Annotated in this window: 58 protein-coding genes and 1 pseudogene; 11 read left to right on the forward strand and 48 right to left on the reverse strand. The window is 45.8% G+C overall.

Annotated elements, in window-relative coordinates; translation table 11 throughout:
- The first annotated feature begins 529 nt into the window (after window positions 1-529).
- Together ACKLNH_RS18970 and ACKLNH_RS18975 are read left to right on the forward strand one after the other, a co-directional pair.
- Entirely contained in the window at window positions 530-907 is a 378-nt protein-coding gene (locus ACKLNH_RS18970; protein WP_413113835.1) for a hypothetical protein, read from the forward strand.
- 54 nt (window positions 908-961) lie between these two features.
- A complete protein-coding gene (locus ACKLNH_RS18975; protein ID WP_413113836.1) occupies window positions 962-1,534 on the forward strand; it encodes a hypothetical protein in 573 nt (190 codons plus the stop codon).
- Window positions 1,535-1,631: 97 nt separating this feature from the next.
- Here the strand turns inward: ACKLNH_RS18975 and ACKLNH_RS18980 are convergent, their stop codons facing one another.
- The 8 genes from ACKLNH_RS18980 to ACKLNH_RS19015 form a co-directional block, all read right to left on the reverse strand.
- A complete protein-coding gene (locus ACKLNH_RS18980) occupies window positions 1,632-2,282 on the reverse strand; it encodes a hypothetical protein (protein WP_413113837.1) in 651 nt (216 codons plus the stop codon).
- Complete coding sequence (locus ACKLNH_RS18985; RefSeq protein WP_413113838.1) at window positions 2,283-2,768, reverse strand: hypothetical protein; 486 nt, start codon at window positions 2,766-2,768, stop codon at window positions 2,283-2,285.
- 5 nt (window positions 2,769-2,773) lie between these two features.
- Window positions 2,774-3,301 carry a hypothetical protein gene (locus ACKLNH_RS18990; protein WP_413113839.1) on the reverse strand — a complete coding sequence of 176 codons (528 nt, stop codon included), beginning with the start codon at window positions 3,299-3,301 and terminating at the stop codon, window positions 2,774-2,776.
- Window positions 3,294-3,476 carry a hypothetical protein gene (locus ACKLNH_RS18995; protein WP_413113840.1) on the reverse strand — a complete coding sequence of 61 codons (183 nt, stop codon included), beginning with the start codon at window positions 3,474-3,476 and terminating at the stop codon, window positions 3,294-3,296. Before ACKLNH_RS18995 ends, ACKLNH_RS18990 begins: the two co-directional genes overlap by 8 nt.
- 15 nt (window positions 3,477-3,491) lie before the next feature.
- Window positions 3,492-5,441 carry a replication endonuclease gene (locus tag ACKLNH_RS19000; RefSeq protein WP_413113841.1) on the reverse strand — a complete coding sequence of 650 codons (1,950 nt, stop codon included), beginning with the start codon at window positions 5,439-5,441 and terminating at the stop codon, window positions 3,492-3,494.
- A 5-nt stretch (window positions 5,442-5,446) separates the two neighbouring features.
- Entirely contained in the window at window positions 5,447-5,644 is a 198-nt protein-coding gene (locus ACKLNH_RS19005; protein WP_413113842.1) for a hypothetical protein, read from the reverse strand.
- Between the two features lie 11 nt (window positions 5,645-5,655).
- Window positions 5,656-5,904: a hypothetical protein gene (locus ACKLNH_RS19010; RefSeq protein WP_413113843.1), complete on the reverse strand. Its 249-nt coding sequence runs from the start codon at window positions 5,902-5,904 to the stop codon at window positions 5,656-5,658.
- Between the two features lie 213 nt (window positions 5,905-6,117).
- Window positions 6,118-6,372: a pyocin activator PrtN family protein gene (locus ACKLNH_RS19015; protein ID WP_413113844.1), complete on the reverse strand. Its 255-nt coding sequence runs from the start codon at window positions 6,370-6,372 to the stop codon at window positions 6,118-6,120.
- A 133-nt stretch (window positions 6,373-6,505) separates the two neighbouring features.
- Here ACKLNH_RS19015 and ACKLNH_RS19020 point away from each other — a divergent pair, with 133 nt between their 5' ends.
- Window positions 6,506-7,111 carry a LexA family transcriptional regulator gene (locus tag ACKLNH_RS19020; protein ID WP_413113845.1) on the forward strand — a complete coding sequence of 202 codons (606 nt, stop codon included), beginning with the start codon at window positions 6,506-6,508 and terminating at the stop codon, window positions 7,109-7,111.
- Between the two features lie 66 nt (window positions 7,112-7,177).
- Here the strand turns inward: ACKLNH_RS19020 and ACKLNH_RS19025 are convergent, their stop codons facing one another.
- The 3 genes from ACKLNH_RS19025 to ACKLNH_RS19035 all read right to left on the reverse strand — a co-directional run bounded on the left by ACKLNH_RS19025 (window position 7,178) and on the right by ACKLNH_RS19035 (window position 8,642).
- A complete protein-coding gene (locus tag ACKLNH_RS19025) occupies window positions 7,178-7,348 on the reverse strand; it encodes a hypothetical protein (RefSeq protein WP_413113846.1) in 171 nt (56 codons plus the stop codon).
- 94 nt (window positions 7,349-7,442) lie between these two features.
- Window positions 7,443-8,000, reverse strand: coding sequence for a hypothetical protein (locus ACKLNH_RS19030; protein WP_413113847.1), 558 nt, complete (start codon window positions 7,998-8,000; stop codon window positions 7,443-7,445).
- A 399-nt stretch (window positions 8,001-8,399) separates the two neighbouring features.
- A complete protein-coding gene (locus ACKLNH_RS19035) occupies window positions 8,400-8,642 on the reverse strand; it encodes a hypothetical protein (RefSeq protein WP_413113848.1) in 243 nt (80 codons plus the stop codon).
- A gap of 484 nt (window positions 8,643-9,126) precedes the next feature.
- Between ACKLNH_RS19035 and ACKLNH_RS19040 the strand changes: the two genes are divergently transcribed.
- Entirely contained in the window at window positions 9,127-10,017 is an 891-nt protein-coding gene (locus tag ACKLNH_RS19040) for a PocR ligand-binding domain-containing protein (protein WP_413113849.1), read from the forward strand.
- Between the two features lie 127 nt (window positions 10,018-10,144).
- Here ACKLNH_RS19040 and ACKLNH_RS19045 read toward each other — a convergent pair whose 3' ends face one another.
- The 15 genes from ACKLNH_RS19045 to pduA form a co-directional block, all read right to left on the reverse strand.
- Window positions 10,145-10,696, reverse strand: a complete 552-nt coding sequence (locus tag ACKLNH_RS19045; RefSeq protein WP_413113850.1) for a BMC domain-containing protein — start codon at window positions 10,694-10,696, stop codon at window positions 10,145-10,147.
- 8 nt (window positions 10,697-10,704) lie between these two features.
- The gene (locus ACKLNH_RS19050) at window positions 10,705-12,033 is read right to left on the reverse strand and encodes a 4Fe-4S dicluster domain-containing protein (RefSeq protein WP_413113851.1); all 1,329 of its coding nucleotides are present in this window, start codon (window positions 12,031-12,033) and stop codon (window positions 10,705-10,707) included.
- Window positions 12,034-12,078: 45 nt separating this feature from the next.
- Window positions 12,079-13,059: a ferredoxin--NADP reductase gene (locus ACKLNH_RS19055; protein WP_413113852.1), complete on the reverse strand. Its 981-nt coding sequence runs from the start codon at window positions 13,057-13,059 to the stop codon at window positions 12,079-12,081.
- A gap of 21 nt (window positions 13,060-13,080) precedes the next feature.
- Complete coding sequence (locus ACKLNH_RS19060) at window positions 13,081-13,440, reverse strand: BMC domain-containing protein (protein ID WP_413113853.1); 360 nt, start codon at window positions 13,438-13,440, stop codon at window positions 13,081-13,083.
- A gap of 20 nt (window positions 13,441-13,460) precedes the next feature.
- The gene (locus ACKLNH_RS19065; protein WP_413113854.1) at window positions 13,461-14,570 is read right to left on the reverse strand and encodes a 1-propanol dehydrogenase PduQ; all 1,110 of its coding nucleotides are present in this window, start codon (window positions 14,568-14,570) and stop codon (window positions 13,461-13,463) included.
- Between the two features lie 13 nt (window positions 14,571-14,583).
- On the reverse strand, window positions 14,584-16,020 hold the full coding sequence (locus ACKLNH_RS19070) for an aldehyde dehydrogenase family protein (protein WP_413113855.1): 1,437 nt from the start codon (window positions 16,018-16,020) through the stop codon (window positions 14,584-14,586).
- Window positions 16,021-16,043: 23 nt separating this feature from the next.
- Complete coding sequence (locus ACKLNH_RS19075) at window positions 16,044-16,310, reverse strand: EutN/CcmL family microcompartment protein (RefSeq protein WP_413113856.1); 267 nt, start codon at window positions 16,308-16,310, stop codon at window positions 16,044-16,046.
- Window positions 16,297-16,800, reverse strand: coding sequence for a PduM family microcompartment protein (gene pduM / locus ACKLNH_RS19080; RefSeq protein WP_413113857.1), 504 nt, complete (start codon window positions 16,798-16,800; stop codon window positions 16,297-16,299). The genes ACKLNH_RS19075 and pduM overlap by 14 nt, the downstream gene beginning before the upstream one ends.
- A gap of 5 nt (window positions 16,801-16,805) precedes the next feature.
- A complete protein-coding gene (gene pduL, locus ACKLNH_RS19085) occupies window positions 16,806-17,438 on the reverse strand; it encodes a phosphate propanoyltransferase (RefSeq protein WP_413113858.1) in 633 nt (210 codons plus the stop codon).
- Entirely contained in the window at window positions 17,435-18,109 is a 675-nt protein-coding gene (locus ACKLNH_RS19090; protein ID WP_413113859.1) for a BMC domain-containing protein, read from the reverse strand. The genes pduL and ACKLNH_RS19090 overlap by 4 nt, the downstream gene beginning before the upstream one ends.
- 67 nt (window positions 18,110-18,176) lie before the next feature.
- Entirely contained in the window at window positions 18,177-18,995 is an 819-nt protein-coding gene (locus tag ACKLNH_RS19095) for an MIP/aquaporin family protein (RefSeq protein ID WP_413113860.1), read from the reverse strand.
- Between the two features lie 45 nt (window positions 18,996-19,040).
- Window positions 19,041-19,955, reverse strand: coding sequence for a glycyl-radical enzyme activating protein (locus tag ACKLNH_RS19100; protein ID WP_413113861.1), 915 nt, complete (start codon window positions 19,953-19,955; stop codon window positions 19,041-19,043).
- Between the two features lie 70 nt (window positions 19,956-20,025).
- Entirely contained in the window at window positions 20,026-22,557 is a 2,532-nt protein-coding gene (locus tag ACKLNH_RS19105; RefSeq protein WP_413113862.1) for a glycyl radical protein, read from the reverse strand.
- A gap of 24 nt (window positions 22,558-22,581) precedes the next feature.
- Entirely contained in the window at window positions 22,582-23,409 is an 828-nt protein-coding gene (pduB, locus tag ACKLNH_RS19110; protein WP_413113863.1) for a propanediol utilization microcompartment protein PduB, read from the reverse strand.
- Window positions 23,409-23,702, reverse strand: coding sequence for a propanediol utilization microcompartment protein PduA (gene pduA, locus ACKLNH_RS19115; RefSeq protein ID WP_413113864.1), 294 nt, complete (start codon window positions 23,700-23,702; stop codon window positions 23,409-23,411). Before pduA ends, pduB begins: the two co-directional genes overlap by 1 nt.
- A 773-nt stretch (window positions 23,703-24,475) precedes the next feature.
- Here pduA and ACKLNH_RS19120 point away from each other — a divergent pair.
- From ACKLNH_RS19120 to ACKLNH_RS19140, 5 genes are all read left to right on the forward strand, one after another.
- A complete protein-coding gene (locus ACKLNH_RS19120; protein WP_413113865.1) occupies window positions 24,476-25,558 on the forward strand; it encodes a glycerol dehydrogenase in 1,083 nt (360 codons plus the stop codon).
- Between the two features lie 264 nt (window positions 25,559-25,822).
- On the forward strand, window positions 25,823-26,905 hold the full coding sequence (locus ACKLNH_RS19125) for an AraC family transcriptional regulator (RefSeq protein ID WP_413113866.1): 1,083 nt from the start codon (window positions 25,823-25,825) through the stop codon (window positions 26,903-26,905).
- A 140-nt stretch (window positions 26,906-27,045) separates the two neighbouring features.
- Entirely contained in the window at window positions 27,046-27,492 is a 447-nt protein-coding gene (zur, locus tag ACKLNH_RS19130; RefSeq protein WP_413113867.1) for a zinc uptake transcriptional repressor Zur, read from the forward strand.
- Between the two features lie 36 nt (window positions 27,493-27,528).
- Complete coding sequence (locus ACKLNH_RS19135) at window positions 27,529-27,993, forward strand: chemotaxis protein CheX (protein ID WP_413113868.1); 465 nt, start codon at window positions 27,529-27,531, stop codon at window positions 27,991-27,993.
- Window positions 27,994-28,284: 291 nt separating this feature from the next.
- Window positions 28,285-28,494, forward strand: coding sequence for a cold-shock protein (locus ACKLNH_RS19140; RefSeq protein ID WP_413113869.1), 210 nt, complete (start codon window positions 28,285-28,287; stop codon window positions 28,492-28,494).
- A 77-nt stretch (window positions 28,495-28,571) separates the two neighbouring features.
- On the opposite strand, the gene pgi is transcribed toward ACKLNH_RS19140, so the two are convergent.
- Window positions 28,572-30,224: a glucose-6-phosphate isomerase gene (gene pgi, locus ACKLNH_RS19145; RefSeq protein ID WP_413113870.1), complete on the reverse strand. Its 1,653-nt coding sequence runs from the start codon at window positions 30,222-30,224 to the stop codon at window positions 28,572-28,574.
- A 285-nt stretch (window positions 30,225-30,509) separates the two neighbouring features.
- On the opposite strand from pgi, the gene ACKLNH_RS19150 reads away from it, so the two are divergent.
- Window positions 30,510-30,932 carry a secondary thiamine-phosphate synthase enzyme YjbQ gene (locus ACKLNH_RS19150; RefSeq protein ID WP_413113871.1) on the forward strand — a complete coding sequence of 141 codons (423 nt, stop codon included), beginning with the start codon at window positions 30,510-30,512 and terminating at the stop codon, window positions 30,930-30,932.
- Between the two features lie 45 nt (window positions 30,933-30,977).
- Here ACKLNH_RS19150 and ACKLNH_RS19155 read toward each other — a convergent pair whose 3' ends face one another.
- The 21 genes and pseudogenes from ACKLNH_RS19155 to ACKLNH_RS19255 all read right to left on the reverse strand — a co-directional run bounded on the left by ACKLNH_RS19155 (window position 30,978) and on the right by ACKLNH_RS19255 (window position 53,191).
- Window positions 30,978-32,192, reverse strand: coding sequence for a BamA/TamA family outer membrane protein (locus tag ACKLNH_RS19155; RefSeq protein ID WP_413113872.1), 1,215 nt, complete (start codon window positions 32,190-32,192; stop codon window positions 30,978-30,980).
- Window positions 32,185-33,285 carry an alanine racemase gene (gene alr, locus ACKLNH_RS19160; RefSeq protein ID WP_413113873.1) on the reverse strand — a complete coding sequence of 367 codons (1,101 nt, stop codon included), beginning with the start codon at window positions 33,283-33,285 and terminating at the stop codon, window positions 32,185-32,187. Before alr ends, ACKLNH_RS19155 begins: the two co-directional genes overlap by 8 nt.
- Window positions 33,278-34,675: a replicative DNA helicase gene (locus tag ACKLNH_RS19165; RefSeq protein ID WP_413113874.1), complete on the reverse strand. Its 1,398-nt coding sequence runs from the start codon at window positions 34,673-34,675 to the stop codon at window positions 33,278-33,280. Before ACKLNH_RS19165 ends, alr begins: the two co-directional genes overlap by 8 nt.
- A gap of 229 nt (window positions 34,676-34,904) precedes the next feature.
- The gene (gene rplI / locus ACKLNH_RS19170) at window positions 34,905-35,357 is read right to left on the reverse strand and encodes a 50S ribosomal protein L9 (RefSeq protein ID WP_413113875.1); all 453 of its coding nucleotides are present in this window, start codon (window positions 35,355-35,357) and stop codon (window positions 34,905-34,907) included.
- Between the two features lie 38 nt (window positions 35,358-35,395).
- Window positions 35,396-35,623: a 30S ribosomal protein S18 gene (gene rpsR / locus ACKLNH_RS19175; RefSeq protein ID WP_087024481.1), complete on the reverse strand. Its 228-nt coding sequence runs from the start codon at window positions 35,621-35,623 to the stop codon at window positions 35,396-35,398.
- A 16-nt stretch (window positions 35,624-35,639) separates the two neighbouring features.
- Window positions 35,640-35,942: a primosomal replication protein N gene (priB, locus tag ACKLNH_RS19180; RefSeq protein ID WP_413113876.1), complete on the reverse strand. Its 303-nt coding sequence runs from the start codon at window positions 35,940-35,942 to the stop codon at window positions 35,640-35,642.
- 5 nt (window positions 35,943-35,947) lie between these two features.
- Window positions 35,948-36,337: a 30S ribosomal protein S6 gene (gene rpsF / locus ACKLNH_RS19185; protein ID WP_413113877.1), complete on the reverse strand. Its 390-nt coding sequence runs from the start codon at window positions 36,335-36,337 to the stop codon at window positions 35,948-35,950.
- Between the two features lie 219 nt (window positions 36,338-36,556).
- A complete protein-coding gene (rlmB, locus tag ACKLNH_RS19190; protein WP_413113878.1) occupies window positions 36,557-37,291 on the reverse strand; it encodes a 23S rRNA (guanosine(2251)-2'-O)-methyltransferase RlmB in 735 nt (244 codons plus the stop codon).
- Between the two features lie 34 nt (window positions 37,292-37,325).
- Complete coding sequence (gene rnr, locus ACKLNH_RS19195; RefSeq protein WP_413113879.1) at window positions 37,326-39,917, reverse strand: ribonuclease R; 2,592 nt, start codon at window positions 39,915-39,917, stop codon at window positions 37,326-37,328.
- A 119-nt stretch (window positions 39,918-40,036) separates the two neighbouring features.
- On the reverse strand, window positions 40,037-40,666 hold the full coding sequence (gene motX, locus ACKLNH_RS19200; RefSeq protein WP_413113891.1) for a flagellar protein MotX: 630 nt from the start codon (window positions 40,664-40,666) through the stop codon (window positions 40,037-40,039).
- 149 nt (window positions 40,667-40,815) lie between these two features.
- Window positions 40,816-42,132 carry an adenylosuccinate synthase gene (locus ACKLNH_RS19205; RefSeq protein WP_413113880.1) on the reverse strand — a complete coding sequence of 439 codons (1,317 nt, stop codon included), beginning with the start codon at window positions 42,130-42,132 and terminating at the stop codon, window positions 40,816-40,818.
- 132 nt (window positions 42,133-42,264) lie between these two features.
- Entirely contained in the window at window positions 42,265-42,450 is a 186-nt protein-coding gene (locus ACKLNH_RS19210; protein WP_413113881.1) for a DUF2065 domain-containing protein, read from the reverse strand.
- Between the two features lie 99 nt (window positions 42,451-42,549).
- A complete protein-coding gene (gene hflC / locus ACKLNH_RS19215) occupies window positions 42,550-43,434 on the reverse strand; it encodes a protease modulator HflC (protein ID WP_413113882.1) in 885 nt (294 codons plus the stop codon).
- Window positions 43,435-43,436: 2 nt separating this feature from the next.
- Entirely contained in the window at window positions 43,437-44,606 is a 1,170-nt protein-coding gene (hflK, locus tag ACKLNH_RS19220; protein WP_413113883.1) for an FtsH protease activity modulator HflK, read from the reverse strand.
- 56 nt (window positions 44,607-44,662) lie between these two features.
- Window positions 44,663-45,952 (reverse strand): ribosome rescue GTPase HflX, encoded by a 1,290-nt coding sequence (gene hflX / locus ACKLNH_RS19225; protein ID WP_413113884.1) that lies wholly within the window; start codon window positions 45,950-45,952, stop codon window positions 44,663-44,665.
- Between the two features lie 26 nt (window positions 45,953-45,978).
- A complete protein-coding gene (gene hfq / locus ACKLNH_RS19230; protein WP_413113885.1) occupies window positions 45,979-46,257 on the reverse strand; it encodes an RNA chaperone Hfq in 279 nt (92 codons plus the stop codon).
- A 79-nt stretch (window positions 46,258-46,336) separates the two neighbouring features.
- On the reverse strand, window positions 46,337-47,275 hold the full coding sequence (gene miaA / locus ACKLNH_RS19235; RefSeq protein ID WP_413113886.1) for a tRNA (adenosine(37)-N6)-dimethylallyltransferase MiaA: 939 nt from the start codon (window positions 47,273-47,275) through the stop codon (window positions 46,337-46,339).
- Window positions 47,268-49,187 (reverse strand): DNA mismatch repair endonuclease MutL, encoded by a 1,920-nt coding sequence (mutL, locus tag ACKLNH_RS19240; RefSeq protein ID WP_413113887.1) that lies wholly within the window; start codon window positions 49,185-49,187, stop codon window positions 47,268-47,270. Before mutL ends, miaA begins: the two co-directional genes overlap by 8 nt.
- A 329-nt stretch (window positions 49,188-49,516) precedes the next feature.
- A pseudogene (locus ACKLNH_RS19245) lies at window positions 49,517-51,223 on the reverse strand (N-acetylmuramoyl-L-alanine amidase); the annotation flags it as partial.
- Window positions 51,224-51,231: 8 nt separating this feature from the next.
- Window positions 51,232-51,702, reverse strand: coding sequence for a tRNA (adenosine(37)-N6)-threonylcarbamoyltransferase complex ATPase subunit type 1 TsaE (gene tsaE, locus ACKLNH_RS19250; protein ID WP_413113888.1), 471 nt, complete (start codon window positions 51,700-51,702; stop codon window positions 51,232-51,234).
- Window positions 51,683-53,191, reverse strand: a complete 1,509-nt coding sequence (locus tag ACKLNH_RS19255; RefSeq protein ID WP_413113889.1) for an NAD(P)H-hydrate dehydratase — start codon at window positions 53,189-53,191, stop codon at window positions 51,683-51,685. Before ACKLNH_RS19255 ends, tsaE begins: the two co-directional genes overlap by 20 nt.
- Before the next feature lie 23 nt (window positions 53,192-53,214).
- Between ACKLNH_RS19255 and queG the strand changes: the two genes are divergently transcribed.
- Complete coding sequence (queG, locus tag ACKLNH_RS19260; protein WP_413113890.1) at window positions 53,215-54,345, forward strand: tRNA epoxyqueuosine(34) reductase QueG; 1,131 nt, start codon at window positions 53,215-53,217, stop codon at window positions 54,343-54,345.
- The last annotated feature ends 692 nt before the right edge of the window (window positions 54,346-55,037 follow it).

Consider the following 55,037-nt stretch of genomic DNA (forward strand, 5'->3'; position numbering starts at 1 on the left):
GATCGGATCCAGTTCTTTAGGGCGTGGGGCAAATGGCGTGGAAATCATTTCCATTAGAACCAGCCCCCTTTACCCAGTTTGTCTTTCACAAAATCGACGTTATTCGACGCCCAGACCACAGCACATGCGACGGCCGCCGTAATGCCTACTAGTTTCAGAGTTGTTTTTTTCATGCTTGCCCTACCGTTGTGGGTTGTTGTTTGAACGGTAGATACAAAAACACACACCAAGCAGCGTGTGTAGAGGGTTTAAGCTATTAGGTTAAGCGACTAACCTATTAGGTTACAAAGGGACAAAAACGGAGAAAAAGAAGTGGCAAATGTGATGAAGTACAAAGTAAGCAAAGTTTATAATTTCATACTTTTATTTGCTGGTTAACGCTGTGATAACATGCGTAGTAGTAAGCTTTTAGTCATAGACATAAAGACAAGGAGTCATTAATGTCAAAAGATAGAAAGAATCCAATTCCAAATAGAAAAAAGAAAGATCGTGACACAGAAAGCGGCGGGCCGAGAGGGCCAGAGAGCACATGAATGTTCAAGACTGTAGAGAGCATTACTATACATTTTCAGCATCACTTTCAAGCGTTTCTAGACAGCTTTCGTTTGCTGGCATTGCTGTTGTTTGGATTTTCGTACAAAAAGAAGGCAACCAATATATTATTCCTGATAGTCTTGTTTCCTGCTTGATTTTTTTTGTTCTAGGGTTAGCGTCAGATCTATTTCAATATATGTATGCAAGTGCTGCATGGGGCTTGTTTGCTAGGAGAAAAGAAAAGTCGTGTGGCAACGAAGCTTCCTTTAAAGCCCCTTGGTACATTAATTTACCTACACTAACTTTCTTTTGGATTAAAGCTATCCTTGTGATTATTGGTTACGTTAATCTGCTTATTGTACTAATGGCATAATCAAAATATGATTTTATTATTTATGCATCAACTAAATTAATGAGGTAATGATACATGAGAAGGATTGTTTTAAGCTTCATAATGTTAACAATCATGTCTGGCTGCGCAACAGTGCAAGAGGAAACTAGAATTTCAACAGACCTTAGAGCTTCTGAGTACAATTCAATTGCCGCAAAATATATGGTTCGCCCAACGTTTACTTCACTAGAAAAGTTTAGCACAGGGGAAACAGTTCTAGCTGTATCGATGGACTCGTATAAAACTGACTCATATGGAAATAGCACAAATACGAATCGATACTTGGTCGATTACGCTGATGAGTATATAGCACTAATAGGTAAGTATATCGAATGGGAATCCCTTGCTATCAATAGACAAGATGCATTCACTAAAGACATTGGTAAAGCTACGGCATGGTCTAATGGGGCGAGTGCATCTCTAAAGTTTAGTTTTCATAGCGGAAACGAATACAAGCATTACTTATCCGTTAGCTTTTGCACAACAGTTTGTTTGGACGAACAAGCCCATTATTACACTAAGAAGGATGCTATTGAGCTAAAAAAACTTTTGGCTCAAATGAAAACAGGGAAAATAAACTTCTCTGACATTGATAGTGTATACAACTAAATTATTAACAATACGACTTAGACATATTGTTCACACACTCTCAGAGTGATTGTTTATTGGATGAAAATTTATGGGGGCATAGCCCCCTAAATTAGCATCAATACACCCTCCCTACTTTCAACGATTCATCTCCAAGTTGCTTCATCACGTAATGCCCTGCCGCCAATGCGTTAATCTTTGTTACTTCTATTCCTGTTTCTTCAGAGAGGTATTTCGCATCCCTTTGGCGTGCTTGTTTGCCTATCCACTGATATTGGCTATTGGCGATAACGGTTTTCGGTACTTCTTGACCACGCTGAAATGCGCTGTGGCACTCAATGGCATAGCGACGGCCCCCAGTGAAGCACTGACCTAATCTACCCTCTGCTTTACCAACACGGTTAGATGCGACAGCCAATTCTTCAAAGATGGCGGCCAATGGTTTCGTACCATCACTAAGTTCCCAAACAATCGCCGCAAAGCGTTCAAGGTTCTGCGGTGTTGGCTCCACCGTGATACCAAACTTAAACGGCTTATTACTGCGCCGTGCTTGTTTCGCTGCGGTATAAAACGGTATCCATGCGTTAAAGTGATGGGTTTGCTGGCGGTTAAACTTAATGTCTTTGTAATCCTCATACGGATCAAAGAACAGCACTTGTTTAGCTGTCACCAAGCCAAGTTTTTTAATGGCGGTGGTTTTACCGCCTGAACTAGTCGCCACATAGAACGCGTGCTTTAGCGGTAGTCGATTGTTTGGGTTCTTTGCCATTTATGCCGCCTCTGATTCCTGTGTATCGTCGTTCGCTGCTTCTTGGTTTGCTAGCAATGCGGCATCTTCGGCTTTCAACTGCTTAATCTGGCCCATCGAGTTGCTAACCAACTGTACAGCGGCAAATCCTGCGTTAATTTCTTCTTCATACTGAACAAGCCATTGCGGTAGTAGGTTGCCGTACTTAACCAGTAACGGGCCAAACTTTTCAATCGCGTTGTCTCGCGCCGCTGCATCAAACGCAAAGCGGGGATGAATGAAGACTTTCATTGCCCCTTCTAACCCCATCAAGGCTAATGCCGCTTCCGCTTTAGCGGTATCGACGGAATCAGTCACGACGGCATCAGGTTGTGGTTCATCTACTGGCGGCGCATCATCGGCGACATGTTCGGCATCCGCTTGGGAAAGGTCGCTTAATAACACCTGTTCATTATGCGTTTCGGGTTGTATTGCTTCGCTAACGTCGGTTAGATTTTCGGTTTCCATGCTGGTTACACTCCTTGTGGTTCTGGTTTCGTTTTACCTTTTAGGTAAAAAGCCAAGCCGCCTAACAACAAAGCAACAATGCCCCCTATCGCAACCGGATTTATACCGCTTTTAAGCGGTTTATCTTCGGTTTGGATAGCGTCGTTGTCGGTTACTGTTTCGCTATCAATAACGGTTAGTTCGGTTACTGTTTCGGTTTCAATAGCGGTTAAAGCGGTATCATCTCCATCAACAAAAGTTTCATCGTTAGCACTCAACGGTAAGACACTGTTAATTCCGCTATCCGATAACGCTTTGTCTGCGGTATCTTGCAAGTTGGCTTTGATATACGCCTGTCGTTCTTCGCCGCTGCGCTGGTCTGCACCACACTTAGGGCACAATGTGTAATACAAACCTAAACGCCGTTTGTTTTTCGGGGCTTCGCCTGACGTGGCCGCTTTATGCGCTCCGACTTGGTGAACCGTACACGCACACCCACAGTCAGGGGTTGAACACGCGATATACCCCACGACGGGGTTTTTGCTTTTACTCATGCATAAGTTCCTTTTGTTGCTTCTCCAAATCGCTAACCTTTCGGTTAACGCCCTTCATCCAAGACAGCACCAAGCGCAAAACAGGCACGGCTGGCTTAAGCATTAAATTGTTGTTGGCCTTATCGACCGCAATTTCAATTTGCTTGGTGGTGCATTCCAATTGATTAACTTCCATTGTTCCCTCTAAGTGCTATGTCACGGTACGTATCTCGCCACGGCGGTACTTAATACGTAAATCTGAGTCGATGGCGATAACTCGCCCCTGTTGTAAATCGTAAATGAGGTCTGACACATCTTCGTGTTGCCCCATAATGATTTTCAAACCACCCTCTAACGCACTGAATTCATCTGAGTTACAGTTATTTTCAGTGCTCCAAGGAGCGGCACGCCGTGCCTTTTTAAGAGCACCCGCTTCAACTTCTGAGGTTCTCATTAACTGATAACGCTCTGATTTAAATGCGTAGCTACCCCAAATAGCGTCACCGCATTCATCTTCAAATACGGTTTGTGCTGAAACACCAACGGGATATTTAATCTCTTCGGTGTAGTCGTTTTCTCGAATTTCATAATCAACATGTAGTGACTTTGCTACTTTGCAAAAGTCAGCCCACTTAGAATGGTCAGCTGCCATCACTGCATGATGTAGTTCTTCACTGTCTCCAACATCTGCCGCTGACATTCGACGTAAGCCTCGCCACAGCGTTACGCTACCACCACCCAACTGTTGGTATTGACGTATATTCCAACGTGATGCCCAAGCTCTGACACGTTGACATTCACTAGATGCATCTAGCCTAAACTCACCCTCTTTATCGATACCCTTTTCGATGTACTTACTGAGGTAAGAGGTAAAACCGCTTTTCTCAGGGTCTTCAAGTTCCCAATCAATCCTTGGCTTTATCTGTTCGCGAATAGCTTCAAGATCATCATTATCAATCGCTGCTTGAACTTCATCTTGTGACAACCCAAGCTCATGAACATTGGTGCGAATGGCCTCTAGCGCGAATGCCCAGATAAACACATCAAGGCAATGCTCAGGCATCATCAATAGGTAGTGGGCATGAGGCGTGCCGTCTTTATGCGGCTCTGCGACACGAAAACCCATGTATTCAAAGTCAGGTGCGCGTTTCTTAATTTTGGCTCTGGTATAAGTCCATACCTTCATTAATTGGTTTTGTGCTTGCCGAGGGTTAGCCCCATTCCAAGATTTACTATTGCGGTGATAAGTTGAAGGTGCGGTTTGAGTAACGAAGATGCCAACCCAGCCACGTTCTTTGGCTAACTCTTCAAAGCCACGACACCGGACAAACATCTCTGCGTAACGAATGGCTTGATTGCTCACCGTTCGCGAAACAACATCAGTTAAAGGAAATGCTTCTTCGGTGTCTTCATTCACGACAGACATTGCTTCTATAAAGGCGATTTGGTCTTGCATCTTCGCCCCCCACTCGTTGAAACCTCGTCGAGATATGTAACGGCTTTGACCTTTCCCTTTGCCGACATAGCCAAGGGCGATTTGTGAATATTCAGCATATTGGTCAGCTAGTTTTGCCAAGCGACCGCGCAACCAACGATCATTTTGCATTCGTAACGAAGCTGCTATGAATTGCTTTTCTGTCATTCGATTTTGAATCGGCGCACTTAAACCGTACTGATGGAGAATACGCGCTTGTTCAGTAACAACATTCCGCATTGCTAAAATAAAGTCTTCTCCCTCTGGCGGCTGATAGTTAACCAAGGCCATCGCGGTACGATCGGCAATTTCATGGGAGAGGTTTCGACGACGCTCTTTTGACATCAAAATATCGTGCGTTAAACGGTACGTACTCTTCGTTAACGCTTGAGTAATTTCCGGCGGTGTCTTTCCTGCGGTTTTAATTGAATAGTGAGACTTTTCCGTTTTGCTCATCTTTCGCTGATTAGCGTCAGTGAATGGGTACTGCTTCTTAATGTGCTTACCTGCAAACTCCCAACGTAAGCAATGCTCACCAAGAAAACGATCAACATTTGCGGTAGTCGCATTCTTACGTGCCTTTCGACTCGCGATACCGTTACGGACATCATCAACAACAATTTGCGGGAGTTTTACCGCCCATTCTGGAGCAAAGCGGTCTAACTCTTGGGGAATATTGGTAAGCATGTTGTTTAAGCCGAAACAACAAGGCGTTCATCGCCAGACAACGGAATAATGGCAATATTCGAGCTCATGAATGTAGGTTCTGACTTAGCATGATCTACCGCTCGCGCTACTGTCCTGTGATAGTTTGCATGAACATCAAAAGGAATAACCATATTAGGAATCGGCAAGCACTTATCATTGGAAAAAATCTCAACAGTTGTCATTATCTGCTCCTTTAACCCTTTGGTAACTCAGGCCACTTACCACCATTTCTCAATATTTGCCTTATAGACGATTCAGGATTATTGCTATCGTATAACCCCCAATAACGCTTAATACGTGGCTCTTTGTGGCGGTATTGTTTTTGTCCTAAATCCAAACACTGCACAAAAGCAAAGATGTAGCCGTTCGCTTGAGATTTAATACACAAGCAGTCTTTATGCTGCTCATCGAAAAGTAAGTTAGTATCAGTCTCTACTCTCATTGCTAGGTCCTCTCATAAATCCATAAATGGCTTCATCAAAAATCAAACGTATCGGCTGTCGAGGCGGTTTGCGCTCAATGGTTGAAACTGGAAAGTGTTTCGCTTTAAGCAATCGAAGTCGGTTTAAACTCGATTGGGTTTTTTCCGGTTCGAAATTAGTGCAACCTGCCATATCTGGGCACGGTAAATGAATCGGATGCATAGAAGTTGCCCTTAATCATTCACTGAATGCCAATCAGCTTTCGCTTGCTGGTAACGCTTATCAATATATGTGGCGAGGTCTTCAACCATGATGAGTGAAGGACTACGTTCTGAGTCACGCAATTTGAAGGTGGGAACAGGAAAGTCACAGGCTTTTACTTTTTGTTCGGCAGTTTTCGGGGTAATACCAAAAAACTCCTGACATACATTTCTAAGTTCAACTGTGGGGCTTTCAAAGCGTGCAAGTAATGCAAAATTTGTATTCATATATCACCTATGCAACTATGGAGAGTTAACTAAGAGCAACTATAGTTAACTCAAGAATGTCTCAATCGCTTAATGAGCATTATTGAGCACATTTTATAATCCTGCAACTATTTTGAGCACATAGGAGAATGTTATGAGCACGGTTGACGAACAAATTTCAGAACTCAAAAAGTTAACGAGCACAGCAAAAAACACCGATTTATCAAAAGCTTTAGGGGTTTCACCGTCAACCATTCAAACTTGGAGAATGCGAGGAAAGATTCCTGAAGACATTTTCATAAAAGCGAAGAGACTCGCAGAAACAGGTGTAATGACGCCAAAGGGTTACATCGCGTTGCAATTATTTGATATTGAAGTCAGTGCAGGGCATGGTGCTCTGATTGAAAGAGAAGAAGAATCAAGTGCAATGGTGTTTAGCGAGCGCTTTATTAGGCATGAATTAGGCTTTAACCCTAGTAATATTTTCTTGATGCCGATACGTGGCGACAGCATGAGCCCAACACTAAAAAATCAATGTGTTGTGATGGTTAATCGTGTTGATGGCTTTTCTACAGATGGGGTTTATGTGTTCCGCTACGACGGCCAGCTAATGGTAAAACGTCTACAGTTCTTACCGAGTGGCATTAAGGTTGTGAGTGATAACACGGCGTATGAAGCGTGGGAGCTCAGCAAAGGTGATTTAAAGGGTGCCGACTTTGAGATCATCGGTGAGGTGGTTTGGTCAGGGCAAAGGATGTGAGTCTATTAGGTAGACTGGCAGGATCAAAAAAGGAGCCACTTGGCTCCTTTTTAGTACTTCGTCAGACTACGCTGATTTACAAGTTTCTGGATCTTGCTTGCAAGTCAATGACGGTACTTTGCGCTCTAGTTCTGAAAGGGATTCCCAAGTCAGGCCGAAGCGCTCACACGGTTTCTTACCGTTAGCATACAACGAAGCAACGAATGCTTTCGCATTACTAGCCTTACCTTGTTTCATATCCACCTCTCCACCCAAACAGGGTATAAATAGCTCAATTATCAAGTGAGCACAGAGAACGCATTATATACGCGAACAAAAAAAATACAATTGGTTATTTATCCATGTATTTTAGCATTGCTTCCGTGCCATTACTGTAATCTTCTATCAGCGTAAAGCCCTGTTCTTTATAGTATTTTTTCACGCCTTCAACAGGGCCAATTAGAACAAATTTGTCCACTTCGGCGAACCCTTCACTAGTTAGGTATAAACCATATGCAAGGAATGCGTCAACAATTATTGGCAAAAACTTGTAGCGAAGATCAGCACTTGCGTCCTTTCTTTTTTCTATAAAATTTATTTCTACTGCTGTCTTATCAGTACTAATGCAGCCGATAGCATAGCCTGCACAATAGTATCCACTGACGGCGTCACCATAATAAGCGACACACTTAATTATATGCTCAGGGTTAGTAACCGCTCCCATCCAAGGAGAAGACTTCATAAAAAAGTCCCAAGCAATCAGACCTTGCTTTTGTAAATCTTGAACATCACCTAAAGTAACATCATCAACTGCTGCTGTTAGGGTGATATTCAACGGTAGAAATTCACTAGCATTTTCGGCGACAGCAACAAAAATCTCATCTTGAGTAGCTGCCAAATCAATAACCATTTAGTGAACTCTCCCAACCTACCATTAGCACTCTACGTATTACACTTAATAATATGCCAGTTCTATAGCTTAGATAGCAAGAGATCAGTGTCTAATACTCTTAACAAAAAATGGCTTAGTTCCCCTATAGATCCCCTAACACACACCAAAGCCCTTTATAGCCTAAAAGTCAGTCCAATCGAGCATGGGTGCGACAGATAAGCGAGAAGCTGAATACATGGTTAAAATCTCTCTATTTTTAAAGGCTTTAGCCATACATTCCATGACGGCAAAACTAGTTATGTTCAATAAAATTACTGCTTTTGTACCCCTAAATATCCCCTAAGGGATATTTTTAGGGACAGCAAGGAAGCAAAGCATTGTCAGAATGCGGGATTATACATACTGCCTCCCAATGCTTCAATTGAGCTCTATGGGGAAACCATCAACACCCTCTCTATCAACCAACTTAGAGACGGTATTTATGGCAACAGTTACAATAGAAAAGGTCATAGGAAAGAAAGCGATTAAACACAAAGCATCAATGTATCCCGCCAAATCCTCGATATGTACCATAAATTTCACTTTCTGCCCTGCCCCCGCAGAAATAGCAGGGATCAATACATGGCGATGCTGTTTAAGTAGGAGATCAACCGTGTTCATACGAGTGTTGCGTTACATTCGGCCTGAGATACAACAAATATCACTTAATCCTTCAACATCGCACCGTTAATCACCCAACCCCGTACAATTTGTCATTTCTGGACAAGCGTTTGACAGAACAGGACGCCAGATGAAGTTTTTGACATCTATCATGCGGAAAAAACAGCAATAAATTACAATTCACCGCAATAACTTAAAGCGTCATGCAATATTCGCATTAAGTATATTACAAGTGCATAACAAGCACATGCATATTGCGACAATGACCTCATAATAAAATAATGTCGCTCTCTTTTTTGCATAAAAGTCATTGGCTAAGCTAAGTAAATAACACGCAGCATCGCGCCAGTTAATTTAAATGAACGCAAGATGATGAATTTACAGTGACTCACCAATGATCGTTAAACATGCCTGATGTAAATAAATATAACAAGTAACAGCTTTTTAAGCTGCCAAACAAATTGTTACAAAAATAGGTATTAAGATGTTTAAAGATGTATTAAATGATATTGGCTATAAATTCTCGTTGGCTACGGGACTGGCGGTTTTAGTGACAGATATTCATGGTAATGAAATATCACCTCGCTTTAACTTTACTGACTTCTGCTTAAAAGTAAGGAGCTACGATCACTTATGTGAAACTTGCATGCGCTGTGATGTTGTTGGCGGGCTAGAGTCCCTCAGAGTAAAGTCAACGACACTATATCGTTGTCACACTGGATTAATCGACTTTTCCATTCCTGTGGTTATCAATGAAACCTTGGTCGCTTTTGTAATGTGCGGGCAAGTTAAGGTCGCAAGCTCGGCAGGTATTCCATCGATTACAAACCATTGTAACAACTGGCGTCGCTATGATGATCTCGTCAATCTCTATGAGGACCTCCCTCTTTCTACCACCGACAAAATATCTGCAGCATACGATATACTTAATGATATTATCGCTCACGCCATACCGAGTATGGATGGTTTTCCATCAAATGCTAAAACAAATGTAAATACCATATTGTCAGCGCATCAAAACTCATACAACAATAACAAGATAGAGATTGCCATTAGTTATATTAATAATAACTTATCGAGCAATTTATCTTTAGATAACGTGTCATATCACGCAGGAATAAGTCGCTGCCATTTCAGCCGTCAGTTTAAAGAGTATCAAGGCATTGGATTTAGCGCTTATGTTACACAACAACGAATTGGGGAAGCAAAGGCCCTTCTTGCCACAACCTGTGTGAAGATATGCGACATCGCGAAGAGAGTAGGGTTTAACAGCACCAGCTATTTTTCAAAAAAATTTACTACAGCCTGTGGTGTTACTCCAGAAGAGTTCAGAAGTATGAATCTAGGCCTGAACTGGCAGTCAAATAATACGTAAAAACATTATTATATTTGTCATTTTAAAATAAATTCTATCCAGAAACGCTATATGCATCTTCATAGCATATAGCGTAATCCAGCATTGCCTTTGTTTAGTGCAACAGATTAGACCTATAACAAATTAATTATAGCTTGCCATTTAATACTTCTGGACTTGGACTAGGTATGACGGCTTTGTTGACCAGCACCCCTTTTCCTTTTATGGACTCGCAGGCTACCTGCACTGCTGCCTGTACCGACGACACATCACCAATTAAAGTCACAATGCCTTTCCCACCGATCGCCATTGCCATATGGATATCTAATAACTGCACATCACTGGCTTTTACCGCCGCATCTGCCGCCTCAATGATCGCCGCCACAGAAAAAGTTTCAACAACCCCTAGTGCGCCAGTATAGGTAACCTCATTGGTTCCTGAAATAGCAGAAAATACATCAGGGTGGACGTTTGAGATAATAAGCTCGTCAACCACCGCGCCATCACCAATATGCAATCCACTCTCTATCGCGGCATTCACTGCCCCAATAGGGCCTGTGACAAGAATGACAAATTTGCCAGGGCAAATTGTACGGTGAAAAACAATTTCAACACTTGCTGCCTTTACCATCGCATCTGCCACTTCATAGCCGCGAGCAATCGAGTTCAATTCAATACATCCAATCGCATTTAGCATCATTCTTTCACCTATTTATTCTTATATTCAATCGTAATATCGCCACCAACGCTAACCACTTGCCCATCAATGCTGGCATGCACTGCGACGCTCAAACTATCGCTGGCTGGCTTGGCAAGCATTTGCCCCTTAGTCACCATGTCACCCACTGACACAATTGGTTCAGCTGGGCGCCCAATGTGTTGACTTAATGGAATTATCACCCGCTCCACAGCTGGAATATCAGCTCTGAAATCAGCCACTTTATCGTAATACTTCAACACTTCGAGTCGTCGCATCAATCGCTTCGTCGCAACACCGCGATAAGCTCGGAGAGGATGAATATCTCCCATTGCGGCTTGTAGCGCTGCCGGGGGTTGTAAACGTTTATTGGCTCCTAATGCTTGTTTCGTCAGTCCACAAACTCGACTAGGGTCTAAACCTTCTGGGCATGACCACACCGTACAAAGGTTACAGCCACAGCAGCCTTGTGAGGCCATCGCATGGCTAATGTCCATGGATGTTTGCAAAGTACGCATCACCTTTTGTGGGTTAATGGGATAACCAAGTAAACCTCTTGGGCACATCACTGAACATTGACCACACTGATCACACGCCGATTTGGCCATTTTGACAACTTGCTTGTCGCTGCGTTGTTTAATTTTCGCCAGACGACTATCAGCACGCAGCACCAACAATCCACTGGATATCTTGGTAATGGGTTTAGAGAGATCAGTCGTAACACTGCCCATCATTGGCCCGCCTTCTATCACCACAAAGTCATCACAAAGAATATCCCCAGCTAAAGCAATCGCCTCGCGATAACTCATCCCTATCGGTAGGTCTGCGGTATAAGGAGTCTCGACTTCACCATGCACAGTGACCATACTATGCGTAACAGGCACGTTTTGACTGGCATGGTAAGTATTGATAATAGATTCAATATTGTTCACCACAATACCAATATCTTTCGGCAACCCGCCAGCGGGAATTCGTTTTCCTGTCGCTTGATAGACCAGTTCAACTTCGTCACCTGCAGGATAAACATCCTCCATTTCCAACAACGTAATATTGCTCGGTAAGTGGGGTTTCAGCATTTTTATTGTTTGAGTGTTTTTTTTCTTTACCCCAATAATCCCAGTTGTTGCCCCAACTTCAGCCATGGCTAACAACATGCCTTTTATCAAGCTCTCATGATGGAGCTGCATTAATACTTGGTCTTTATTTAATAAAGGTTCACACTCCGCCCCATTAGCAATGACGGTATCAACCTGACAATCAAGTTTAATATAAGTAGGAAAGCCAGCACCACCAGCGCCAACGACGCCACCGTGTTGTAGTTGTTGTAAAAATGGTTTCATCCATCTTCTCCAAATATTGTCTTTTTATTTTGTTTGTAGTCCGAGCTATATCATCATGATGCGAATATCACGCTCGATAGGGTACTGACACGCATTGACCACCTCGACATCGCCAGTGGCTAACACCTCCACGTTCATGCGGCAGTAATGTATCGCCGCCGAAGCTTGGCAATATCCACCGGGTTCAGGAACATGCATAGCATGAAGCACTTCCATTAAGTCGGTACCTCGCTCAACCACCATATGGTGATTAAACATCGGCATACTGACCGACACTGTCTTCGGCTCTTGATGGGCCGTCGCCTTGCCACCATAGCTTTCGCTATACATTTGCGAAGTTAAAACGCCCGCAGCACTAAAGTGCTGGCTTAACTCGCTGGTGAACTTGTCTGAACCACACAAGTAAACCACGCTGTCATCGAAGCGATGCCGTAATCTGGCTGCTTCCTGTACACCAAACCGTGAGACTTTTGCAGATAAGCAAGTGCTGGGGGTCTTTAGGTACAAATCAAGAATGAGGTTGTCATAACGGCTGTCCAACTCAAGCAATTCATTTTTATAGATAATATTGTCTTCATCTTTGGCGCAATGAATGAAATACACCATTCGGGTTGAATCAGTGGTCAAGGCCGCTCTAAGCATCGCCATTAGCGGCACAATTCCACACCCCGCGCTCGCCATAATGATGCTGCTTGCGCTACCGACATGATCGAGCGTCATACCCCCGATGGGGTTAGAGATTTCAATCTGGGCACCCACGTCAAGGTGCTGATTTAACCAGCTCGACATGATGCCATCTTTCACTGTTTGTACAGTCAGTTTTATAAACGCCTGCCCCGGTAGCGAAGCAATCGAATAACAGCGCACCACCTCAGTCGTACCTATGATTGACTTCAACAACACAAATTGACCGGGTTTGAAGTCGATTGCTTGGCAATTGTCCGGCGCGAAAATAAAGCTATAAACGCCTTCTATTTCACGCCACTTCTGGGTACAAGTGAATGTACGAAATACACAATGAGTCATAATCGTCATGCCTATAAATGGCTAGGTACGCGTAACTTGGCACACCGCAAAATGTAGCAATCTATTCAGAACAGAACCTGCTTGATTCAGCGCGCACTCTACAGAGCTTGAGTCCCCTCCAATCACCAACGAGCCTGCATCTAGATCGATACGGATAATATTGACACTCCCCGATTTCGTCGCAATGTCTGCCGCAATAATGGCGGCATCCCCCGGAGAAATTGAAATAATGCCAATCGCATTTCCTCTATCATTAAAATTAAGAGACGCCGTGACTTGATCAACCGGATTCGCAATTAAATGCAATAATGTCACCTCTTTACCGACGACATATTCCTGAACAACGCGATCCATTTTATTGTTCAATATTTCACTAGACATACAGCGCTCTCAATTTTCCATTACAGTGATTTAAGGATGGCGATAATGTCCGCTTGAGTCGGCGTGACCGGATTGGTGGTTAACGTCACATCCTGCAATGCTGCATCTGCCATGGCCGTAATTTCAGTCTCAGAGTCAGGGATTTTCACGCCCAGCCGCTGGCAATCACCGTCGATCCCCACCGCTTGGCGCAAGCCCTCTATGGCCTCAACTAAACGCGTTGCACCATCTTCATCACTCTGATCAGGCTGTATTAGCCCAAGCTGTTTGGCCAGACGCGCGTAGCGCTTTAGCGCCTCGAGTGACTGGCAGTTAAACTCAATCACTCGGGTTAAAATAAGGGCATTCGCCAAACCATGAGGGAGATGTAAGTGCGCACCTATCTGGTGCGCAAGTGCATGATTAAGACCGAGCCCGGCATGGTCAAACGCAATGCCCGCCATGCAAGAGGCATGTTGCATTTGCTCGCGAGATTGCAGGTTATTTCCGTTTTGACAACATTCAATCAGGTGACTAAATACCAAGGTAATTGCTTTTTCAGCCATGGCATCACTGAAGTTATTCGCATTGATAGAGACCGTCGCTTCCAATGCATGGGTTAATACATCAATCCCAGTATTGGCTGTTACCGCTTTAGGAACCGTCACTGTCTGTTGGGGGTCCAATATTGCAATATCTGGCAACATAGCAATATCGAATAACGGCAGTTTGGCCTTCTTTTCTGGTATCGAAATAACACTGGCGCGCGTTACCTCTGACCCCGTTCCACTGGTTGTTGGGATCACGATCAGTTGCTCAACCGCTCCCCCTTTTTTATCCCCTAAATACCGAATAGCCTTAGCTTGATCGATAGCGGAGCCACCACCATAAGCCAATAAAATGTCAGGGGTAAAGGTCAGCAGTTCCGCAATGCCGTTAGCAACATCATGCACCGTAGGATCAGGCTTAACGTCTGCAAAAACAGACAGCGTATTCGCCTGACTCAACTGGTGCTTAATCTTGCTTAAGTTGTCGCATTTCGCCAAAAAAGCATCACAAATGATCAGTACCCGCTTGCCCTTTATCTCATCAAGGACACCAAGTGGGTTTTCTCCAGTAATGATTTTTGTCGCCAAATTGAATGTCATCATCTCACTTAGCCCATTAGCGAATATTAAAGCCTTCGCTCAACACGCAGCGACGCAGGCGGGCAAATGAACGAGCAGAGGTGGTTCCTTCTCCCGTCGGTGTCGCAATGGTGAACGTCACAAACCCTTCCGCTTCTACGCCCAACGCTGCATAAGATGGGGCATTTTTAACGAAAATTGTCGTACGTAGTGTTTTCGCAGCTTGGCCTAAACGATAAACATTGTGAGAGTGCATAATGGCGGTATGTAAATAGCCACACTCAGCCTCAACAGCCAACGCTAAAGCTGCATCGAAATCACGCACTGTTGTCACCGGTAGACAAGGCATTAGTTGCTCAAGCTTGATCAGAGGATCATCATTGGCAACACAGACCACCACCAGCTTTGGCTCACCGCTAAACGCAATACCAGCAACATTAAGAATGGTGGCAGGGCTTTTTCCAACCAACTCTTTATTTACATGGCCGTCTTTACCTATAACAGCGCTTTTGATTCGCTCTAGCGCATGCTGGTTCTTCACCACAAATGCACCGTTCGCTTCCAATTCATCGAGTAACTGCGGGGCGATCTGCTCTACCGCAATCACCTCTTTTTCCGCAACGCAAGGCACGTTGTAGTCAAAGGATGCCCCTTTAATGATGTCTTGGGCAGCTTTACGAATGTTAGCCGTTTCATCAACAATCACTGGTGGATTACCCGCACCAGCACCAATGACTTTTTTGCCCGTTTTCATGGCCATATCAACAATGCCAGGACCGCCCGTCACCACCAAAATAGGGATCTCAGGGTGTGCCATCATCGCTTTCGTTGCGTCGAAACTAGGGTTTGCCACTGACACAATCACATTGCGAATGCCTGATACTTCAAAGATGATCTGCTCAATAATTTTGATCAACCAGATGGAGGTTTGCTTCGCGCCCGGATGAGGGCTAAAGAAGACGGTGTTACCCGCCGAGATCATACCGATCGCATTATTCATAATGGTTTCGGTCGGGTTTGTACTCGGACAAATCGCCCCAACCACACCATAAGGAGAATACTCAAACAACGTCATGCCTAGATCACCGGTGATCACACGACTATCTAGGTCCTCAGTTCCTGGCGTTTGATATAACGCCGCCTCATTTTTGGCGATCTTGTGGGGGACATTTCCCATTCCTGTTTCAGCACACGCCTTTTCCGCCATTTGCGGGATAAGGTCAGCCAAACGCGCACGCATTGCATCAACAATATCTTGACGAACTTTAATTGGGCTCGTATTCAATGCACTAAAAGCCGCACTGGCCGCTTGTACTGCGCTATCCACATCGTTAAAAATTGCGACATCTGCTCCCGTCGATACAGGGGCTTCAGTGACTGAGACAGAGGAGACTTCTGCTCCGCTGTCTGCCGTTGTTATTGTTACATCGTTTAAAATACCGTTTACCAGCGTATCAATATCTAAATTTCTCATAATTACCCTTTTGTTTCTCTAAGTTAACGATTAAGGCTATCAACAATCCCAACAATGGCGCTGTCGATGCCTTCGTTAACACCGTCAAAGACGTGCCTAGCCGCGGCACCTTGCGAAACCAAAACTAAATCACCATTACCAGAACCCACCGCATCTACCGCCACTTTTGTTTCGCGCTCAATACGCTGTTCATCAATGTCGACCGGTTTTATTAGCATTAGCTTCTTACCCATTAGAGCCGGTGTTTTTTGGGTGATAACCACTGAGCCCATGACCTTAGCCAGATACATAACCCTGTTTCCTTTTTATGAGTTGGACGTTTCTCTTATTCATATGCTCAGCCGCTAAATCCGTCACCAACACTCTTGTTGGTGCCATAACAAAACAGTTATCCAGTAGGGCAACATCGGCATAGTCAATCAGAGTGCATGAGTGAATAATCACCGCTTTTCCATTTTGATCTGTCCACAACGAGGGCAAGTCCACCAAGCTCTCAGGTGATAGCATTTTTAATAGATTGAAATGAACCGATAGCTTGGTGGTCACGCCAATCGACCATGCTTCAAGGATCGTATTAACGGCGGCGTTTTGGTCATCAAATTTAAGTAGCGAAAATAGAAAGCTAATGTCCGGTAATATGACGTGTATCTCTTTCAATGCTGCGGGATTGGGCAACCATTTGGACAAATTTTCCAATCCAATTTGAAGATCTTTCACCCTCACCACTAGCACACGATCACTTCTTTTTTGCGGTTTTTTCTGCCTTGCTTTTTTCGCCATAGTCTTTACTCTGCAAAGATAATTTCACCAAACCCGGACTGGCCAGACACGCCAGCCGCGTTAGCTTCATCGGTATCGAGGTGTAGCTCTAGCACGCTGTCATCCGAGACTCGAACAACCACACTGTTCATCGTTACTTTTCGATCTTCTGAGCCAACCACCACATCCACTTCTTGGCAATCGTGTAAATTGAACATCATTGCATCCACCTCATTCATATGGATATGGCGCTTAGACACAATCACTCCACTTGAAATATCGACTTGGCCATGCTCACTACACAGCGTTATTCCGGGTGTACCTGCCAAGTCACCCGATTGACGGATTTCCGCCTTTACACCTAACTCTCTCGCGTTCGTGAGTGATATCTCTACTTGCGTTTGTGGCCGAAATGGCCCAAGTATGCGAACATTTTTAATCACCCCTTTAGGGCCAAACAGATCCAGTGTTTGCTTTGATGCAAACTGCCCGGTTTGCGATAGTGGCGCATGAACTTGTAGTGACTGGCCAGGGAAAAGCACGGCAAAGTCTTGCTCAGAGATGTGAATATGCCGGTTTGATATCCCAATCGGAACTGGGCGACTTTTCAGAATATGTTTTACTTTTTCATTAATGAATGAAGTGAGTGTAAGGTTCATGACTTGGTGTCCTTCGGTGTTCCATATGTCGCACGTTTCTTATTGGCTCTAGCCTTGGGTGCTGTCTTTTTGGGTGCTAACGCTGGTTTATCCGTTACCGCTTTACTCGACACCGCAACAACGGCTGGCGCTACGCCACCCATTGAGAGTGTCAGCTGGCTGTCTTTTTGCGTTGCAGCATCATTTGAACGTGTTTTTTGCGGCGCGGCTTTTGCCTCGACCTTCGATTTAGCGATCGCCTTCGGGCTCGGTTTCGCTTTTGGTGTCGCGCGACTTGGGGCTTTCGCTTTAGACGTTGCGTTGGCTGTCGATTTTGCTGCTGTACGAGTCGCTGTCTTTGGTTTCGATACAGCATTCGTTGCCGGCTTAACGTCAGTAACTGGCGCAACACTTGGCGCAGGCTCAAGCCATAACTTTGCCACCTCTTCATTTGGCCTGGCGATCACTTTTGATCCTTTCAGCCCGCCCAATTTACTCGCAAGATCAACACCAGTTTCAATTGCTGAATTGATTGAGCCGATATCTCCGGTCAAGACAATGGTCATCCAGCCAGCGCCTTGAGTCCTGATGATCTTCTCAAGCTTTATATTGGATGACTTCGCCATTGCATCTGCGACAATGGTGGCCAATGCATATCCAGCCACCTCAATGACGCCCAGTGAAACTCTCATATTTTCTCCTTGTGTGTCGGTAAGGCGATACCCCGCCACGGGTATCGCACTAAATACCTATTCGAGATTAACTCGCGCTGGTTGTTGCGCGGACTTTAACCTGAGGATGAAGGGCTGCCGTAATGCATTTACGGTAAAGTGCAGCACCCGATATCGCACCAAGAACAGGCGCAATAAACGGCACAATGAAGTACGGGATAGAGCGTGCGCCAGTGAGTGACACCTCACCCCATCCTGCCATCATTGCCATAACTTTCGGCGCAAAATCTCGTGCTGGGTTCATCGCAAAACCGGTGAGTGGCGCTGTTGTTGCTCCCAATGCCGCAATCGCTAAACCGATCAACAATGGTGCAAGCGGACCTTTCGCAATCCCGTTACTATCATCAGTCAATGCCATGATCATTACCATCAAGCACCCTGTAATGAAGAACTCAACCGCTGCTGCATGTGGAATAGAAATAGCCGCATTCGCATAAGTACCGAATATTCCCGCCGTCACTAAACTTTCTGGGCTACCGCGAACAATCTCGTTTGAGAGTTCATATAGCGCAATAAGATCGCTATATAAGAAGTAGCAAATAGCACTACCGATAAATGCCCCAACAAACTGCGCACCGATATAAGGCGCTACCTTCTTGCGATCAAAGCCCGCAAAAATAGCCAGTGCTATCGTCACTGCCGGATTCAGGTGTCCTCCCGAGATTCCCGCCGTAAGGTAGATAGCAAGGGTAAAGCCAAGCCCCCAAACAATTGAGATTTCCCACAATCCATACTCGGCACCACCAGCAACAATGGCAGCAAGACAAGCAAGCCCAAAGAAAACAGCCAGCGCAGTACCGAGACACTCCGCAAGACATTGATTCTTCAACTCTTCTTTATTCAACATTTTTTCATTCCTTCGTTATTGGTAAAACGGTACTCAACTCCTGTATTACCCGCCGATAACGCACTCCACACCCATAGCTTCAACAATGGACTTAAACTGATTGATTACGGTATCGCTTGGCGTTTTAGCTTCGGTAAACTCATAGGGTCTATTCAAGAGGTTGTACTTGCCTTGGCCATAATTGTGGTATGGCAGCAAGTGAAGTCGGGTCACATTACTCATGTGAGTCGCAAAAGTGGCGATCGCTTTAATGCTCTGCTCGTCGTCGTTAAAACCAGGAATAACGGGCACTCGAATGGAGACTTGTTTTGCGAGCTTAGATATATGGATGGCATTACGTAGAATTTGCTTATTCTCTACGCCGGTAAATTCAATGTGTTTTTCTGGGAATAAGTTTTTTATATCCATCAACACCACGTCGAGTAATGGAATAATGCGGTCCAATACTTCCGGAGCAGCCAGTCCCGTTGTTTCAATAGCGGTATGTATTCCATTCGCTTTAGCTGAGCGCAGCAGCGCTTCGGTAAACTCGGGCTGTGCCAAAGGCTCTCCACCAGAGAGTGTCATACCACCGCTTGAGCGTCGGTAGTGAATGACATCTTTCTTCACTTCATCGATCACCTCAGCTACGGTCATTTTTTTACCCGACAAAATCAGTGCTTTGGTCGGACACACGTTCGCGCACTCACCACAACCCACGCATTTACTGGTATCAACTTTTTTATTTTTGTCGCGGCTCATCGCACCTTTGGTGCAGGCATTAATACACAAGCCACATTCAATACATTTATTTTTGTCGAAAAGTACGCTGGGTGAAAATGTTTGCGACTCAGGATTGCTGCACCACTTACAACGCAGCGGGCAACCTTTCAAAAATACGGTTGTTCTAATACCAGGACCATCATGGACAGAAAATTTTTGAATATTAAAAACGGTGCCGGTTGTCATAGCTTCAACCATGTTGCTCCCTTACTTCTTTGTAACAGAAAAAGCGCCCAAGAATATTGGATATCATTGGGCGCGATGGACGTTAGAGCATGTGCTCTGTACGCTCGATAATGTCGTCTTGAATATCTTTATCCAATGAGATGAACTGAGCACTGTAGCCCGCCACTCGAACAACAAGATCTCGGTACTTCTCAGGGTTTTTCTGTGCAGCAATCAGGGTTTCTTTATCAACCACATTAAACTGTACATGCATCCCTTTCTGATCAAAGTAGCTGCGAAGAAGCGCGCCCATGTTGGCGAGGCCACTTTCGCCTTTCAATGCAGAAGGGTGGAACTTCTGGTTATACAGGGTGCCGTTTGACGCCAAGTGGTGATCAAGCTTAGCGACAGAGTTGGTCGCAGCCGTTGGTCCGCTACGGTCCATCCCGCGGCTTGGAGAGACCCCATCCGCCAGCGGATCGCCGGCCATACGGCCATCTGGTGTCGCTCCTAGTCCTGCGCCCATCAGAACGTTGATCGTTACTGGGTACAGACCCGCTTGGAAGTTACCGCCACGTGGGTTCTTGTATTTTTCCACTTCACGACAGTAGATAGCAGCGCCTTCGCGTGCCAGTTGGTCAACTTCATCAATATCGTTACCAAACTTAGGCGCATCAATCAGCATGTTGCGAATGCTATTGCCACCAGCATTGCCATTTTGATTCACGGCTTCTTTAGCAATCGCCATCGCATCCACTTTAGACAGGGCTGATGCACCAGTGCCTTCCAACGCTTTGTTCACCGCGTTAAGGATCAGGTTATAACCATCGTCTTCCGCTTCCTGGCTGTTAACCGGAATCGCCGTTTCACCACCAAAGTTGCTGTCCATTGCCTCTTTTAGCTGCTGCAGCGTGATGCGGCCTTCATCAAAGACCAACTTCTTAATCGCAGCCAATGAGTCGCCCACGTTTGCTACGCCAACCCCTTGTGGGCCGGTGAAGTTATATTGTGCGCCACCTTCTTGAACCGATTTTCCGCTACCAATACAGTCGTGGACCATGCCAGATAAGAAAGGCAGTGGCGTGCGCTCAGCATGGGCAATGTCTACGCAGTTATCAGCATTGATCAGGTGGTAAACAAAGTATTCCGCCTGCTTGGTGTAAGCATCCATCAGCTCATCAAAGCTAGTAAACTCGGTCAGCGACTTAGTTACTGGACCCACTTGCTTCTCGCCAATCTTGCCGCCATTGAAGGTAATTTCGAGCAATTTACCCAAGTTAAAGAAGGCCGAATCATGCCACCCTTCCGTTTTACCCGGGCACTGTGGCTCAACACAGCCAATGATGGCGTAGTCACGCGCATCCTGCAGGCTCACACCTCGGGAAACCAATGCAGTAACAATCACTTCATCGTTATAAAACGCTGGCACACCTAGGCCTAAACGGCTTACTTCGCAGCACTTCAGCAAGAACTCTTGCGGGGTCTTTGACCAAACACGTGCCGAGAATGATGGTTGCGGCAGACTGACGTGAGCGGTCGCTTCCATACACATGTAAGACAAAACGTTCGTGGCATCTTCCCCATCGCTATTCTGGCCGCCAACGATGACATTTTGGAACATTGGGTAGCCACCAAACGCATTGGTCGATACTTCATCACGCACTTTGTTAATGTCGTTGAACTTAACCCAAATGCAGTCAATTAGCTCTTGTGCTTGCTCGGTTGAAAGGGAGTTATCCATCTCAAAGTAAGGCAGCATATACTGGTCGAAACGTCCAGGTGAGATGGAGTGACCATTTGATTCCAGGCTGATCATCATCTGAGTGAACCAGAATGCCTGACACGCTTCATGGAAATTGCTCGCCCCATTGGCTGGCACTCGCTCACACACGCTAGCGATGTTAAGCAACTCATATTTACGGTTGCCGCTCGCTGTTGCCGCCATGTCACGTGCTTTCGCTGCATAACGAAGCGAGAAGTTGGCAGCCGCATTGCATGAAATGATCAAGGCTTTATAGAACTGCTCCTTTTTGATGTATTCAGGATCAGTCTTGTCGGCATTCATCATGGCTTCTGCCACTTCTTTAATAATGCCTCGGTAACCCACCTCCAGTACTTTTTTATAGTTAACGGAAATGTGGCCTACGCCATTCATGTAATAGTTACCAACCGTAAACACCCCTTCATCCATCGATTCTTTGGTGTCGGCTGGCATCAAAGATGTCGCCAGCTCACTGGTGGTTTTTCCTACCCAATACGGGAAAATCTCGCGCAACTCATCCTTTGACTGCTCTGAAATTTGGAAAGCATCGCCAGTACGGCTGCCTAAGCGGTCAAATTCGTCTTCAATCCAACTACAAGAGAACTCGGGAAAAATCTGCGTTGAACGAGGCTCAACGGTCAGGCTTCCCACAATCAACTCCTCATCACGAATGATGATAGGGAGTTCGGCAAGAATGCGTTCAAACGCTTTCGCGCGACGAATAACAGTCGGTAGCGCTTCCGTCTCTTTGTACGAATTAGTAATAGATATTGCACGCGCTGTCTCAATACATGGCGTTGCATTTAAAACCTGATCACGCAATGTATTGATTCGAGTAGAGGGTGAAGTAAATCCTTCAGAAATTGGTTTCATCGTCATCCTATTTATCGTTAATCGTTAGATGTAAGGTGTCGTGGCAGATGGTGCATCACCACCCATGGTTTCTAGCAAGCTGACACCAATCTCTTTCGCCGTCAGCACGGCTTGCCTTACTGCGCCTGCATCACCTGATACCACAAGAATCACTTCATTAGAAAAGCTAGTACCATCAGCCGGTGAGCTAAATGCAATGGTTTCAACGTTGGCAGCTTTAACCGCAGCATCAGCCATTAGTACGCCGATAGCGGCCGGAGCACCGACGATCAGTCCACACGCTCGACCAAGGGGAGCGCCAAATGCTTTTTCAAGGGCATAGCTTGCACGGGCGCTATACTGAAGCTCAATATGGCCAACATCATTGGCATAAATATCACCAAACGTACGGTCAAGTTCACGCAAAGCAACCTCAACGGCTCGCTTAACATCTGAAACATCAGAGCCACCAAACAGAATCAAACAGCCATGACCTGCGCCACCTTTGGTATCACGCGGCAGTTCAATTTTGAGTACTTCAGTATTTGTTGCTTTCACTGCTTCATCGGCAGCCATGATGTGAGGACCAGCCCCCGTACGGGCGCCTAAAATACCAATAGAACGGTATTTCTTGTCTAGATTCATTGCGTTCAGCAACTCATCATCCACGTTTGCAATAACCAACCCGATGGTATCGCCAATGGCAGTACCAACGAATTCAGTCATCGCATTTCTTTTCTCTAACATACTGACTCCTTTGTTATCCTTGGCTTGGTGACAGTTGTCAGGCTCCACAGTTTGGGGCGCATTATCGAAATCACCGACTTGTTCTAATACGGCTGAAATTATTTGTTCAACACCTGACACAGTCATTATTTAGCTATCTCTTTAATTGGTTTAGGCAAGATGGCTTCCACATCGGTGTGTGGGCGAGGAATAACGTGCGTGCTTAGTACATCACCCACTTTCTGCGCTGCTGCCGAACCTGCATCCGTCGCAGCTTTAACCGCACCAACATCACCACGAACGATCACGGTAATCAGGCCAGAACCAATTCTTTCATAGCCAATCAAGTGAACGTTTGCAGATTTAACCATTGTGTCAGCGGCTTCAATCGCGGCAGTCAAACCTTTTGTTTCTACCAAACCTAAAGCTTCCTGTTGCATAGTGTTTTCCTCTGTTGAAATTAGTTTATTGTTGCGTCGGGAGCCGATACTAAAGGGGAAGCGGTATAATTTGTTGCGCAGATATCAGTGTTTGAATGAAAAAAATTGCTGTCAATACGCAATAATTTTCCTTTTCCTTCATTTGCTTCTTATTTATTATCTTTTAATCACACTTATCAGATAAAATATTGCGCACCACCTAAGAAACGCATTTATTATTTTGTCGGCAAAGTCTCAGTTTTATTTAATTTAGACACTCAAATTAAAAACAACGCCAATAGACTGAGTATCCATTTATTTATTTCAAAGCACGTAAAAATAAACTAAACCAATTAACATTCAATGTACTGAGTTCATAACACACGCAATGCACAGCCCACTAACGGCCTCAAATAACCACGATGGGCATTTAAAGCAATCTCAAATCGAGAATAATCTAAAGATATCAAGATTAGGCGATGTTTATATTTTGTAGCTAAAATTAACTTTACAATCAAGTTAATTAACCAAGCCAACCAAATAGATATAAATAATATTTAATCCCATCAGGGCATATCCAAAGCCAATTTAATTTTTGCTGTGTGGATATGTATTCTAAAGTGAGCAAATGTTAGCAAATAATAACCATATGCCATTTTAAGCCAATTGCTTGACCAAACAGGACATTAGCTCAAATAGGAGATCTAGCTCAAATAAATATTAAAATAGAAAACTTAAGTTATAAAAGGACCAGCGTTAAAACTGAATTTAAAATTTATTGAGAGATATTATTCATGGATAAAGTTATCATTTCTCCAAGCAAGTATATTCAAGGTGAAAATGTACTTAGCAACATCGGCCAATATGTAAAAGCGATTGGTAATACGCCAATGGCCATTGCCGATGACTTTGTAACTGGACTTGTAGGCGATACCTTAACCACCAGTTTCGATAAAGTTGGTACTCCAGTAAGAATGGAGAAATTCAACGGAGAAATCTCTCGCGTTGAAATCGAACGCTTACTTGACCTCACCATTTCTGCAGATGCTGACGTTATTATTGGTATTGGGGGAGGAAAAACTCTCGATACTGCAAAAGCTATTGGTTTCTATCACAAGATCCCGGTTATCGTCGTACCGACGATCGCGTCAACCGACGCACCAACTAGCTCACTGGTTGTTATATATACCCCAGAAGGTGAGTTCAGCGAATATATGATGGTTCCGACCAACCCGAATATGGTCATCATGGATACCAAGATCATCGCTGGCGCGCCTGCGCGCTTATTGGTTTCTGGTATGGGTGATGCGCTATCAACTTACTTTGAAGCGCGTGCTAACGGTATCTCTGGCAAAGTAACGATGGCAGGCGGCGCTCAAACACGTTCAGCACTGGCATTGGCAAAACTATGCTACGAAACATTACTGGAAGATGGATTAAAAGCCAAAGTTTCTGTTGAAAACGGGTTATCTTCAAAAGCATTAGAAAATATTGTTGAAGCAAACACATACTTGAGCGGAATTGGCTTCGAAAGTGGCGGTTTGGCGGCGGCTCATGCTATCCACAATGGCCTAACCAAGCTTGAAGAGTGTCACCACCTTTATCACGGTGAAAAAGTTGCTTTTGGTACACTGGTACAACTGGTTCTAGAAAATGCCCCAATGGAAGAGATCAAGACTGTTATGAACTTCTGTCGTGATGTTGGTCTACCAACCAACTTACATGATATGGGCGTTAAAGAAATTAACCACGAAAACCTAATGAAAGTAGCAGAAGCATCATGTGCGGAAGGTGAAACTATCCATAACATGCCATTTGAAGTCACTGCGAGCTCAGTATTGTCTGCGATTCTAACCGCACACAACTTGGGTCGTTAATCATCTGCCATTAAAAACAGCGTCTCTCGTCTAGACTCGCGAGGGGCGCTTTTTGTGTTTCTACCCTCCTTTCAATCTGACACTTATTCTGCTAATGCCTTAGTTTTGAATATATAAATTTGCAGAAAGACACAAAAACATACAATAAAACCAAATAAAACCAGTAGCACTGCGCGCTGTGTCACAAGTATATATCGCCTTTCTATCTAGAGCCCAATGCTCTGTAGTAGCATCCTTCTGTTATGCAACAACAATACTAAGAATATGACGAAGTGTGAACTATCTACCTTAACCTCCCAATACGTTCACAACGGCTGGGGGCAACTATTACACCAAGCAGCACAAGTGTATGGATTAAAGCAACACCATGACATCTTCGAAAGAGCAGAGAATAAAACTACGTCACCGCATCTAGATATCAGTATGATGCGTCAGGTCAATCATCAATTGATCCAAGATAGTAAAGATCCCTTATTTGCCATTAAAGCCTCGCGTTGGGTGTCGGCATTGACTTTTGGTAGCTATAGCTTAACGTTATGGACCGCTCCGAATCTACATCATCTTTTAAAAGATGCATGTAACTTCAATTTGGTATTAGGATCGCCAACAAGGATAGCGTATCAACAAAAAAACTCAGGGGATGTTGAGCTTCGCTTCATCTCTAATGAAGCATTAAGTCGGCACTATCCTGAACGACAGGCCGGGCTATGCCTGTATGTGGCTACGTTTATTCAAATCATTCAAAAAACCTCTATTAATGGCATTTCAAATCTGGAAGTAGAGTTGGCTAACACCCCTTACAGCCAACAAGTTCAGTCTCAGTTTGCAGCCGAAATGGAATGCGATGTCACCCTAGGGGCCGCATTTCATACGTTGCGAATCAAGTCAGAGCACTTAGAGCAAAAGCTAGCTACCAGCGATAGTGAAATCTACCCCTGTAGTCGCGCCCTATTGCGTAAGCAGGCTGCAAAAATTAAGACCGAAGATACCCCACTCCAGATCTACAATGTCTTGGACCAATTTCCCACTTTGGCTGATATATCGAGTGAAAGGATCGCCGCTGAAATGCTGATCAGCGTTAGAACCCTTAACCGTCGCTTAGCTGAGGTAGGATTAAATTACCGAAGTGTGGTGGAAAATTATAAGTTGGAAAAAGCCACCCAGCTCTTAAGTCAGCCTGATTCCAATATCACTGAAATTGCCTTTCAATTAGGCTTCTCTGATTTAAGTGCTTTTTCACGCGCATTTAAACGCTGGACAGGAACCAGCCCTTCTCATTTTAATCTAGGTTACAACCTATCTGCGCATGAATGGCCACATCAGGCGACCTTAGCTTATTCCGCATAGAACATAGTAAGGTGTTGATTTTAACGAATAACAGACAAAGTTCTCTATCTGTTACGATTTAATCATAGACACCTCGCCCACAAATGGTTGCCTGTGGTAGACTGAAGCAGATACCGAGACAATAATAATTCAGAGGCAACATGGGCGAGACAACCCTGCTCCTTGATAAGGCAAAACAACTCTGTGATAAACGCGGTGTACGTTTAACTCCACAGCGATTTAAGACGTTAGAACTGATTATCAAGTATGGACGCTCTATCAGTGCTTATGAATTACTAGACTTGCTTAAACAAACAGAGCCCCAAGCAAAACCACCAACGATCTATCGCGCACTGGATTTTTTATTGGAGCAAGGGTTTATTCATAAAGTCGAATCAACCAATAGTTACATTGCCTGCTGTGTACTCGAACATGCAGATCACTGTTCCTTATTGCTTGTTTGTGACCAATGCGGCTTTGTAGAAGAGTGTCATAATGATGAGCTGACAACCTTATTGCGCCGAAAAGCGCAGCATCATCAGTTCAGCGTTAGGCATAATGTTGTAGAAAGTCACGGCATCTGTCGACAGTGCAAGGACAGCAATTAATATTAATCAATCGAGATAAACGGCCAGACAATAATTATGCGTGCAGAATTTGTTAATCCATTCCTAGCCTCTCTCCTCAATGTGTTAAAAACCATGGCCTCAATGGAATTAGCGCCCCAAAAACCGCGGCTGAAAAAAGACGAGGTCGCTCGTGGTGATGTCTCTGGTTTAATTGGCATGGTAGGCCCTCAAACCCGCGGCTCTTTTTCAATTACCTTTGAAGAGAACTTAGCGCTAGAGATCATGCAACGTATGCTAGGTGAGCGCCCCAACAGTGTAAATGAAGAAGTCACCGATATGGTGGGCGAAATTACCAACATGGTCACAGGTGGCGCTAAGCGGATCCTTTCCGAAAAAGGCTACGACTTCAATATGGCGACCCCAGCCGTTGTCTCTGGCCGTGGACATACCATTACACATAAAAGTGAAGGCTCTATCATCTTAATGCCTTTTGAATCCGAGTTCGGTAATGCCTTTATTGAGATCTGTTTTGACGGCTAGCCGCCATTTGACTCTTGTTATTACCACACTGCCTTTCTTATCCAGAGTTGCATGACATCATGCAACTCTGCTTTGTCGTTCCTCCTTTTATTCGCACTGAGACTATTGCGCCAATAGATGTGTTACTTTTAAGTATATAAAAAATAAGAAAAAGAGATCCACGTCCTATTATCTACAATAGAAAAAATCTAGACTGATACTCGATAAATAACACGGTCTCAGCCGTTTCTTATCCGCTAGGCGAAGCAACAACGCTTCATGCAATACCCTATATAAAAGGAATACTGAAAAATGAGTAATAAGCTGACTGGCACAGTAAAATGGTTCAATGATGAGAAGGGTTTCGGCTTTATCTCAGGAGTAGATGGTAAAGACGTATTTGTACACTACAGTGCAATTCAAGCAGATGGACGCAAATCACTGCAAGAAGGGCAAAACGTACAGTTTATTATTACTGATGGCCAGAAAGGGCCTCAAGCCAGCGAAGTTGTTGCCGTTTAGCCGACACCGAAATAAAAAACGCCGCGATCACTGCGGCGTTTTTATTTCCCCTTTAAGCTTTAATGCGTTGCTCGAAACTAGGCACGCCACTGCTTAAAGGTGTTAATAAGACCGTTGGTAGAGCTATCATGACTATTTACATCACCATCGGCTTTTAGTTCAGGCAGAATTTGATTGGCCAGTTGCTTACCTAACTCCACCCCCCACTGATCAAAGCTAAAGATATTCCAAATCACGCCTTGCACAAAGATTTTGTGCTCATACATGGCAATCAAAGCACCTAACACGCTTGGGGTGACTTTCTTTACTAAGATAGAGTTAGTTGGTTTATTGCCTTCAAAGACTTTAAATGGCACTAAAGATGCCACCTCTTCTGCAGATTTACCTGCCGCGGCAAACTCAGCTTCTACTTGCGCTTGGGTTTTACCAAATGCCAATGCTTCCGTTTGTGCAAAAAAGTTAGCCATTAACTTTTGATGATGATCACCCGTTGGGTTGTGGCTGATCGCAGGTGCAATGAAGTCGCATGGGATCAATTTAGTCCCTTGGTGAATTAATTGGTAAAAAGCATGCTGCCCATTCGTGCCTGGCTCACCCCAGATGATTGGGCCTGTCTGATATTCCACATCATTACCACCACGGTCCACACACTTACCGTTAGACTCCATGTTGCCCTGTTGGAAGTATGCTGCAAAACGGTGCATGTATTGGTCATACGGTAGAATCGCTTCAGACTCAGCACCATGAAAGTTGTTATACCAAATACCTAACATAGCCAAAATAACCGGCAAGTTGTCTTGCCACTCTGCATTGGCAAAGTGCTTGTCCATCTCGTGTGCGCCGTCAAGCAGCTCGATATAACGCTCATACCCAACAGACAAACAAATAGACATCCCAATTGCAGACCATAGTGAGTAACGACCGCCCACCCAGTCCCAGAATTCGAACATATTGTCAGTATCAATGCCAAACTCAGCTACCGCTTTACCATTTGTCGACAATGCCGCGAAATGTTTTGCTACGTAGGCACTATTACGCGCTTCTTCAAGGAACCACTCACGCGCTGTTAGCGCATTCGTCATGGTTTCTTGCGTGGTGAAGGTCTTCGAAGCAATAAGGAATAGCGTTGTTTCAGGGTTAACTTTTTTTAGTGTCTCTGCGATGTGTGTCCCATCAACATTCGATACATAGTGCAGGTTTAGGTGATTTTTATACGCTGTTAACGCCTCGGTGACCATGTAAGGGCCAAGGTCAGAGCCGCCAATGCCGATATTAACCACGTCAGTGATCGCTTTGCCCGTATAACCTTTCCATTGGCCTTTGATAATACGATCTGAAAATGACTTTATTTTCTCTAGAACGCCGTTCACCGCTGGCATAACATCTTCACCATCAACCATGACAGGCGTGTTGCTGCGATTGCGTAGTGCCGTATGTAGCACTGATCGCCCTTCCGTTTGGTTGATTTTTGCACCACTAAACATGGCATCAATGGCACTTTTCAGCTCTGTCTCATCAGCCAACGCAAACAGCTTTTCCATGGTCTCATCATTGACCAAGTTCTTAGAGTAATCGAGTAGAACCTGATCACCAAACTGCACCGAATAACGATTAAAACGCTCTGCGTCTGCAGAGAATAACGCGTTAATGTCGAAATCTTGTGCTTGCTCAAAATGGGCAGTCAGTGCTTGCCAAGCTTGCGTTTGAGTTGGGTTGATGTTTTTCAACATAGTGTGTATTCCTGAGTAATGATATCTGCCTGGCGAGTGTGTATTCCTTCCCCTCGCTGGCTCCCTGATATTGAATGTTATGATTATCCCCTGACCAAATAAATGATCAAGCGTTATCACTTTAGCATAAGTAATGATTATCCCGGCTGCCAACCACTGGGTCTTTGTCTTAGGTCAGTTTGAGATTGTGAATCTCTCTTTAATACGCACTTTTTTATCGAACCGCTTTCTCTGTTCTGTTGTTCTCGCTACCATTAGCGCTTCTCGCGGCATAAGGAGCAGGAAATGTGGTATCAAAAAGTCATCACACTCACACCACGAAAACGCGGTTTCCACCTCATCACAAATGAGATTGAACAAGCCATTGAGCAAGAGTTACGCTCGTTGTCCGTCGGTATTGCCCATCTGTTTATCCAGCATACGTCCGCCAGCCTAACCATTAATGAAAACGCCGACCCCACAGTACGGGTCGATATGGAAGCCCATTTTAATGCTAACGTTAAAGAGCGAGCGCCATTTTATCTGCACACCGATGAAGGTGACGACGATATGCCCGCCCATATTAAAGCATCAATATTGGGCAGTAGTGTGACAGTGCCCATTCAACAAGGGCATTTTGCACTTGGAACATGGCAAGGGATATATCTCGGCGAGCATCGCAACCACGGCGGACAGCGTCGGGTGGTCATTACCGTTCAGGGGGAATAGTGGCCAAAGATGACGCCAGCCCAAAGTTAAAGCTGGCGATTAATACTAAAAAGGCTGATTAACCATAACGAGGAATGCGCCGTCTTCAGCACTGCGCGCCATTTCAGCTCGAACAACCAAGCCTTCAACTTGGAATCGCGCGCCAGCCCCAACGCTCCAGTGCATATCCTCATGCAAGGTGCTTAGTTGGTATTCATCAGCAACTCGACCGGCTTCAGCAAACGTCACCCATTGCCACCAAGATACATCATACCAACGAAGAATAGGCCAATCCTGTAACGGTTGCCATTGCGGCATCATGCGGTGCTCAAGGCTGTAATGGAGTGCGGCTTTATCGGCAAAGCGTCCTCCCCCATAACCTCGAAGGCGAAACAGGCCGCCTAAGCGGCTAGACGCCATGCTGGATGGACGACGGTACTTTATGTTATCTCCGACCACTTCTTGGCTATCCCAGCTGGGGATATTGGATGAGTAGAGGTTAAATGCCATCACTTGCGAAGAGAGCCAATCCGGTGCCATCGGCAAGGTGTAATACCAACTCTGTGAGAGCTCCCACTTCCACCAGCTCGCTCGTGTGTTTGAACCTGCATCATAGTGAAGATGGAAACGTGAGCGGCTACCTTGGGTTGGGTTGCGCACATCATCGCGATTATCCCAATCAACAATGCCTTCCAGCCCCCACAGCTCGGTTGGTTCATCAGGCTGCTGTTCACCCAGATCGCGACGAAGATAAAAAGGACGCAGCTCCAGCGATGAAATACCACTTTGCCCCGGCCAATAACCTTGCAATTCTCGCTGTGGAGTAAGCCCTGCCATGACACCACTGTCACCATGTCCAAACGGCAGAATATAGCGGACGGATAAACGGTATTCTGATTCTATGCCATCAGCAATGGTTCTAGCATTGGATGGGCTGTCGTGCTTACTGGCATTGTTAATGTAGTAAAATGCATCATTATATTGCGCCTCTATCGCTTCTAATCCCAATACCCAACGCTGCTGGGGTGAAACAAGGTAGTTGTTCACAGAGCCATAAAAGATATAACTGCCTTTGTCTGACATCATGCCAGCGCCAAGTAACCCCACTTGTGGCTGGCCAACCCCCTTGATGATCCCAGCAAAGCCCAGTGCATTACCAAAAGACTCACTAGAAAAAACAAACGGAACGGCGGCAGTCTCAGGTAGCCAGTTCGGCCACCCATCAGCCAAGATAGGCCAAGGCAAAGAAAGAGCCAGCAGCCCTTTTAACCAATTAGACATATTGCGTAATAACTCGTGCAGTAAGCTTGGTTACCAATTCATAAGCAATGGTGCCTATATGTGCTGCCACTTCTTCTGCGGGCAAACCGTCACCCCACAGCACTGCCGTATCACCCACGGCATCGGTGGCATCTGGGCCTAAGTCGACCGTGAGCATATCCATGGATACTCGCCCGACAATATTGACTCTGCGCCCATTAACCAGCACAGGCGTGCCATTCGGTGCCATACGGGGGTAGCCATCACCATAACCAATGGCGACAACACCAACTCGGGTATCACGCTCTGCACGCCACGCACCGCCATAGCCAACGGTTTCTCCCTGCTTAACATCATTAATCGCAATCAAACTGGCAGAAAGCGTCATGACGGGAGAGAGACCTAGTGAAGCGGCGGATTGCGTTTCAAGGGGAGAAACACCATACAACATGATGCCGGGACGAACCCACTGATAGTGACTGTCCGGCCAGCAGCAAATACCCGCCGATGCAGCCAGTGAGCGTTCACCATCAATATGCTGCGTTATCGCATTAAAACGCTGCATTTGCTTGACGCTAAACGGATTATCTAACTCATCAGCGCAACAAAAGTGGCTGATATAACGCAATGGCTTAACAACATTCGGGCATGCCTCGAGACGGCGAACAAACTCGTCGACTTGCTCTGGTCGAACACCTAATCGGTTCATGCCTGTATCTATTTTTAACCAAACCTGCGCGGCTTGATCCAGTGAAGCTTGCTCTAACGCTTGCAGCTGCTCGATAGTATGAACAACGGTATGAATGTTGTTTGTTACTGCGATTGACAAATCAGCCAGTGAGTAAAAACCCTCAAGCAGTAAGATTGGCCTTACCACACCACCAGCTCGCAACGTTAATGCCTCTTCTATGCGTGCCACACCAAAAGCATCAACCTCATCGAGATGCTGGGCAACCGGCAAGAGACCGTGACCATACGCATTCGCTTTTACCACTGCCAACACCTTACTGCGCGGGGCAAAACGTCTAACTTGCGCAAGGTTGTCACGCAGTGCGTGGGTGTTTATTGTCGCTGTTGCCGCCCTCAACTGCAATCCAGAATAAAATTTACTCATCGTCGTAAGCTGGACCTGCATAGTTATCAAAGCGTGAAAAGTGGCCTTGGAAGGTCAAACGCACACTACCAATTGGGCCATTACGCTGCTTACCGATAATAATTTCAGCGATCCCTTTTAATGCACTATCTTCGTGGTAAACCTCATCACGGTAAATAAACATAATAAGGTCAGCATCCTGCTCAATCGCGCCCGACTCACGCAGATCAGAGTTAATTGGCCGCTTATCTGCACGTTGCTCCAATGAACGGTTAAGCTGTGATAGTGCAACAACAGGGCATTGCAGCTCCTTCGCTAAGGCTTTTAACGAGCGAGAAATCTCAGCAATTTCGAGTGTTCGGTTATCTTGCATACCCGGCACACGCATTAACTGCAGGTAATCCACCATAATCATACTGATGCCGCCATGGTCACGCGCTACGCGACGAGCACGCGAGCGCAACTCGGTTGGGGTTAGACCAGAGCTGTCATCAATGAACATGTTTTTCTTCTGCATAAGCAGGCCCATGGTTGATGAAATACGCGCCCAATCCTCATCATCTAACTGACCGGTACGAATTTTAGTCTGATCAACCCGTGACAGTGAGGCGAGCATACGCATCATAATCTGCTCTGATGGCATCTCAAGGGAGAAGATCAGTACTGGCTTATCCTGATCCATGGCGGCATTCTCACACAAATTCATTGCAAAAGTGGTTTTACCCATGGATGGACGCGCAGCAACAATGATTAAATCGGAGGGTTGTAGACCAGCTGTTTTCTTATTCAAATCAGAAAAGCCCGTAGAAACGCCAGTGACACCATCTTGTGGTGTCTGATACAACAGCTCAATACGCTCTAAGGTCTTCTCTAAGATCGATTCAACATTTTGTGGGCCTTCATTGGCTGTGGTGCGCTGCTCTGCAATCGCAAAGACCTTACTTTCCGCCAAGTCCAACAGGTCTTCACTGGTACGCCCTTGAGGGTCGTAACCCGCATCTGCGATCTCATGCGCCACACTAATCATGCCACGAATCAACGATCGCTCTTGCACGATGCTTGCATACGCAGTGATATTAGCCGCACTTGGGGTGTTTTTCGCTAGCTCCGCCAGATAGGCAAAACCACCGACATCTTCCAACTTGTCTTGGCGCTCTAACTGCTCAGACAGGGTGATCAAATCTAGCGGCTGACCACCGTCAAGCAGCAGTTTTGCTCCCTCATAAATAATTCGATGAGGACGACTATAAAAATCACTTGGCAGCAATTTCTCAGCGACGCTATCCCATTTTTCGTTGTCCAACATCAAGCCGCCCAGCACCGACTGCTCCGCTTCGAGAGAATGCGGAGCCATCTTGATTGCATCAACTTGATTGTCTTTCGACGATTTTATGTGTCGTTGTTCAGCCATATTTTTTAGTGCAGTTAACAGGAACCCAGCATGTCAGTATACCCTAGTTTCCAGCGAGAAAGTGTATTGAGCTTTAAATAGATTATGCGGGATTCAGTGGCTTCCAAGCAATCGATGCTTATCTCTCTGACGAAAAACTGACACCAGGACAAACTATCCTTGATCTTCGGATGCAACAGGCAAAAAAAAACCAGCCCGAAGGCTGGTTTTTAACTATCAAAAAACGTTATTACTCTGCAGGAACAACGTTTAGGTTGATAGTAGCAAATACATCTGAGTGTAGTTGTAGGCTGATTTCGAACTCACCAGTAGTACGTAGTGCACCTTCTGGAAGACGAACTTCGCTCTTAGCAACTTCAACGCCAGCAGCAGTTACTGCGTCAGCGATGTCACGAGTACCGATAGAACCAAATAGTTTACCTTCGTCACCCGCTTTAGATGCGATAACAACCGCTTCTAGTGCGCTAACTTTCTCTGCACGTGCTTCAGCAGCAGTCAGTTGCTCAGCAACTTTAGCTTCTAGCTCAGCACGACGTGCTTCGAACATTTCAACGTTAGACTTAGTCGCCATAACAGCCTTACCTTGTGGGATAAGGAAGTTACGTGCGTAACCTGCTTTAACGTTAACTTGATCGCCTAGGCCACCTAGGTTACCGATTTTATCAAGTAGAATAACTTGCATTATCTTGTCCTCTTAAACTTAATTAGAGCCGCTACCAATTACTGATGCTTGTCAGTGTATGGTAGAAGAGCCAGGTAACGAGAACGCTTGATAGCGCGAGCTAGCTGACGCTGGTATTTTGCACGAGTACCGGTAATACGGCTTGGTACAATTTTGCCAGCTTCAGTGATGTAGTTTTTTAGAGTCGCTACGTCTTTGTAATCGATCTCTTGTACGTCTTCTGCAGTGAAACGGCAGAATTTACGACGACGGAAGAAACGTGCCATGGGCTTATCTCCTGATCTAAATATTTTCAATATGCTCGGCATGTAACACTATTTTTGCCAGACCATTTCGACCTGTTTGGTAAGAGACAAAGCCGCTTACCTTAATGTGACTGCCTTGAGCTAAATCTTGCGTAAGTGTTTGTAAACCTTCCCCACTGACGACCACGTTAATGCAACAATACACTTGACGCGGAAAACCAGCTTCTTGCTGAGTGGAACGGTGCTCTAACACAAAGTGACAGTGCGGTATTCCAGCCGGCGATTGGGTTCGTCTTAACGCTTTGACGATAACGCCAGTAAGCTCAAGACGATTGGTCACACAAATTACTCAGCTGCTGCTTCGTCTTCAGATTGTGCAGGTGCTGCACGCTCTTCGCGACGTGGTGCACGCTCTTCCTTCGCCTTCATCATAGGAGATGGCTCAGTGATAGCACCTTTAGTACGCATGATCATGTTACGGATCACAGCATCGTTGAAACGGAAAGTAGATTCCAACTCATCAACAACAGATTGCTCAGCTTCAACGTTCATTAGAACGTAGTGTGCTTTGTGCAGTTTGTTGATTGGGTAAGCCATTTGACGACGGCCCCAATCTTCTAGACGATGAATCTGGCCACCAGAATCTTTGATAGCAGCAGTGTAACGCTCGACCATGCCAGCAACCTGTTCGCTTTGATCAGGGTGCACCATGAATACGATTTCGTAATGACGCATTGGTTGCTCCTTACGGATTATTCAGCTTCCACGTTAGGCTCGGTTATCCTGAGGAAGCAAGGAACTAAAATAAAGAACCGAGAATTTGGACGCTGAATATTACAGAATTGACCTAGTAATAGCAAACAGTAATTGCGCTAATTTCACACAATACGTTGTTCAGCACCTAGGAACAAAAAAGCCTTCCAACATGGAAGGCTATCTTTCGATGAGCTTATATTAGCGACGCTGGCGTACCGCTTCAAACAAGCAAATGCCGGTTGCCACCGAAACATTCAAACTTGATACGCTGCCCGCCATCGGAATTTTAATCAACTCATCACATGTTTCACGCGTAAGGCGACGCATACCATCGCCTTCAGCTCCCATGACTAAGGCGATAGGGCCTGTCAGCTTGCTTTGGTAAACATCATGCGTGGCTTCACCAGCCGTACCCACAACCCAAACGCCTTTCTCTTGCAGTGCGCGCAAGGTACGGGCCAAGTTGGTCACACGAACCAATGGCACCACCTCAGCAGCACCACAAGCCACTTTACTGGCGGTGGCATTAAGCTGCGCTGATTTATCTTTTGGCACAATGACAGCAGCGACACCCGCCGCGTCTGCATTACGCAAGCAAGCACCGAGGTTATGCGGATCAGTGACACCATCTAATACCAGCAGCATCGGTTGCTCATGCTCGTCAACAATACGCTCTAAGTCATGCTCATTTAGAGGCTTCGTCGGCTTAACGCGGGCAATAATGCCTTGATGTGATGCACCTTTAGAGCGGTCATCTAGGGCTTTGCGCCCCGCTTCTTGTACGGTAATACCTAAAGACTGTATCTCGTTTAATACAGGTAATAGACGATCATCCTGACGCCCTTTAAGCACTAGCACTTCAATGAAGCGAGCCGGATCTGTTGCCAACACCGCTTTGACGGCATGAATGCCGTAAATCATTTCATTACTCATAATTCAGTTCGTTTGCCTGTTAATCGTCTATCTATTATTGCTTTGGTTTAGTGCGCGTCTTTTTCTTTTTACGCGCCTTATCCGCTTTTCCTTTAGAAGGTGCTGCGCTTGCCTTTCCAGCTTTAGGCTTTCTCTTTCCACCTTTCGATGACTTGCCCTTCGCTGGCGGTTTGCCGCCAAGTGACGGCGGTAAATCGCCACCGTCAGCCATCTCTTTCGCTGCCTTTGGCATCTCACCCTGCTTCAAAGATTGGCGCACAGAGCGACGTTCACGCTTTTTCTTCGCGCTCTCTTCTTGAGCTTTACCATCGGTAGCTTTAAAGCTTTTCGTATTCGCTGATGCAAGATTATTTCGAATGCCTTCGGCTTTACGCATACGCTGTTTCTGCGTTTTCCCTGCACCGCGTGGTTTGCGGTTACTGCCGACTAAATCAAAATCGATCATACGATCGTCAAGATTAACAGCAAGCACTTTGATCTGAACCGTATCACCTAGGCGATACACTTGCCCTGAACTATCACCAACCAAGCGCTGACCAATCGGATCATATTGGTAATAATCATTTGCAAGGTTAGAGATATGCACAAGGCCGTCGATGTTCAGTTCGTTCAAGCGAACGAAGAACCCAAAGCCGGTCACATTGGCTATGACTCCTTCAAACTCATCACCGACATGGTCTTGCATGTACTCACATTTCAACCAGTCAGCCACATCACGCGTTGCATCATCTGCACGACGCTCTGTCATCGAGCACTGCTCACCAAACTTATCCATATCATCGAATGAATAATGGTACCCACCCGTCGGTGTCCAGCGATCTTTATTCGTGCCCGCCTCTTTGGCAATAAGATACTTAATCGCACGGTGCAACAATAGATCAGGATAACGGCGAATGGGTGACGTAAAGTGCGCGTATTGTTTCAGTGCTAAGCCGAAGTGCCCCAAGTTGTCCGCTTGATAAATCGCTTGCTTCATTGAGCGCAAAAGCATGGTCTGAATCAGTTCTTTATCGGCTCGATTTTGAATGGCGTGAGCAACTTCCGCATAATCGCTTGGTGATGGATCAAGCCCACCGCCAAGATACAAACCAAGCTCGCCCAAGAAATCTCTAAAGCCAACTAAACGCTCTTCTCCTGGGGTTTCATGTACACGATAAAGCGCAGGCTCTTTGAGTTTTTCAACAAAACGCGCCGAGGCAATATTGGCTAAAATCATGCACTCTTCAATAATTTTATGCGCGTCGTTACGAATAACCGGTTCAACGCGATCAATCTTACGTTCACTATTGAAAATAAACTTCGTTTCAACCGTTTCAAACTCAATCGCACCACGCTTTTCACGCGTCGTTTTTAAGACTTTATACATAGCATGAAGCTCTTCTAGGTGCGGCACTAGAGGCGCATAGCGCTCTCGTAATACTTCATCACCTTCAAGCATGCTGTGTACTTTGTTGTACGTCAAACGTGCATGAGAATTCATTACGGCTTCGTAATGCTTAAAGCCAGACAAGTTACCGGTGGCCGAAATCGTCATTTCACACACCATACACAGGCGATCAACCTGAGGGTTCAATGAACAGAGACCGTTTGAAAGTACTTCTGGCAACATAGGAACGACTTGAGATGGGAAGTAAACTGAGTTACCTCGCTTAATCGCTTCATTATCCAACGCAGATTGAGGGCGCACATAGTAACTAACATCGGCAATCGCGACCCACAGGCGCCATCCGCCTGATTTTTTCTTTTCACAATAGACGGCATCATCGAAGTCTCGAGCATCTTCACCATCGATGGTCACCAGAGGTAGCTCACGTAAATCAACGCGACCTTTTTTTGCCTCTTCTGGTACCTCTTCAGTGAGATCTTTGGTTTGCTTTTCGACGTCTTGCGGCCACACATGTGGAATATCGTGGGTGCGCAGTGCGATTTCGATTTCCATCCCCGGCGCCATATTCTCACCGAGCACTTCGAGCACCTTACCCACGGCATTATATTGGCGTGTCGCTCGTTGGGTTATCTCAACCACGACAACATTGCCCATGCGCGCACCTAACTTTTGATCTTGTGGGATCACAATATCTTGCGCGATACGCGAGTCATCAGGAACAACATACCCCATGCCATTCTCGATAAAGAAGCGACCAACTATCTGTGATTTCTTCTCTTCAAGAATACGGACAACACGCGCTTCTTTACGGCCACGTTTATCTACGCCAACTTGCTGAGCAAGAATGTAATCACCATGGATCACACCGCGCATTTGATGAAATGGCAGCACTAAATCATCTTTAGATCCTACGCCCTCTGGACGTAAAAAGCCGAAGCCTTCGCGGTGACCAATAACATGGCCTTTGATCAGATCAATGCGCTCAGGCAGTGCATAGCACTTTCGACGCGTAAAGATTAACTGACCATCACGCTCCATCGCACGAAGGCGGCGACGTAACCCTTCGTATTGGTCATCACCAGACAACGCCAGTACTTCAAATAATTGATCACGGTTTACTGGAGTTTCAAAGCTTTCGATCACCGTTAAAATGTGTTCACGGCTAGGAATAGGGTTTTCATATTTTGACGCTTCTCGCGCAGCGAAAAGGTCTTGAGAAATATCACTGTCTTTTGACATGTAAAGATCCGTAAATGGCGGATTAATAGGATAAGTATATCCAAGGGGCGTCATAACAGATAGCACGACACCAGAATATTAGTATGGAACGGGAAAAATAGCGGTTTCTCGCGAGAATATCACCAAAAAGTATCGCGACGCTTAGCGCGATAAACAATGTTCTCCGGCATGCGCTGCTCTAGCCCATTACGCAATTGCGCAATGCGCTGATGTGCTACTTGGTTTGCAACCACAGAGTGATATAGCCAACGATAAGCATCCTCATAGTCAAGCGGACTACCATGATCATCGAGCAACAGTTCAGCTAGATGGATTCGAGCACCAATGTTACCTAAGGCCGCTGCTTCACGCAGGTATGGTATGGCTCTTTCTTTATCTTGTTGCACTAAAGTACCATTAGCGTAATAACGCCCTAACTGCTCGAGTGCCACAGGTAACCCTTGTCGCGCGGCTTGATTAATATAGAAGATGCCAAGTTCAACGTCACGTTCAACACAGATCCCCCACGCGAGCATATCACCATATAAAAACTGAAAAGCTGGGTACTCTACAACACGAGCTCGAGCCTCGATGTCTTCAACAAGCTGACACTCATCCTGTATGACTTGATCTAAATGACGGTTATCTGCAAACCAGCGGATTAACTGGGTTTCCGAGTATACTTCAACCGCACTCAGCGGTGCCGAAGCTGCCAGCGAAAGCGGACTGATAGTCAGTAGTAGGAGCAGAGTTAATAATCGCGTCATAATACATCTCAAGAAAAACTATTATGATTATCGGCTGGCTAAGGTACAACTTTAGAGGATATTCTTGTTGCGAATGCGAAGTTTGGCATCAGGTTCAAATAACAAGCTAAAAAAAGCCAGCTTAGCGCTGGCTTTTTTACGATTCAATTCGCTTACTTACCGTAAGGGTGAACCTTGATGATGGTTTCATTACGATCTGGGCCAGTTGATACAATATCAATTGGCACACCAGTCAGCTCTTCAATACGAGCAATGTAGTCAAGTGCTGCCTGAGGTAACTCTTCCAGTGTCTTCGCACCGAAGGTGTTCTCAGTCCAACCTGGCATTGTTTCGTAGATAAGCTCTAGACCTTCATAAGCATCAGCAGCCATTGGCGATACGTTAAGAACCGTGCCATCTGCAAGTTTATAACCAACACAGATCTTAATCTCTTTCAGGCCATCTAATACATCTAGCTTGGTTAGGCAGAAACCTGAGATTGAGTTGATCTGGATAGCACGACGCATAGCAACCGCATCAAACCAACCAGTACGACGTAGACGACCTGTCGTCGCGCCAAACTCGTTACCAACATCACCTAAGTGCTTACCAACTGGGTCTTGTTTTTCTAGACCGTCGTAAAGTTCTGTCGGGAACGGACCTGCACCAACACGGGTACAGTATGCTTTCGCGATACCTAAGATATAACCAATATGGCGTGGACCAAAACCAGACCCTGCCGCAACACCACCAGCTGTTGTGTTCGACGAAGTCACATACGGGTATGTACCGTGGTCAATATCCAACAATGTACCTTGTGCACCTTCAAACATGATCTTGTCACCACGTTGACGGGCATCGTCTAGCTCTTGGGTTACGTCCATAACCATCGCAGTTAGGATGTCAGCCTGAGACATGATGGTTTCAAGCACGCTTTCGTAACTAACTGGCTCTGCGTTATAGTAATGCTCCAGCTGGAAGTTATGGAATTCCATGACTTCCTTAAGCTTCTCAGCAAAGGCTTCTTTATCAAATAGGTCGCCAACACGTAGGCCACGACGCGCAACTTTGTCTTCGTACGCAGGACCGATACCACGACCTGTTGTACCAATCGCTTTTTTACCGCGCGCAACTTCGCGAGCTTGATCTAAAGCAACGTGATAAGGAAGAATTAGCGGACAAGCTTCTGATAGGAACAGACGCTCACGCACAGGAATGCCACGCTCTTCCAATGGCTTCATCTCTTTCAGTAAAGCATCTGGAGAAAGCACAACGCCGTTACCAATAATGCATTTTACATTATCGCGCAGGATGCCTGATGGAATGAGGTGTAGAACGGTTTTTTCACCGTCAATGACAAGGGTGTGACCAGCGTTATGACCGCCCTGGTAGCGCACTACATATTTAGCATCTTCGGTTAGAAGGTCAACGATTTTACCTTTACCTTCGTCACCCCATTGGGTGCCGAGAACGACTACGTTATTTGCCATCTTTCTTCGTCTGTTAGTAGTTAAAAATGGATTCTAGCAGTTTCGTAAGCGTGTTGCAGTCACTTTTTAACCAAACAATCATTTTTTTGTCAGGCTCATATCATGAAAGCAAGATACGGCATTTTACTTTCTCTACATAATGGTATAGAGAATCACCACTCCGATGACAACCAGACAGCCACCATAACGACGTAACTGGTTGTTATTTAATTGACTTAGCTGAGATACCATCTCTCGCCAGCCTTTTGGCGCCAGCATCGGCCCCAACCCTTCTAACACTAGCACTAATCCCAGTGCTAGCCAGATTGATTCGCTCATTAACACGTCCTATACACTCAATTACAGGGCATAAAGCGAGTAACCCGCACATAAAAAAAAGCAAGGCTGGTGCCTTGCTTTTCTATCTAAACCAGCTGGTTACTTACCGCCGAAAGGGTCCTTCATAAAGCGGAAGAACTCACTATTCGGGTCAACCACCATCACATCGTCTTTCGAGCTAAAGCTTGTCTCGTACGCAGACAGTGAACGCAAGAAGCTGTAGAATTCAGCATCCTTGTTGAACGCGTTTGCATAAACATTAGCAACTTCAGCATCAGCTTCACCCCGACGCACTCGAGCTTCACGATCCGCTTCAGCCAGCAATGTTGCCGTCTCTAGCTCAGCTTGAGCTCGAAGAACTTCTGCTTTTTCTCGACCTTGAGAACGGTGACGACGCGCAACGGCTTCACGCTCAGCACGCATACGTAAGTAGATCGACTCTGAAATCTCATCAGGTAGGTTGATCTTCTTAATTCGAACATCAACTACGCTAATACCGAGGTCAAGTGAACTACGCTGTGCCAATGCCAATACCGTATCCATTACTTGGTCTCGTTTTTCAGACACCAATTCTTGAATGGTTTTACCACCAATTTGGTTACGCAGGCCATCCGATACACGGCGTTGTAGCAAGGCTTCTGCAGTAAGAATATTACCGCCACCAGTCGCGAGGTAAAACTTACCAAAGTCCTCGATACGCCATTTAACAAACGAATCGATAATTACGTCTTTTTTCTCCGACGTAACAAAACGGTCCGCAGAACCGTCCATCGTTTGTAGACGTGCATCTAACTTTTGCACGGTATCAAACAGTGGCATCTTGAGGTGAATACCAGGTTGATAGATCTTGGCAACACCATTGCCATCATCCAAAATTCGGCCAAAGCGCACGACAATGCCGCGCTCGGCTTCTTGGACAACAAACAACGACATCAGCAATACGGCAATAGTCACCACTATCACAGGTAACGCGAGTTTACGCATAATTATAATCTCCCCTGACGTGTGGATGAACGGCTAGGGGCTGGCGTTGTCGGTGTTTCAACCTTCTTCTCCAACTCAATGCCGCTGAAATTGCTATTCGCATCCTGTGAGCCTGATACCGAACCTGGCGCCGCTGAATTACCAATTAAGCGATCTAATGGCAAATACATAATATTCCCACTCGACTCAGCGTCGATCAGCACCTTGCTCGTATTACCAAATACGCGCTCCATTGTTTCTAAATAGAGACGATTTCGCGTCACTTCAGGCGCTGATTTAAATTCAGGTAATAGCTGCTCGAAGCGTGCTACTTCACCCAATGCTTTATTGGTTAGCGTTTGATAGTAACCGTCGGCTTCTTTACGAACACGTTCCGCACGACCCTGCGCTTTTGGAATAATATCATTACGATATGCTTCTGCTTCACGCACATAACGCTCTTCATCTTCTCGCGCTTTAATCGCGTCATCGAAGGCGTCATTAACTTGTTGCGGTGGACGTGCTGATTGGAAGTTAACGTCTACAACCAACAATCCCATATCGTAACGTTCGATAATACGGTTAATCATATCTTGAGTACGATCCCGCACTAACTGACGCCCAGTCGTCAAAATGTCATCCATTCGACCGTCACCAATGACAGCACGCAGTGCTGCATCCGTTGCTTGGCGTAAGCTATCGTCCGCGTTCGTCACGTTATATAGGTACTTCTGAGGCTCAACGATGCGGTACTGTACGTTCATTTCAACGTTAACCACATTCTCATCACGCGTCAGCATCAAGCCTGAGGCGCGTAATGAACGGATTGCCTGAATGTTGATCGCTTCAACTTCATCAACAAACGTTGGCTTCCAGTTCAAACCTGCACTAACGATACGATCAAACTTACCAAAGCGTGTCACCACCCCTTGCTCTGCTTCACCAATCGTATAGAAACCCGAGGCACCCCATACCACAGCAGCAACCACCGCTATAGCACCTAAACCGAGCGCACCGGATCCACCACCCATTGAAGGGCCTTTTTTATTGCCCAAAATTCCACCCAGTTTACGACTCAGCTTACTGAAAACCTCATCGAGATCAGGGGGTCCTTGTTCGCGGCCGCCACGATTATTATTCCCCCAAGGGTCTTTATCGTTTCCACCGTTGTTGCCAGGCTCATTCCACGCCATTAGATAACTCCATGAATATGATATGACGACAGTTTTTTTTATACTTTAGCAGTCCATTAGGAGACGATAAAGCCTTCTAGTAAACTACTTTCCCTTTTTTTCAACCGCTGCCAATCGGTTTGTTGCATACGAACATCAATGACAAGGGTGCCATCGGGCTCATAAGACTCTTGTTCAATACAGTCATACTGGCAGAATAGACTGCGTAAACGACCTGCATGTTGTGGCGGAACATGTAGACAGTGCCGCACCATCGTTCCCGCGAGTCGTTCTTGTAGAGCTGTAAAGAGTAAATCGATACCGACACCGTCTCGTGCCGACACCCACACTCGGGTTGGTACGCCTTCATCATTACGTTCGATGCTAGGTTCGCGATCATCCATATTGTCGATTTTGTTCATCACCAGTAAAGATGGAATGTCGTTCGCTTCAATCTCTTCCAGTACAATATCAACCGATTCAATGTTTTCACGAAAGCGATCATCGCTCGCATCAACCACGTGTAGCTGTAACGTCGCTTCTTGCGTCTCTTGTAAGGTGGCTTTAAACGCAGCAACCAAATCGTGCGGTAAGTGGCGAATAAAACCAACAGTATCAGCCAATATCGCCGCACCAACATCCGCAATTTCAATTCGACGTAACGTTGGGTCTAGCGTCGCAAATAGCTGATCAGCGGCATAAACCCCTGATTCAGTGATGCGATTAAACAATGTTGATTTACCCGCATTGGTATAACCAACAAGAGACAGCGTTGGGATTTCAGCCCGCTGTCGTGCTCTTCGCCCTTGTTCGCGTTGTTTACTGACCTTCTCTAAACGCTTCAAAATCGTTTTAATTCGGTCGCGAAGCAAACGGCGATCAGTTTCTAGTTGTGTTTCACCGGGGCCACGTAAACCTATTCCGCCTTTTTGGCGTTCTAGGTGCGTCCAACCACGGATCAATCGGGTGGATAGGTGTCGTAACTGCGCTAACTCTACTTGTAATTTACCTTCATGCGTGCGGGCACGCTGGGCAAAAATATCTAATATTAGGCCAGTACGGTCTATAACTCGACATTTACACAAGTGTTCAAGGTTACGCTCCTGCGCTGGAGAGAGGGCGTGATTAAAGATGATGACATCGGCACCATCGGCCATCACGGCTTGGGCTATTTCCTGTGCTTTTCCTTCACCCACGAAGTATTTCGGATGGGGAGAGTTTCGGCTACCAGTGATCACTCGTAACGTATTAACTCCCGCCGAAGATACCAGCATTTCACATTCGCTGAGATCTTCGCGTTCATCTTCTTGATTGAAGTTTATGTGGACAAGAACAGCCTGCTCACCGGCTTCATAACGGTCAAACAAGCATTAACTCCTTCGAATAAATGTCATTACTCTTCAGTTTTCTCTTGACCACGTTCAGCGTTCGCTGGTGAACGCTGCTCACTGCCCGAACTGTGATGACTCACCGCTCGCGCAGGTACAACAGTAGAAATAGCATGCTTGTAAACCATTTGATTAACAGTGTTTTTCAACAAAATCACGAATTGATCAAAGGACTCGATTTGACCTTGTAATTTGATGCCGTTTACCAGATAAATTGACACTGGAATACGTTCACGACGTAGCGCATTCAAAAATGGGTCTTGTAAAGATTGCCCCTTAGCCATTATTTTTTTTCCTTATCTATTTGTAGTTATAAGCACTTAATAAAAATTAAAATACGCAAACAATTGATAGTATACACCTTTACTCGCCATCACAACTCAAAGAATTAATAATAGTCTGCAAAGCCAAATCAGGGCTATTACTGTCCAACCACGTCAACGCGTTCCAACTTCGCAACCACGTTATTTGTCGCTTAGCTAATTGACGGGTGGCACAGATCCCTTTAAAAATCGCTTCATCAAGCGAAATATCATGCTCCAGATAATCCCACATCTGGCGATAGCCGACACAACGTATTGACGGCATATCTGCATGCAAATCAGTGCGTTCGTGCAACCGTCTTACTTCGTCTTCAAAGCCTGCTTCCATCATTTTTTGAAAACGCAGTTCGATTCTTTGGTGCAGAACACTTCTATCTTGTGGTGCAATTGCAAACTGATGCACATTATAAGGTAGTGCATCACCTTTGCATTGTGTTAGTTCTGTTAAAGTTTTACCTGAAATTCGGAAAACTTCCAATGCTCTTGATAATCGCTGCGGATCATTGGGATGAATACGCGCGGCCGAAACTGGGTCAATGTCTGCCAACTCATCATGCAGACACTGCCAGCCCTTCTCTTTGGCCTCTTGCTCTATTTGTGAGCGAATAACAGCATCGGCAGCAGGAAGCGGTGACAACCCTTCCAACAATGCTTTGTAGTAGAGCATTGTACCGCCAACCAACAGCGGAATTTTTCCTTGCTCGGTAATCGCTTGCATTTCACGCAATGCATCACGACGAAAATCTGCTGCAGAATAGCTCTGTGCTGGGTCGAGAATATCAATCAGTTTATGCGGAGCTTGTGCCAACTCATTAGCATCAGGCTTCGCGGTACCAATATCCATCCCCTTATAAATCAAGGCAGAATCCACACTGATGATCTCAACAGGAAGCTGCTGACGTAGTCGAATGGCCAAGTCGGTTTTGCCTGACGCTGTCGGCCCCATTAAAAAGATGGCGGTTGGTAAATTATTACTCATGTTCAAATGCTTGTTTTGCTGCAGCCAAATCAATTGGCTGCAAGATAAACGGAAAATATTGCGATAATTGATGTTCCCATAGTTGCTCGACATCAGCCACCAGAGCTATCGCTTGCGACAAAGTATAGGGCTCAACCGTTACCAGCAGTGTTTTGGCGACCAACTCTAATAGAGCAGGTGCTAACGATGAATCTGTTAATGTGCTTAGCTGTTCCAATAACGCAGGAATTAGCTGTTGCAAATTGTGCTGTCGCATTGGTTGCGGTACACCCATAACCATAATCTGAGCACTGCCTTTCGGCTGTAACACTATACCTAACTCCAGCAGTGTATCACGATATTTTTGCACCACTGAAAGTAACTCTGTTCCCTGCGCATTTAGTACCAACGGAATTAATAATGGCTGCGGCTTTAAACCGCTCTTTAAGGCAGGCCATAACTGACCAAGTAATTGCAGGTAACGTAAACGATCTAATGACCCCAAATAGATCCCTGAGGCTTGTTCCACAACAATATAGCGCCCTTCGCTTAAGGCAAGCACCTTACCGACACCATGCTCAATACTGGAAGGTGGTACAGTGGCAGCGGGATGTTGACGAGTGTCACTTTTCTCCTCAATCATTGCTACATCCGAAGGGGTTTGCATGAGCGCTTGATAGGCTTGTGCTTTGGCTGGTGTTATCGAGGGAGCTTGATTTGGCATTGGCCTCGCGGTTCGGCTCTCGCCACCACGATAAGCTTCGCGGCTCCCTTGCGGGCTTGAACGAACGGAAGATTCACGCACCTGTCCTTGTAACTGAGTGCGCCAGCTTTGTTCATCGGCTTGATGTGGATACGCCGGAGCGGCTGAAATTGCTGACGCATAAGCTTGCCCTGCATCAACGGAAACGTGGGGCTCTTCTGCTAACAAGGCATCACCTTGTTGCAGCACATCAAAAATGGTTTGGAAAATAAAGTCGTGCACTAACCGCGCCTGATGAAAACGCACTTCATGCTTCGCAGGATGAACATTCACATCCACCTGATGGGGATCAATGTCGATATACAGCACATATGCCGCATACTGATCTGGCGCTAAACGAGATTCATAACCCTGCCGAATGGCATGATTAATGAGCTTATCCTTCATCATTCTGCCATTCACATAGCAATACTGAATATCGTTTTGTGACCGAGCCCCTGCCGGTGAACACACCCAGCCACGTAATTTTAGTGTATCGTGAGTCAACGCCACCTCTAACGCATGCTGTAAAAATGCGCTACCGCACACCGCCGCAAGACGCCTCTCGGTCTGGGCAGAGGTGTTGGCTGGGCGATACTGACGAACGACTTTACCGTTATGGCGTAAAATGAGTGTCGTATCTAATCGGCTCAAGGCGATACGCTTTAATAGCTCATCAATATGGCTAAACTCCGTTTTATCGGTACGTAAAAACTTGCGCCGGGCAGGAGTATTAAAGAACAGGTCATGAACTTCGACAGTTGTGCCCACGGGGTGAGCAGCAGGCTTAAGCTGTACCGCCATATCACGCCCTTCCGCATAAGCAGTCCACGCCTCTTGCTGATCTGCGGTTCGAGACGTCAGCGTCAAACGCGATACCGAACTGATACTGGCGAGCGCTTCGCCACGAAAACCAAGGCTATCAATGGCTTCCAAATCATCTAAGGTGCTGATCTTTGATGTCGCATGGCGACTTAATGCTAAACCCAATTCATCTTTACGAATCCCTGACCCATTGTCGCGAATGCGGATTAAGCGGCTGCCGCCTTTTTCAATGTCAACTTCCACGCGGTTTGCACCCGCATCTAAACTATTTTCAACTAGCTCTTTCACCACGGAGGCGGGCCGCTCAACCACCTCGCCTGCAGCTATCTGATTAGCAAGTCGAGCGGGCAATATTTGAATGGGCATGATTAACTACTCGGTATTGTCAAAACTTGGCCGATGGCCAGTTCATCGGAGCGTAAGCGATTAGCACGGCGAAGACTGTCTATCGTTACACCATACTGGCTCGCTATTTTACCGAGAAACTCCCCCCGTTGCACCGTGTGAGAAATCGGCGGCAATACTGTCGTCGCGATCTTCAGTTTTTGCCCAACAAGAAGCTTGTCATTTTTCAGGTTATTCTGCACGCGGATACTCTCGGCACTCACGTTGTGCGCCTGAGCAACTCGACCTAAAAAGTCCCCTCGCTTAACCGTGTAAGTGATCAATGCGCTCGACGACGAACTCGCGGCCTGAGAGGAGCGAATTGTCAGCTTCTGCCCAACGCGTAATTGATCGCTGCGTAATTTATTGGTTTGACGGATATCCGTCACACTCACACCATATTGCTCTGCGATTTTACCAAGATAATCACCACCGACTACCGTATGTACCAAGGTTTCTGATATCGGCAATGAAGCCACAACCGCTGTCACTCCTTGGGTTGCACCCTCGATTGTGAGCTTTTGTCCTACTGCCAACCCATCACTGCGTAAACGGTTAGCATCACGAATGCTCTGCACGCTGACGGCATAGCGTTCTGCTATCTTGCCTAGAAATTCGCCACGCTGAACCACATGCACCACGGTCTGCCCTTTCTCTGCGACCGTGGTTGTCGGAATATGGCGCGTCGGTATCGATAATGTCTGACCCACCTTTAACGTGGTAGTGGACAAGTTATTTTGCCGCTGCAATTCACTCGCTGTCGTACCGTAACGTTGAGCTATTTTACTGAGTGACTCACCTGATGTTACCGTATGTCGAATGCCTCGGCGGCGAGATGCCCATAACGTGCCATCGGGTGGGCTTACATCGAAGTAAGCTTCCACGCCATTTAAAATAGCCACCGCCAATTTATCCTGATGCGTGCGATTAAATAGCAACTGCTCTTCAGTTGGGTTGGTGATAAATCCGGTTTCTACTAGCAATGAGGGAATGTCTGGTGATTTCAATACCGCTAAACTGGCATGCTCCGGTTTAGACTTATGCAGCGTAGTGATTTTACGCATTTCACTTAACACCCGCGTGGCTACATCATAGCCCTCGCGCTGCGAGTGACTAAATTGCAAGTCCAATACGGCCATGCTCAAATATTGATCATCACTGCCACCGGAAAGAACATCTCCGCCTCCCAAGAGCTCTGACTGCTTCTCATGCTGCTCAATCCAACGACCAATCTCTGAGTTAGCACGGCGAGTACTGAGTACCCACACTGATGCACCACGCGGCTGCGGCTGGTGAAAGCCATCGGCATGGACAGAAATTAGCAAATGCGCTCGCTCTTTGCGGGCTATTTCTGTGCGTTGATTCAAGTTGACATAATAGTCACCATCTCGCGTCAATACCGCACGCATTCCCTCAATCGCGTTGATCTTATTCGCCAATTTACGCGATACATTCAACGTCACATCTTTCTCATATCGTCCACTCGGACCTATTGAGCCAGGATCTTCCCCGCCATGTCCTGGGTCTATTGCGATGACAATATCATCAACACCTAGAGGTGCAGACGCTGACGATGACGCGGCAGGCTTACTTTTCTCACGCTCTGCTGCCGGCTTCGTCTTATGCGGTAGATCTATCACCAAACGGTGGCCATACGTACCATCCGGGGTTGGCTTTAATGCAAAAAGCGTCGGTGTGGTGATATGGTTCAACTCAAAAACCAATCGATAGGTGCCACTCTCGGGAGGAGAGCTGTGTCGAATTAACGTTAATACTTCGCTCTTCTCGACCGCTACAGGTAACCCTGTCGACAAATCCGTCTGCTTTAAATCCACCACCAACCGGTTGGGCTCGGTCAGAGTGAAATAGCTGTAAACAGGCGTGGTCGCCATATCGACAACCACTCGGGTTTTATCCGGAGCTGGCCAAATACGAATACCGTTTAACTGATTACCCCAAACCGGTGTACATAGCACACTCACAAAACCGATGAACAACCACCATCGGCAAAAAGACACAATCCGTTTCAACACAACTCCACATTATGAATCAACTGCTTACCATAATCTGTATTAGCTCGAATCGAGACTCGACGCTGCTCATTCTGGTAACGAATATCAATATCCAAATCAGGCTCAGGCAATAACCCTTGTCCTTTCTCTGGCCACTCAACTAAACAAATCGCATCGTTGCTAAAGTAATCACGAATCCCCATAAATTCCAACTCCTCTGGATCCGCTAAGCGATACAGATCAAAGTGATATACTTGCCACAATGACAATTCGTAAGGTTCAACTAGCGTATACGTGGGGCTTTTCACGTTGCCGAGATGCCCCAATGCGCGAATAAATCCACGGCTAAACGTTGTTTTTCCAGCCCCTAAATCACCATGCAAATAAATCGTCGTTTGCTGTGAGCAAGCTTGCGCTAACTGACGACCCAACTCAATGGTGGCTGCTTCATTCTCTAATAGTATATCAATTACTGTCTGCGTCATGTTTATCCGGGTTTACTAACTGTCTGATATAAGGGAAAAGATCACTGGCTAACATACCTCGTTCTCCAGCTTGACTACACAAATCTGCCGCGCAACTGTGCAACCAAGTTCCTGTTACCGCGGCTTGCGATAACGTCAACCCCTGCGCGACCAACGCCGCCAGTATACCAGAGAGGACATCCCCCATCCCACCCGTTGCCATACCTGGGTTGCCCGCTGAAATGACCCAACACTTAGTGCCATCATAAACCAAGCTGCCCGCCCCTTTTAGAATGACGACCCCACCATACGTGTTTTGTAAATTCACGACGGCCTGAAAGCGGTCACTTTCTATTGTTTGAACACTACAATTCAATAGTCTAGCGGCCTCACCAGGGTGCGGCGTCAATATCCGGTTAGGATTATAGTCTGGTGAATGCGATAATAAGTTCAATCCATCCGCATCTAATATAATGTTTTTATTTGCCTTTTGGGCATTAGATAACAAACTTACGCCCCATCGTGCTTGCCCCATGCCAGGACCGGCTAATACCACATCAGCCCACTGCAAGCGTTCATTAAGCGCTAATTCATCACCATCCCAGCCCGACGCCATCAGCTCAGGACGTGCGGATAATAAGGCATTTAAATGCTCGCTCCGGGTTAAGACAGCGACTAAACCCGCACCAGTACGCAACGCAGCCTCACTGGCCAGACGAATAGCGCCACCCATACCGAAATCACCACCTAGACAGAGTAAACGACCATGCTGACCTTTATGAGCAGTACGCTTACGTGGTAATAGATAAGGCTCTACATCCATCGGCATCACACGCAAGCAGTCTGGTACGATGCCTGTAGCAAACTCGGCTTCAATTCCCAAGCCTGCAAAATGCATCTCACCGGTATAATCTGCCGCTTGGCCAGTCATCAGGCCGCGTTTAACAGCAACAAACGTTAAGGTTAAATCAGCACGAACGGCACAACCCAATACCTTGCCACTATCGGCGCATAGGCCCGAAGGAAGATCGACACTAAGCACCTGTGCTGCACTGTGATTGATCGCATTAATAATGCACTGCGCTGGTGTGCGAACTTCGCCTTGCATACCGGTTCCTAGCAACGCATCAACGATACAGTCAACATTTTCTGGAATCTCCGCTAGGGGGTCGCGCACCTCGCCACCGTCCTCCCGCCAATAATGACACGCCCTTTTTGCATCGCCTTGCAACTGTTCAAGCCCACCGAGTTGCCAAACCACCACATTCAGACCAGCCTGCTTTGCAAGGCGAGCAAAAATATAGCCATCACCACCATTATTACCACTGCCACAACAAACCAACACGCATGATGCGTCAGGAAAGCGCAGACGGAATAGAGCAAACAGAGCCTGCCCAGCTCGCTCCATTAAGGTATATAGATCGATATCTAACTGTTTTGCTACCCGACGCTCGCCCTGACGCACTTGCTCAGCGCGATAGAGAGAGTGTGGTAAACTTAACGACACCATAGTCATTCCATTACTTCCTTATCATGTCGAACTACTCTATTGATTACACTGCATTAGCCAAAAATATCAAGCAATGGGGCAAAGAACTGGGCTTTCAACACATTGGCATCTGCGACATTGACCTGTCCCAGCATGAGCATGCGCTCCAACACTGGCTTAGCAATCACTACCATGGCAACATGGATTGGATGGCTCGCCATGGCATGATGCGCGCTCACCCCGAAGAGCTGCACCCTGGAACAATTCGGGTTATCAGTGCAAGAATGGACTACTTACCACCCGATGCGGGCTTCGCCACTACACTAAAAGACCCTAACAAAGCTTATATTAGTCGATATGCACTGGGACGTGACTATCACAAGCTGATGCGTCAGCGATTAAAGCAGCTCTCCATCCGCATAGAGAAAGAAGTTGCAGCGCTGGGAGCACGCCCATTTGTTGACTCTGCGCCAATATTAGAACGCCCATTAGCAGAAAAAGCAGGGTTAGGCTGGGTAGGTAAACACTCTTTATTACTTGATGAATCAGCAGGGTCTTGGTTCTTTTTAGGCGAGTTACTTGTCGATATTCCATTGCCAGTCGATGACAGGGTTAATAATCAGTGTGGCAAGTGCGTAGCGTGTAAAACAAGTTGCCCAACAGGGGCGATTATTGACGATATGGTCGTGGATGCGCGGCGCTGTATCTCTTACCTGACGATTGAACACGACGGAATAATTGACGAAGCACTACGACCACTTATCGGTAATCGTATTTATGGTTGTGATGACTGCCAACTCGTTTGTCCGTTTAATCGCTACAGCAACCTCACTCAAGAAGCAGATTTTCATTGCCGTCCATCATTGTATCAACAAGATTTGCTCACTCTATTTAGCTGGACTGAGGCGATGTTTTTAAAGATTACCGAAGGGTCTGCCATTCGACGGATAGGACATCAACAATGGTTGCGTAACATTGCAATAGCCATGGGTAATGCCCCTTACGACAGCCGCTATATCGAAGCTCTGACACAACGCCTTGGTCTTTCCGAAGTACTAGATACACATATACACTGGGCTATCGAGCGACAACACCATCATCATTATACAACAGCGACGAAAACGAGCCGCCTTATACGTATTGTAGAAAAAGGGCTTCCTCGCGACGCAAAATAAGAGCGAGTTCAAACTTTCTTGCCGGATGTGGAAAACAGTTTCACACCGCCCCAAATTGGCGCGATTTTTGATTTTTAAACACAAGCAGAGATTTGCGCCAAGTTTTACCACCCACAGATTGAATAACAGTTGCAAAAGTTGTTGAAAACTTTGCTATCAAAGTTGCAACCAATTGATATGAAAGGAATTTGCAGCACTAAAACTGAAGAGGATAAAAAGTTTATATTTGTAATTTTCAACCCTAAACCAATGAAATAATGCATGGATAACACGGACTATCACCAGACTTATCCACAAAATAAATCCTGTGGACAACTCTGTGCAAGAACTGAAGAAAAGCATAGATAAACGGAGTGAAATGCGCATGATAACTGCGTTTCAAATCCATTAAAGCTGCGCTTTATTGTGTGTATAGATATTTTGAAGGGGGTTGATATGACTTCATATCAGAGTCGAAAACGACATGGGATAATGCTTCACAGCATTAAGTGCCTTTGGGCAATGATATTCAAATTATGCAGGTAAAGCGATATCCTAAGTGGTATTCACTCAGGCAATGAGACAAATCATTGCGATAAAAATGAAAAAACGCACAAAGCTCTCAACATCAAAGTATCAACTGATACCTCTGTAAGAGCTTTGACTGCGTGTTCAACGATTATATCGTTGATTCAAAATTTGGAGCGACACAC

Origin of the sequence: Thaumasiovibrio clandestinus (assembly GCF_047250365.1) — a bacterium.
GTDB lineage: Bacteria > Pseudomonadota > Gammaproteobacteria > Enterobacterales > Vibrionaceae > Thaumasiovibrio.

Excerpts from the sequence above, each read along its gene's own strand:
- ACKLNH_RS19125 (WP_413113866.1), top strand. The coding sequence starts at position 25,823 with ATGACGAAGTGTGAACTATCTACCTTAACCTCCCAATACGTTCACAAC.
- ACKLNH_RS18970 (WP_413113835.1), top strand. The coding sequence starts at position 530 with ATGAATGTTCAAGACTGTAGAGAGCATTACTATACATTTTCAGCATCA.
- ACKLNH_RS19050 (WP_413113851.1), bottom strand. The coding sequence starts at position 12,033 with ATGAAACCATTTTTACAACAACTACAACACGGTGGCGTCGTTGGCGCT.
- ACKLNH_RS19030 (WP_413113847.1), bottom strand. The coding sequence starts at position 8,000 with ATGGTTATTGATTTGGCAGCTACTCAAGATGAGATTTTTGTTGCTGTC.
- mutL (WP_413113887.1), bottom strand. The coding sequence starts at position 49,187 with ATGCCCATTCAAATATTGCCCGCTCGACTTGCTAATCAGATAGCTGCA.
- ACKLNH_RS19090 (WP_413113859.1), bottom strand. The coding sequence starts at position 18,109 with ATGAGAGTTTCACTGGGCGTCATTGAGGTGGCTGGATATGCATTGGCC.
- queG (WP_413113890.1), top strand. The coding sequence starts at position 53,215 with ATGTCGAACTACTCTATTGATTACACTGCATTAGCCAAAAATATCAAG.
- pduM (WP_413113857.1), bottom strand. The coding sequence starts at position 16,800 with ATGGCGAAAAAAGCAAGGCAGAAAAAACCGCAAAAAAGAAGTGATCGT.
- ACKLNH_RS19070 (WP_413113855.1), bottom strand. The coding sequence starts at position 16,020 with ATGAGAAATTTAGATATTGATACGCTGGTAAACGGTATTTTAAACGAT.
- rpsR (WP_087024481.1), bottom strand. The coding sequence starts at position 35,623 with ATGGCACGTTTCTTCCGTCGTCGTAAATTCTGCCGTTTCACTGCAGAA.
- ACKLNH_RS19205 (WP_413113880.1), bottom strand. The coding sequence starts at position 42,132 with ATGGCAAATAACGTAGTCGTTCTCGGCACCCAATGGGGTGACGAAGGT.
- ACKLNH_RS19055 (WP_413113852.1), bottom strand. The coding sequence starts at position 13,059 with ATGACTCATTGTGTATTTCGTACATTCACTTGTACCCAGAAGTGGCGT.
- pduA (WP_413113864.1), bottom strand. The coding sequence starts at position 23,702 with ATGCAACAGGAAGCTTTAGGTTTGGTAGAAACAAAAGGTTTGACTGCC.
- pgi (WP_413113870.1), bottom strand. The coding sequence starts at position 30,224 with ATGTTGAAAAACATCAACCCAACTCAAACGCAAGCTTGGCAAGCACTG.
- rnr (WP_413113879.1), bottom strand. The coding sequence starts at position 39,917 with ATGTCAAAAGACAGTGATATTTCTCAAGACCTTTTCGCTGCGCGAGAA.
- ACKLNH_RS19000 (WP_413113841.1), bottom strand. The coding sequence starts at position 5,441 with ATGCTTACCAATATTCCCCAAGAGTTAGACCGCTTTGCTCCAGAATGG.
- ACKLNH_RS19135 (WP_413113868.1), top strand. The coding sequence starts at position 27,529 with ATGCGTGCAGAATTTGTTAATCCATTCCTAGCCTCTCTCCTCAATGTG.
- ACKLNH_RS19075 (WP_413113856.1), bottom strand. The coding sequence starts at position 16,310 with ATGTATCTGGCTAAGGTCATGGGCTCAGTGGTTATCACCCAAAAAACA.
- rplI (WP_413113875.1), bottom strand. The coding sequence starts at position 35,357 with ATGCAAGTTATTCTACTTGATAAAATCGGTAACCTAGGTGGCCTAGGC.
- ACKLNH_RS19140 (WP_413113869.1), top strand. The coding sequence starts at position 28,285 with ATGAGTAATAAGCTGACTGGCACAGTAAAATGGTTCAATGATGAGAAG.
- ACKLNH_RS19165 (WP_413113874.1), bottom strand. The coding sequence starts at position 34,675 with ATGGCTGAACAACGACACATAAAATCGTCGAAAGACAATCAAGTTGAT.
- ACKLNH_RS19120 (WP_413113865.1), top strand. The coding sequence starts at position 24,476 with ATGGATAAAGTTATCATTTCTCCAAGCAAGTATATTCAAGGTGAAAAT.
- ACKLNH_RS19045 (WP_413113850.1), bottom strand. The coding sequence starts at position 10,696 with ATGATGCTAAATGCGATTGGATGTATTGAATTGAACTCGATTGCTCGC.
- ACKLNH_RS19025 (WP_413113846.1), bottom strand. The coding sequence starts at position 7,348 with ATGAAACAAGGTAAGGCTAGTAATGCGAAAGCATTCGTTGCTTCGTTG.
- ACKLNH_RS18985 (WP_413113838.1), bottom strand. The coding sequence starts at position 2,768 with ATGGAAACCGAAAATCTAACCGACGTTAGCGAAGCAATACAACCCGAA.
- hflC (WP_413113882.1), bottom strand. The coding sequence starts at position 43,434 with ATGCGTAAACTCGCGTTACCTGTGATAGTGGTGACTATTGCCGTATTG.
- ACKLNH_RS19015 (WP_413113844.1), bottom strand. The coding sequence starts at position 6,372 with ATGAATACAAATTTTGCATTACTTGCACGCTTTGAAAGCCCCACAGTT.
- alr (WP_413113873.1), bottom strand. The coding sequence starts at position 33,285 with ATGAGTAAATTTTATTCTGGATTGCAGTTGAGGGCGGCAACAGCGACA.
- ACKLNH_RS18980 (WP_413113837.1), bottom strand. The coding sequence starts at position 2,282 with ATGGCAAAGAACCCAAACAATCGACTACCGCTAAAGCACGCGTTCTAT.
- pduL (WP_413113858.1), bottom strand. The coding sequence starts at position 17,438 with ATGAACCTTACACTCACTTCATTCATTAATGAAAAAGTAAAACATATT.
- ACKLNH_RS19060 (WP_413113853.1), bottom strand. The coding sequence starts at position 13,440 with ATGTCTAGTGAAATATTGAACAATAAAATGGATCGCGTTGTTCAGGAA.
- ACKLNH_RS19005 (WP_413113842.1), bottom strand. The coding sequence starts at position 5,644 with ATGACAACTGTTGAGATTTTTTCCAATGATAAGTGCTTGCCGATTCCT.
- ACKLNH_RS19020 (WP_413113845.1), top strand. The coding sequence starts at position 6,506 with ATGAGCACGGTTGACGAACAAATTTCAGAACTCAAAAAGTTAACGAGC.
- zur (WP_413113867.1), top strand. The coding sequence starts at position 27,046 with ATGGGCGAGACAACCCTGCTCCTTGATAAGGCAAAACAACTCTGTGAT.
- ACKLNH_RS19150 (WP_413113871.1), top strand. The coding sequence starts at position 30,510 with ATGTGGTATCAAAAAGTCATCACACTCACACCACGAAAACGCGGTTTC.
- ACKLNH_RS19040 (WP_413113849.1), top strand. The coding sequence starts at position 9,127 with ATGTTTAAAGATGTATTAAATGATATTGGCTATAAATTCTCGTTGGCT.
- ACKLNH_RS19255 (WP_413113889.1), bottom strand. The coding sequence starts at position 53,191 with ATGGTGTCGTTAAGTTTACCACACTCTCTCTATCGCGCTGAGCAAGTG.
- ACKLNH_RS19010 (WP_413113843.1), bottom strand. The coding sequence starts at position 5,904 with ATGAGAGTAGAGACTGATACTAACTTACTTTTCGATGAGCAGCATAAA.
- ACKLNH_RS19035 (WP_413113848.1), bottom strand. The coding sequence starts at position 8,642 with ATGAACACGGTTGATCTCCTACTTAAACAGCATCGCCATGTATTGATC.
- tsaE (WP_413113888.1), bottom strand. The coding sequence starts at position 51,702 with ATGACGCAGACAGTAATTGATATACTATTAGAGAATGAAGCAGCCACC.
- ACKLNH_RS19105 (WP_413113862.1), bottom strand. The coding sequence starts at position 22,557 with ATGAAACCAATTTCTGAAGGATTTACTTCACCCTCTACTCGAATCAAT.
- miaA (WP_413113886.1), bottom strand. The coding sequence starts at position 47,275 with ATGAGTAATAATTTACCAACCGCCATCTTTTTAATGGGGCCGACAGCG.
- ACKLNH_RS19210 (WP_413113881.1), bottom strand. The coding sequence starts at position 42,450 with ATGAGCGAATCAATCTGGCTAGCACTGGGATTAGTGCTAGTGTTAGAA.
- hflK (WP_413113883.1), bottom strand. The coding sequence starts at position 44,606 with ATGGCGTGGAATGAGCCTGGCAACAACGGTGGAAACGATAAAGACCCT.
- rpsF (WP_413113877.1), bottom strand. The coding sequence starts at position 36,337 with ATGCGTCATTACGAAATCGTATTCATGGTGCACCCTGATCAAAGCGAA.
- ACKLNH_RS18990 (WP_413113839.1), bottom strand. The coding sequence starts at position 3,301 with ATGAGTAAAAGCAAAAACCCCGTCGTGGGGTATATCGCGTGTTCAACC.
- ACKLNH_RS18975 (WP_413113836.1), top strand. The coding sequence starts at position 962 with ATGAGAAGGATTGTTTTAAGCTTCATAATGTTAACAATCATGTCTGGC.
- ACKLNH_RS19095 (WP_413113860.1), bottom strand. The coding sequence starts at position 18,995 with ATGTTGAATAAAGAAGAGTTGAAGAATCAATGTCTTGCGGAGTGTCTC.
- ACKLNH_RS18995 (WP_413113840.1), bottom strand. The coding sequence starts at position 3,476 with ATGGAAGTTAATCAATTGGAATGCACCACCAAGCAAATTGAAATTGCG.
- ACKLNH_RS19065 (WP_413113854.1), bottom strand. The coding sequence starts at position 14,570 with ATGATGACATTCAATTTGGCGACAAAAATCATTACTGGAGAAAACCCA.
- rlmB (WP_413113878.1), bottom strand. The coding sequence starts at position 37,291 with ATGAGTAATGAAATGATTTACGGCATTCATGCCGTCAAAGCGGTGTTG.
- hfq (WP_413113885.1), bottom strand. The coding sequence starts at position 46,257 with ATGGCTAAGGGGCAATCTTTACAAGACCCATTTTTGAATGCGCTACGT.
- ACKLNH_RS19100 (WP_413113861.1), bottom strand. The coding sequence starts at position 19,955 with ATGGTTGAAGCTATGACAACCGGCACCGTTTTTAATATTCAAAAATTT.
- ACKLNH_RS19155 (WP_413113872.1), bottom strand. The coding sequence starts at position 32,192 with ATGTCTAATTGGTTAAAAGGGCTGCTGGCTCTTTCTTTGCCTTGGCCT.
- pduB (WP_413113863.1), bottom strand. The coding sequence starts at position 23,409 with ATGACTGTGTCAGGTGTTGAACAAATAATTTCAGCCGTATTAGAACAA.